The following is a 55,450-nucleotide window of genomic DNA, read 5'->3' as shown; positions in this document are numbered from 1 at the left end:
TCATCTGGTGTGATTAAACCATCTGCTTGCAGTTCTTCTAACAAATCTTCTGCAGCAAGCTGTAGATCCTCTGCATCCTTAACTAATTCAGCTGCTGCTTCTGCTGCCGTATCTCCATCATCAATGCCATTTTCATTGGCATCATTCACCGGTGGAACTACGATATCGACAAGGTCATCCAGGCGATCTTGTAGACCTTCTTTATCAGTACCAGCTGGTAGAGTATTTACTGCATCTTGGGCAACTTGTTTTGCTTCTTCCGCTGTATTAATCGCATCCTGAACTGCTTGTTGTTCTTCAGGGGTAATCAGGCCATCTTGTTGTGCTTGTTCTAGTATTTCTAATGCATTCTGATAGGTTGTTTCAGCTTGAGATACTAGCCTTTCAGCATTATCCACTGGATTTATTGGGGTAGAATCTTTTGAATTACTTGACCCACCCGATCCACCTACCGCAGCTGCAATTCCCCCAACAGCTAATGCTCCACCAATCCAAGGTAGTAAGTCAGTTGCCCCTCCTCCAAGGAGAGCCTCCTCAGTGATCGGATTGTATTTAACTAGTAATTGACCTGAACTGTCGGTAAATTCTGCCCAGTACAGCTCGCCATTATTCCCTTCAAAAACAAGTAAACTTTCATTCACCGCGGGGTCAAAATAATTTTCTACAACAATTTTTTCACCATTTTTAAGTGTGATAACTGCCGCATTTCCTTCTCTTAAAATATTGGCAACATCGTCTATTTTGACGCCAATTTTAACTACGGAATTTTGATTTAATATAACCGAATCGGCATTTAAACTTTGAATAATTTGTCCATTATTCTTAGCCAATATATCAATGCTAGCCATGAGAGAAACTCCTGAATATTCTTATGATGAGTCGTGCCGTGTATAATTCCCAACCAGCTCTTCATAGCAGGAGTAAATCCAAGTTAAAACCATAAAATAAGTAAGATTTTATTATTATTATGTAGTAATTTTAAATTGAAGTTTAATTTTATTAATTAATATGATTTAAGCTATTGATTTATATTTATATACAATTTATTGATGAATTATATTAGAAAATTTATATTAATTTTATTATTATGTATTTCAATGATTTATATTAAATTATAAGCTTTTATATCTAGTTAATTGTATATTTGTAAATTAATTACACTTAACAACAAATAAGTTACTTGATTTAACACATGAATTACAAATTTATAACCAGGTTATTAATCCACTATTTAATAGCTTAAATTTAATATAATAAGTTGATAATTTAATTTACTCTTTATATAAATATGTTAATTAAATAACTAGAAAATAATCTCGAATCATGAAATATAAATCGAGATTATTTTAAATATACAAAGCGTAGAATTTTAAAATATAAAAATTATTTACCTAGACAATCAAAAACTTCATTAAAGCGTTGAATCTGAAATTTGGGCTCAGCTTGAGCAAATTCTTCTGGTGAACCATAGCCATAGGTGACTGCAATAGTTTCTATCCCATTACGTCTAGCACCAAAAATGTCATGCTCACGATCTCCAACCATAATACAAGTAGCTGGATCTAACTGCTCTTGCTGCAAGAGGTATTCGATCAGGTCACCTTTGTTGGTACGATCACCATTTAGCTCACTGCCATAAATGCCTTCAAAATATTGATCTAGCTTAAAGTGTTCAAGAATCTGTCGTGCATAAACAGTGGGTTTAGCAGTCGCAAGAAATAGTTGATAGCCACGGCGTTTGAGTTCGGCTAAAGTTTCAGCTACTTCCGAGAAGACTTTATTTTCATATAGTCCGGTGACTGCAAAACGTTCCCGATAGGCTTCTAGTGCCTGCTCTGCCAGCACGTGATTGCTTGCAACGTTCAGAATTTTAGCGAGTGAGGCTTTAAGCGGTGGTCCAATAATCCAGTCAATATTGGTATCGGGACTAATAGGATGGCCAATTTTTTCCAAACCATAACGTGCTGAAGTGGTAATCCCTACTTTAGGATCAGTTAAGGTTCCATCCAGATCAATCAGGATATTCTGAATCACCACAGTCCTCCGGTTACTTCGATACAAATGGGTATCGAGTGTTCATGAAATTTTGCCTATACTAACGCAAATCTAGAGTTTAAGGACATCGTTTTGCGCCCTACCGTACTATGCTTTTCAGGTTTGGATCCTTCAGGTGGAGCAGGTCTCCAGGCTGATATTGAAGCTATTGGCCAAAGCGGGGCTCATGCTGCGATAGCCTGTACCGCCCTTACCATTCAGAACTCTCAACAGGTATTTGGTTTTGAAGCAACATCAAAAAGCCTATTGCTTGCACAAGCTCATGCGGTAGTCGGTGACTTGCCCATCTGTGGTGTCAAATCCGGCATGCTTGGTACTACTGACAATATTGCAGCCCTAGCCGAGTTTCTTGCTGAGCATCCTGAATATTTTTATGTGCTTGATCCGGTACTTGTCGCGAACAGTGGTGGCTCATTGGGAGATCAGGCAACCTTGGTCAAGGCTTTTACCCAATTGATCCCTCATGCAACTATTATTACACCGAACACAGTGGAATTGCGTGCACTGACAGGTGAGCAGGATCTGGAACTTGCGACACAAAAACTGTTTGCCATGGGTGCCAAAGCTATACTGGTTAAAGGTGGTCATGAAGATACTCCTGATTATATCCAGAACAGTTTATATATTCAGGGTGAACTGGTGAACCAGACCCGTTGTGCTCGTCTGGAGGGTGAATATCATGGTTCAGGCTGTTCACTGGCCAGTTTCATTGCCGGTCGTTTAGCATTAGGCGATCAGCTCAAGACCGCCGTGCAGCATGCTGAAACCTGGTTATTCGGTGTATTAAAAAATGCTGAAACCCCTATACCTAATGGACAGAAAATTCCAAAACGCTTTGGTTAATACTCATTCTGCAAATAAAAAGAGCCTAAATCATTCAGGCTCTTTTTTTTATTGGAATTCAACTGAACATTGCCCTATAGTAGAGAACTTAAATAGCGAATGAATTCATATAAATAATGTCATTATAGATTTAAATGGTTAGCTCTAATACTTTCATGCTATGTGTTTCAATCTCTACCGGTACCGAAATATGCTGATGCACCATTTTCCATTGCCCTTTTTCCTTTTTCAAACATAAGCTAGTACGACACCATTTCACGGATGGAAGCCATTTTACTTTTTCAGCACTTGCTGGTGTAAGTTTGACATAACCATGAATGAAAGCTAAATGAGGCTCTACGTGGATTGTCACATCATGCCGCTGTATGGTCACTCCATGCAGCATATAAGGCTTGTAAAGATTCCATTTCTGTTCATAAGCTTCCAGACCATGAACTTCTGTACTTAAATCAAAAAACCTGACATCTGATACACACAACTTAAGCACATTCTGAATATCCAAGCCTGTTATTGCACTATCCCATTCATGTAATAAATCAACTATTTCTCTACCTAAAGATGCGTCCCCGAATATTTTCATCTCTATTCTCTTATATTTTTTAAATGGTCAAATAATCACTGCAATCTGCCCCTACAGAAGGACATAGATTTTTTTAGAATTACAGCAAAAAAACCTTAACTAGTTAAGATCATCAAATATATTAAAAGCCCCATAAAGTTCATTTTTTAAAGATCATTTTATTGTTAGCTAAACAACTTCCATCAAACTTAAGAAGGAACCCAGTTAATTTAAGCTTATTTAAGTTATTTTTCACTGTTTGCTAGATTTTAGTTGTGTCACAACATAACAATCCCGAAAAATAATACTTATAATTTCAACAACATACAAGTATTGTTAAACTAAAGTTAAATAAAGGCTTTACTATAACAGTCCTTTGGCATTTCTATGATTTCTACACAGAGCTGTATTGTCAAACCCTGCTGGGCTGGTACATGCTGTCGTAGCACTGCTAAGACACACTGGGAAATTGCCTGTTTCAATTCAGGACTACGCCCCGACAATAAGGATACTTTTGCATGTACATAGGCCTGAGTGGTATTCAAATCCAGTCCAATCACATAATTCTGCTGACAAATTGCCCGGCTTTTTAAATCATTCGGATCCTGAATATAATTTGCAGTATATAAGGCCTGGTGAATCTTAAGCAGCATCGGCTTGACCTCCAGATTCTGGATATTATCTGAATATTCAATATGAAGATGAGGCATGAGGTTTTATTTACTCAGTATTTTTTCTTGATTATGCCCCGTCTGAAATAAAATGTAAGCCAAGGCAGGTGATGACGGCCTATTTTTTAAACCGCCATTCTGGTTCAAACTTTAATAGATTAAAACAGATCAGGACTGGATTATGCTTTTTTCACATATTCAGACTTGAGCTTCATTGCGCCAATACCCTCAATTTTACAGTCAATATCATGACCATCTGCTGCATCTGGCAACAGGCGAATACTTTTTACTTTAGTTCCAACTTTCACCACAGATGAGGAACCTTTAATTTTCAGGTCTTTGATCACTGTTACACTATCACCATCAGCAAGAACATTACCATTGGCATCCTTAATGATTAGCTGCTCTTCTGTATCTTCACCCTCTTTCCATTCATGCGAACATTCAGGACAAATCAGTAAATCCCCATCTTCGTAGGTGTATTCAGACTGGCATTTTGGACAATGGGGTAGACTCATAAGAACCTCAAAAATAAAAATAAAAATAAGAAATGAATAAATTAAAAAATCATTATAGCATTTTATACCTTATATTTTATATGGATTTAATTTCTACAATTCCTCTATTCGTTTTAAATAATATCAGTTTGAATTATTCATTAATAAACTGTTGATTCACCAGAAGAAAAAGCCCAGACGGGCTGGGCTTATACTCTTCATTCTGTGTTATAAAAATTTTGTTTAGCTTTAACTGGTCAAAGGCGTATCATCATCGTCGATGTCGTCATATACATAAGCCATACAGCCCCAACCATCATAAACGCCACCAAATTCACTCGCGATTTTGGTAAACCATTGCTCCAGATCAACAATATCTTCGTAGCTCGGTTCCATATAAACGAAAATCGTGATCACCCACTCGAGTGTATCGCTTTCTTCATCCTGAAACAGGCTGATTTTCTGTTCTTCTTTTAATAGATGCAAAGCACAGCGATCAGCCTGAGATTCTTCATTAAATGCAATCGAAAATTCAATTTCATGTGCTTCAGTCAGATCATCGCCATCCTGAAACATCTGCCAGAGTACATTACCATTTTCATCATCCGGGAACTGCTGATAATCACGTGACATAGGGCTGTCCTTATTATGCTGCCGTTTTATTATACAAATTAGATTAGCTGATTTTTATACAGGATACGATAGGAAAAATAACATTTTTTACAGTTTTTAAATGACTGATTTTATATATCAAATCGAAGTTTTATTTTTAAAGTATCTCTTTAACTTTTAACTAGTAGAGATACTTTTGACTGCTTATTTTGGAGATATTTTCATCCTCATTTTACGCCTAATTTTTTTGACTAAGCGGCTTAAGCCAGGTGAAGAACTTTTCCTGGTGTTTTCTTTAATTCCAGAAGTAAGGCTGCAAACTTGAGCTCTTGCAAACGTAAATCCAGATACGATTGCTGAATGCGAGCCTGACTTAAATCCTGCCCTTTATGATTAATTAAATAAAAATCATCTTGCAGCGCCTGTAGCATCTGTCCCAGATTATCTGCAGTTAAACGAGACAGATACAGGTCGGCACGGCTGTTAAAGGCCAGACTGATCATATCCATGGTGGTATTACGGCGATCTTCATCGACATAGTTGCATTGCGCAACTTTTTTGTCTCGAATCGCCTGCTCAATTTGCTCACGAATATCCTGTAAATGTCTTGCAGTATCTTGCTCCTGATAACCCTCTATTAATTCAGTCAAAACATCTTTAGCTGCTAGCGAGAATCCATACTGATAACCATGAATTTTATGCTCTAAGGCAGTAACCACATCCTGCAAGCGATATTCTTCTTGTGCCTGTTTATAATAACGTTGCAGTTTTTCCCGTGCCTGCTGATCCACCTTTTGAATTGCCTTGGTCTGATAATCCTCTATAAATGCTTTCACCCGTTCGATATAGCCTTTAATGTCATCCACCATGATTGAAGCATCAACCTTGGTCATTTCTACAAAATTTTCAGCCTGTAAGGTACGGTTAATGACATATTGTTCAATTTCGCAGATCTCTTGGTATTTCTTATATTTTTCTAAAGTCGTGCGTAAACTACTGATCTGCACGCGTAGCTGAGACAACTCGTACTCACTATCTTCTACCTGTTGTTCATAATCTGTCAGTTTATGACGTGCATGATCCAGATTGTTTTGTAAAACATCGAGGTTTCCACGCAGGGATTTTAATTTGTTTAGTGTGACTGCAAGTACGCCAGATAGTATCCCCACCAGAACGAATAAAATAATACTTGACATCGTCCGTGCCCTAATTAAAAAAATACAATAAGAAAAATGCTTTAAATCAAATCAAAGAACTTATGAAAGATTCTTAGTTTGCACTGATTTTCTCAAAAATCCTATCACTAGAATTAGGTATAAATATTTAATAATATTGATATTTTTGTTGAATTTTACTGTTTTATCTCTTGAAATCTTGCCAGAATAAAAATATTAAAGCTTTAAGTATGAATTAACTTATAAGATAGACAGTAAGTTATTGAATTTAATGAAATAATATTATATTTCTTAATTTTTATCAAAATTAAAATATAATATTGTTTGATAACATAGATTTAAATTTACCAAATTTTGATCTTTTTAAAAATTTAATTTTCTTCATGAGACAGTATTAAGATAGGTAAACTTATAAATTTACATAGTTCAACAAAGCACATAACTATATTTAAACTAATGCTTTTTAGATCAAAAAATAAGTAAATTTGGAGAATTAAAGAAAAAATATGAAATATTTTCTCACACTTTATACAACGCAATAGATGAGTAAAGTGTTCTGCATTCATTCCAGAAATTCAAATATTATTTAATAAAACATGGAGTCGAAACTAGAAAATATTAAAAAGGCACACTACCGTGAATTTCTACCGGTTTATCACTTAAGGGCTGGGTAAATGCAAGATAACTGGCATGCAGGGCCATACGTTGCAGCGGACTGCGCAGTGGTTCAGGGTGATAGATTTTATCGCCAGTAATTGGATGACCAATATGCATCATATGCACACGCAGTTGATGCGAACGCCCGGTAATCGGCGTTAATAAGACACGGCTAATATCTTGTGCCACATCGTAATCCAACATTTGATACAGGGTTTTAGAGGGCTTGCCCAGTTCCGTATGTACCATCTGACATGGCCGGTTTTCCCAGTCAGTGATGAGTGGGGCATTGACTTCGCCCTCCCCTACCAGTTTGCCTTGTACCAAAGCGATGTAATGCTTATTCACCGTACGCGCCTGAAACATTTTACTGACTGCTACTTCTGCATCACGATGCTTGGCAAACATCAGAATTCCGGAAGTAGCCATATCCAGGCGATGGGTAATTCGTGCTTCCGGAAATTGCTCGCGCACACGTAAATACGCGCTGTCATGATGCTCTGGCAGACGACCCGGCACCGACAACAACCCTGCCGGCTTTTCAATCACCACCAGATCATCATCTTCATAGAGAATTTTGAGTGGATCTTGAGGTGGGCAGTAAACAAAGTTATCGTTTAGTGGCATGGCGCAATTGCATGGGGAGAAAGATGCGCAAAATAACAATGTCAATCCAGTGTGTCAATCTGAACGTTTACAGGAAGTTGATTTAAGGAGATTATACGCAGTTTGTGACTTGGCCAGCCGGGTTCAAGCTGCTCAGATCGTACTGCTGAATTGCTTCCGGTCAATTTAATCTGCCAGATAGTAATCGACTGTAGATACGACACGAACTTTTTTAAGATAGGGTGTATTACTGTCGCGATCTTCAATACTGAACAGCCCCTGATTAGCAGTTTTGATTTTTCCCAGACGGCTTTGCGAATCAGCTGCAAATTTTTCTGCCACGCTCCGAGCATTTTGTGTGGCCTGTTCAATCATCGCTGGTTTAATGTCATTCAGGCCAGTAAATAGATACTCAGTTCGTTGTCCAGAATCATCGCCACCAAAGGCAATGCCCTTTTTACCCAGTTCTGCTAAACGGGTTTGTGCTGCCCGTACTGCATCAATATTATGGGTATATACGGTAATGGTTTGATGTGCGGTATAACGCAGGGCAACATTGGCATCACCGCCATACTGCTGTGCATATTTATCTGTGGTGACGGGTGCTCCCGTGGTAATTTCTTCGGCTTTAAAGCCTTCACCTTTCAGGAAAGTCTGGATTTGCTGGGTTTGTAGTTCCATCACGTCATAAAGCTGAGATAAATCCTGACTGGCTGAACTAAAACGAATCGGCCAGACCGCGACATTTGCCCTAACTTCACGTTCAGACAGGCCTTTGACCGAAACAATTCGTTCATACTGTTTGATCTTGACGGCACTATTCCCCAGAATCCATCCCGCTATAATCATTCCTAAGCCGATGAGTGCACCTAAAATCAGGGCGGGTTTAAACTGATTCATTTGCCTGAACTCCTTTTAGCGATGTTGTTGTTTTTAGTTGGATAATTTTAATAAGTTGAACTGGGTCTTTGAGATTACTATTCGACCACAGGTTAAAGTCACGTTAATAAAAGATTCAAATCTATTATTTCTCTCTATATTTACATCAGATATAAAGCCAATAAAGGCACTAGATTAAATAGAAAAATACCAATCTTATAGAGTGCCATACCCGCATAATGAATGGCATCAAAGGTTGAGTCTGATAGCTGGAACCATTTTCCATGCAACTGTTTGACCCAATCATGGGCAAAGACAATGATCAGGAACCAGAATATTAATATGCTGTAATTAACGAACAATGCATACAGTAAAAATTGCCGCCAGAAATCAAGCTCCATCGTGATTCCCCTAAAGGATACGGTTCAATTTCCAGACTAGCATAAATTGACTGAATAAAAAGAAATGGCGGATATAACACTGTTAAGGAGATTTGAATAGAAGAGTTATTTTTATATTTTCTAATGGGTTTTACTGGAGAATTTTTTAGGGTGTTGGGAAAACTCGCGATGGTTTACTTCAACTATCAATCTTTGTAAGAATTGATCTTATAGCCTACAAACTTCTGGTTCATAGCGTCCTAAGCCGGATCAAGACCTTTTGGGTAAGTACTGCTCTCGCGTTTTGCGCCGCTCACAGCATGCTACTCTTTCCGATCCCGTCACACCCTTGAGACATATATTAGCCTTGAGCACACGGAATTAATTTCCTATGTTTTTATCATTTTTCTAATTTTTGAAAAATTATTCCGATTTAAAAGACAATTCAGAGAAATAAATCTCATTGGTTCATTTTTATGACGTTTTATTTTAAAAAAATGAGCTTTATTGGAATTTTATTTACCCCTTTTCTCCTTTTTTTCACTTTAAAAAGTTCCCTGCAACCATTGTGCAGTAAACCACCAGCCACTCATGGCACACATCCCGGACATGATAATTGCCAGTACTTTATTCATTTTGCTTAATTCAGATGTCAGTACTTTCAGATTGATCAGATAAGCCAGCGCAAAATAGATCAGCCCAATTACCCCACAAAAAGGCACAAATATGAGCGACCAGGCCGCACAGGCATGTGCAGAAAGCGGTAGTTTCGGGGATTCAGAAACGTGGTTGGTCATATCCATACTCAATTGCCCTCTTTATCGTGCATAAAAGCGCACTAAATTAAGTCAAAGCTTTATGATTAAATGAAGCTTTGCATCCTCGTATTAAATAAATTGCAAAATGTGCGCCAATTTCAGGCAGTTAGATATTTAAAATGTGAGTTGATCAAAGTCTTTAATTTTGGATAAATAAATAGGTGACTTTTTATGCACTGAGTGCGTTTCTTTATATTTTGGTTTGCGCTCCGGATCCGTGATTAGGTTTTTACTATAGATTTTTTTGCCAGTCAGCAGATTAAAGCTGGTTTTCGACTCAAGTAAAGGACCATGATGAGAAAACTGGTCATAGCCAATCAGTCGCATATCCTGATTCTGAAGACGGAATTTATAGCTCCAATAGCCATAACGTCCATGCTGATACGTAAGCTGCAGTAGTCCTTTGTTAATTTCAGGCACCAGTTCAGGTGGATAATACACCCCACCATCTTCCTGATCCGAGCTGAAACAGTTCAGGTTTTGCAGAAACTGTTTATAAGTGTTCTTGTCCTTTTGCCCCAAAAGAACAATGATACCTCGGCGGTTCCGGTCTAAGGTTCCACGATATTCATCTTTAACTAAAGCTTTAGGATCTGTAGCTTTGACAATCAGTACAGCATCTGGCACACCATCTTTATTCAAGTCACCTTTTACTACTTCAAAGAAAGAATAGTTTTTAGGGACATAGGCTTGAAAAGTTTTTTGATCTTGTTGTGACTGGCGCTGTTGGGGCTTTAAAGCTTGTTGCGCTACGGCTGCATTCGAGATCAATATGGTTGTACTGAAAAAAACTGCAAGTTTTGCTATTTCCATTTTCCTGATCTCATATGTATAGGCACATGTTGCTTATTATTTTTAACATAGAAAGATAAAAGCTGAAACAAAATGACCCTACACAATGGCAGGGTCAAAAATCTCAACATCATATTCATTTTTAATTACTGATTGATTCATGAGTTATGCCTTGCAGCATTTTTCACAACCGGTCACTTTCTCTCTAGGCCAGTTCATGCGCGCACGCTTATACGCCAGTTCATAATTGGCAAAATAACCAATCAGAATCTGAGCATTAGGATCAGGCAAGTCTTCACACCCCATCGTTGAATTATGGATCAGATGTGCACCATTGTCTGTCGTATGCTCATCAATCACAAACTTGATCATATCCATGCAAACTCCCCATATTCTTTTTTATAAAGGTAGGGATTAAAACCATAATAAAAGTATGTATTTATTAATCCCATACTAAAATTATGCCTTTAATGAATAAAAATCAATCACTTTTTAGAGTTTTTTTAGTCCTTTCACATGAACTTACTATTTAGTTTTAGATTTATAAAACAGTGACTTAGAGGATTTATGCTATACCAGGATCAGCTTTTTTTTTCTTGATCTGTTTAAACCAGCGTACAAACCAGATGGCAGCAATAATTAATACTATCACCAGCATTACAGGTGCCAAGAAGGATAAAATTGAAATCAAGATCGCACTGACCCACTCCCCCGTAGAAATGACCGGATTTCCTACTCCACCGGTGGTGGTAGTTGATAAACCTCGCAAAGCCACCGTACCAAATTGTACTGCTCCGGCGGTGCCTCCACCTACAATTAATGCGGTTGCCCAAGCTATAAACTGCGACATTTCCCCACTACTTACTGCCATCGTAGATACGGTTCCAGCAATGACAGCTGCGGGGGTAGCAATAATATCAAGGATATTATCCACCCAGGGAATATAGTAAGCGATGATTTCACATAAGGTCGCGATGCTCAGTGTCAAACAAACCGAGGGTAAAGCCAGCCAGCCGAAGCCCTGGATCGGTTCAAACCAGTTCAGATTACAAGCGATACTCATGACCAGCAAAGGTGCGAATATACGGAAGCCACACGCTGCACTGAGTCCAATACCAATACATAAACCTAGGATCGTTTCCATACTGCACTCCAAACCTGTTTGTGGCGATTTGTGATTTTTTTATAAACCTAAAATAGCAAAAAGCCCTATGGGGTAATAGGGCTTTTATTTAAAACAGGTTTTTCTGTTTTATTTTTTGCTGTAGCTTAGGCAACCTTATCGTTATATTGGGTGCCTTGGCATTTGGTACACGGTGGTAAGCGGTCTGTACCAATTTCTAAGTAAACGCGATGTCCGCATTGAACACAAAAATAGAAACCTGTTCCCGGTTTAGAGCCAGCAATAACCATCTTTGTTCTCCGTTGTTTTAGAAAATGGTGAAACTAGTATAACCCTCTAGTGATGAATGTCTATTGTCCATTTTTGTAAATGATGGTGGCATTTGGGCGAAGTTATAAAACTCTTTATTCATTCTTTAAATGTTGTATGAATTTATTAACTTCTTTCGAGGTGGGTATTTCAGGAAAAATGACTCTTCCTACTGATTTTAAAATTGCTTTCCTACATCCTATTGCAAATTTTGCATCTTTATTATCTCTGAGATATTTAGCAACGTTAAAAAGATCAGGTGTAAAAACTAAAGCGGTTGAGCTTACTGAAGCAGCAGATATACATTTATCGGTAAATGGATTTGGCCTCTCATCTAATTGTAAAAGTCGATAAGCATTTCCAAATAAAACAGACTTTGCAGGCTCTGAGACTTCATCTCTTTGTAAATCTTCATGGATATTCAGAGCTAGTTGTCTCAATTTATCGATATTAATAGCTTTATTATCTTTTCCTTCCACTTCCCCTATTAGTCTACCCTCTTTAGATTCAAATACGGCATCAAACTCGGAATCTGCATCCTCATATTGGGTAACTGAAAAGCCGAGAATTTTTAATGCATCAAGTATGGCAAACTCTAAAGGTTTTCCCTTTTCATACAATAAACTTCTTAGTTTCCTCAATTTATTGATGTTAGATAAAATTTTATCTTTATCATCGTTTAATTTATTAAGTTTTTCTTCTAATAATAATAGTTCGCTATTAAAAGCAGCTTCTTCTTTTAATTTAAATATATCAACTTGAGCCCAATCAGGTTCTGCCGTTAGCTCTCCTTCTTGTTTAAATGCTTTTTCCAATCCCACTATCTGTTTAATAAAGTTATACGAAAATTGTTTTCCTTTCTCACTCCAATCTTCATAATCCTCTTCAAAAAAAGACTCGTCAGAAAAATTAATATTAGGTAAACCAATTAAAAAGCCATTAGAAACCTGTGATTCAAAAATAAATCCAACAGTTTTATCCCCATGTTTAGTCTGTAAACATGGCATAACTTGTCCTTCTACAATAATGTTATATGAAGATTTTTCAGAAAATTCATTCCAATAAGTAGAAATAGATTCTGATTTTTTTGAAGCTAGTTTAATTTCTTTACCATTTGTATTTATTATATTTAATTCAACTGGAAGAATATGATAATTACTATAAGGAGCTACCATTGTAGTAGTTTGTCTATTTTTTCCAGTCCCCGAATACCTCTTTTCCCCAGTGTTAACATACACTTCTTGTAATTTGTCCAAGAAAATTATAACTATCTTTCCATGATCAATAGCTAATTTTATCTCTCTTTTCCAATGCTCAATTTTTGATTTTAGTTTGAAAGAATAATGGTCAGAAAGACTTGGTTTACCTCTGTAAGACTCATCACTTTGATAAATATAATCATGTATATCAGGTTGAAAAAGAATTATATCCCAATCCAGTAATGATTTTTCAGAATCAAATTCACAAAATTCAGAATCATTCCCATATAGAGAGAATCCAATTGTTAAAATTTTCTTTTTTGCCATTTTCTTATTAAAGAGTAAGTATTCCCTCTAAAGTAGTGTCTTTTTCAAGTGATTTCAACAACTTTAATCCACCCCAACCCTCCTTTAAAAAGGAGAGAGTTCTCCCTCTTTCCCTTGCGCCATATATGGCTTAGGGTTAGGGGAGATTTTTAAATATTCCCTTCCAAGAAATCCTGTGCAAAGCGCTGTAATACCCCACCTGCTTCATACACAGATACTTCTTCTTCGGTATCCAGACGACAGGTCACTGGCACTTCAATCGTCTGTTCCTTACCATCTTCAGTTGCGCGCTCAATCACAAGTGTCAAAGTCGAACGTGGTGCAATATTCCCAATTACGCTATATAGCTCAGTACCATCCAGCTTTAAAGTCTTACGGTCTGTACCCGGTTTAAACTCAAGCGGAAGAACGCCCATACCCACCAGGTTAGTACGGTGAATACGCTCAAAACCTTCAGCCACAATGGCTTCTACACCAGCCAGACGCACACCTTTCGCAGCCCAGTCACGACTCGAACCCTGACCGTAGTCTTTACCAGCAATCACGATCAAAGGCTGCTTACGGTTCATGTAGGTTTCAATTGCTTCCCACATCCGCATCACTTCGCCTTCCGGCTCCACACGCGCTTTAGAACCCTGCTTGATGGTGCCATCAGAACGGACCACCATTTCGTTATACAACTTAGGATTCGCTAGGGTTGCACGCTGTGCAGTCAGGTGATCGCCACGGTGCGTCGCATAAGAGTTAAAGTCTTCCTCGGGCACACCCATTTTTGCTAAGTATTCACCTGCTGCCGAATCACGCACAATTGCATTTGAAGGTGATAAATGGTCAGTGGTAATGTTATCGCCAAGAATAGCCAGTGGACGCATGTTGGTGAGTGTACGCGGTGCAGCCAGTGCACCTTCCCAATATGGTGGACGGCGGATATAAGTACTTTGCGGACGCCAGTCATACAGCGGGCTTGCTGCCTTCTCACGTTCGCCCAGATCAAACATCGGGATATAAACTTTATTAAATTGCTCCGGCTTAACTGACTCTTTTACCAAAGCATCAATTTCTTCATCAGATGGCCAGATGTCTTTCAGGTAAATCGGGTTGCCATCTTTGTCTGTGCCTAGTGCATCTTTTTCGATATCAAAACGAATCGTACCAGCAATTGCATAAGCCACGACTAATGGTGGAGATGCCAAGAAAGCCTGTTTTGCATAAGGATGAATACGACCATCGAAGTTACGGTTCCCTGAAAGTACCGCAGTCGCGTATAAATCACGGTCAATAATTTCTTGCTGAATTTTCGGATCTAGCGCGCCTGACATGCCGTTACACGTGGTGCAGGCATAAGCCACGATACCAAAGCCTAGTTTTTCCAGATCTTCAAGTACACCTGCTTCTTCCAAGTACAGCGCAGCTGCTTTAGACCCCGGTGCAAAAGATGATTTCACCCATGGCTTACGCACTAAGCCAAGCTCATTGGCTTTACGTGCCAATAAACCTGCTGCAACAGTATTACGTGGGTTGGAGGTATTGGTACATGAAGTGATTGCCGCGATGATGATCGCACCATCTGGCATTAAACCATCAGTACGGTTTTCTACTACTCCGGCAATGCCTTTCTCTTTCAGGTCAGCAGTTGAAACACGCGCATGCGGATTCGATGGACCAGCAATATTACGGGTCACTGTAGATAAGTCGAAACGAAGTACACGCGGATATTCCGCCTGAGTCATTTCCGATGACCACAGACCAATTTCTTTGGCATAGCTTTCAACCAGTTTGACCTGTTCTGATTCACGACCAGTCAGCGTCAGGTAATCAATCGTATTTTGATCGATATAGAACATGGCTGCGGTTGCGCCGTATTCTGGGGTCATGTTGGAAATCGTGGCGCGATCACCGACCGACATGCTGTCTGCACCTTCACCAAAGAATTCCAGATAAGCGCCAACCACACGTTCCTTACGCAGGAATTCAGTTAAGGCCAAAACGATATCCGTTGCGGTAATGCCCGGCTGACGCTGTCCAACCAACTCTACGCCGATAATATCTGGCAAACGCATCCAGGATGCACGGCCCAGCATCACGTTCTCAGCTTCCAGGCCACCAACACCAACAGAAATCACGCCCAATGCATCGGTATGTGGGGTATGCGAGTCAGTTCCTACACAAGTGTCTGGAAATGCAACACCGCCACGGTTCTGAATCACTGGTGACATTTTCTCCAGATTGATCTGGTGCATGATGCCGTTACCGGCTGGAATCACATCAACATTTTCAAAAGCCGTTTTGGTCCATTCAATAAAATGGAAACGGTCTTCGTTACGTCGGTCTTCAATTGCACGGTTTTTCTCGAATGCATCCGGATCAAAGCCGCCATATTCCACTGCCAGCGAGTGGTCGACAATCAGCTGAGTTGGCACCACCGGATTAACTTTGGAGGGGTCACCGCCCTGATCGGCAATCGCATCACGCAGACCGGCAAGATCGACCAGTGCCGTTTGCCCCAGGATGTCATGACACACCACACGGGCTGGATACCACGGGAAATCATGTTCCTGCTTACGCTCAATTAGCTGACGCAGTGACTGTTCCAGAATGGCAGGATCACAACGGCGTACCAACTGCTCTGCCAGCACTTTGGAGGTATAGGGAAGTTTGGCATATGCGCCTGGCTGAATATCTTCAACGGCCTGACGCACGTCGTAATATTCCAGCTGGGTGCCTTGCAGCGGTTTACGGTAGTTGTTGTTCATAGCTTACCTGCCTCTTGAATCGTTCTTCTGTACTGCATACTTGTTGTAGATGTTTCACATCGTTTTGCAGGCATAGTACACTGTGGAAAAGCCATTTCCCAAATCTTTTATATTTCATAAACTTATATATAAAAAACAGCGTTTTTGAAATAAATGGATACATATTCTTTAAAATAATGGCTCTAAATCCTTATTTTCTAGAAAAAAACCGGGCAAATCCTTCTTATTCTTTAGTATGAGAATAGACTTATAGCTCAAAAAATAGACTTATTTAAGATTAACGGTATGTCTTATTTTTTCATTTAAAGGCAAAAGACGATTTTTAAATGATCTGAGTTTTTTGGGTAGAAAGAGCACTATTGAATAGATAATTTTTTTGACTCTCTTCCATCTTTGGCAAGATCCTTAGCCTGACAATAAACCATAGCATCAATAAAATTTTCCAAGTTTGTTTCTAGCTCTTTTTAATTTTGAGGGAAATACAATATGCGCTTGATACCTGGAAACCTGTAAAGCAAGTGAGCTAGATTAAAATCCCTAACTTTTTTAAGATTTTTTTACAGTCGATGATTTCTTGCAAATTACTTTAAATATCATAATTAATTCAAAAACTTAATACTTATTCTTAGTAGTTTATTATCTGAATAGTTTTGACCTTTTCCTGTCATCTATCTGTATATCCCAATTTGGTGATATTCACCCTTAAAACATTTCAGTACATCTAAGCGGTAAGTACTTCATAACAACAACACACAACATAAAAAATTAATAAAGGTGAATAACATGTTACAGATCGCCATTATTGGGATCATTACTGTATTAGTGGCAGTTTTGGCGTCCAGCTGGATTGGAGGGAAAAAGCCCTCCGATCCATACAATCCGACTAAACCTACTCCTACCCACCCCACTAAACCGGATCATCCTTCTCCCCCTTCCTCTCCCGCCTCTGGTAAATCGGAGTCACTCATAAATAATCCACCCTTGCTGCAGAAAGGTGCTAAAGGCAAATACGAACTGGTTGCTGCATATAAAACCAATAAGATTTATAACCCGAGGCAATTGCAATGGGATCAATTACTGGTTCGGGGTTACTTGACTAAAGCCAGTTTATTGAACAGGCAGGAAGCACGTGAAACCGGAATTATAGATGAACTGGTTGGTCCGCAGATTCGGGTCAAACAGGGTGAAACCTTGTCGATTAATTTAAATAATCAGCTACCTGATGAAACACCTGAAAGCTGTGAAAATATTCTCGACCCGAATGAACCCCATTGTTTTAATACCACCAACCTGCATACGCATGGTTTCTGGGTCAGCCCTCAGGGAAATAGTGACAATGTCTTTCTGAAAATTGCTCCGCAGGCGAATCTTGACTATCAATATAAGATTGAACCCAATCATCCTGCGGGCACTTACTGGTACCATGCCCATTTACATGGCTCGACCGCAATTCAGGTATCTAGTGGTATGGCTGGTCCACTCATTGTGGAAGGAAGCCGGGTACCTAAAGTGAAAAATGGTAAGGTGACTTCTACAGGTGATCTCGACATTTTATGGAAAGATAAAGCCAAGCATAATGATGCAAATGAAAAAATCCTGGTCTTCCAGCAAATTCAATATGACTGTACTGACACTGAAGGCCAATCTTTAAACAGCAATGATTGTAAAGGTGCAGGCATAGGCACAATGGAAAACTATGCTGGTCTGAATAGCTTCAACTCTTGGGGGCTAAATAACTACTACACTTCAATTAATGGCAAAGTATTAGGCGAAATTCAGGTCAATCAAAATGAATTTAATCGCTGGCGTATGATTCATGGAGGGGTACGAGACACTATTGGCTTAATCATTAAAGAATTACCTGGCTCCAGTCAATATACTGCCAAACAAACGGTGGATGCCTGTCTTTCCTATCAGGGGGATATTCTCATTCCCGCCTCAAAAGTTGCTTTCGATCAACTGACCAGCCTGCCAGTTCACACGATTGCCCAAGACGGTTTAACGATGACCCAGGCTCAGACCCGTACCCTTTCCGTGTTCCAACCAGGTTATCGTCACGATGCCATGCTCAGCTTTCCCACCATCAATAAATACTGCATCTTTGATTCAAGATTAAATATTGATGATGAAATCAATACCAGAACTTCCGGTGAAATCACCCCACAGTTATCTCCTAACAGTGGGCTAAATGCACAGCTGCTGGGCTGGGTAAATGTAAAATCCACCAAATTGAAGGCGCAAACTGCTGCTCAGTTTTTAAAAGATCAGGCACAGAAAATCGGCTTAAGCAAGGAGATTCAGGCGCAATTAGCGCAACTTAATCTGTCTGCCTTTACTGATCATCCCTCATTGATGACCAGAGAAATAGATAACCTGATTCAAGACCGACCACAACAACGCTCTACTTTTGATGCCTCTTTTGGTCCAAATGGTAAATTCGGTTATCGTTATGCTGATCATCCAGGCATCTATAGTTTTGGAGAAACCTTCACTGGAGAAAGTGTGGTCAATGGCAAATATGTGCGCAAACTAGAAATAGGTAAAGTCGATGAATGGGTACTGACCAGCGCAAACTTGGGACATCCTTTCCATATCCATGTCAATCCGTTCCAGATTGTTAAAATTTTAAACCCGGATAAAAAGGATGTAAGTGAAGCAATATCTGAACCTGCAACCACGCCCAATGAGCTGGATGATGTCCAGTACCGAGGTTTAAAAGGACAATTCAAGGATACCATTTTTGTTAAACCGGGATATGAAGTGATTGTTCGAAGTCATTACAAGAAATTCGAAGGTGACTTTGTACAGCATTGTCATATTCTCGATCATGAAGATCAGGGCATGATGGAATATGTACGAATCTGTGGCGGCAAATTTGACTGTAATGCCGATTTACCTGGTTCACATGACCATCATCATTAACTCTCGCTTTTAATTAAAAGCCTGCATCTGATATTGCGGGCTTTTTTATTTGCCTAGAGATAATGCTTGCTGCACAATAGCTTGATTGATTTTTAGTATTCAAACTGAGGCTGATCATGGCAACATCTCCTGCTTTTACCTTATTTACGCTGAATGGAGTAGATGCGCAAAAATTCCTGCAAGGTCAAGTGACTTTAAATACTGAAGCCTTGGCTGAAAACCAGACGCGCTATACCGCAATCTGTAGTTTAAAAGGACGCATTCTATTTGGTTTATGGCTGAAAAAAATTAATGCTGAAAGCTTTGAAATTGTTGTGACTGCTGATCAGGCCGAAAACTTTGCCAAGCACATCCGCAAGTTTGGCGCTTTCTCCAAAATGAAGTTAGAAGAAGTAGGTTCAGCTTATCCAGTTACTGTAGGTATTCATAGCGAATTTAGTCCTGAAGCAACGGATACTCAAGCTTGGGAAATGAATGCAATTGAATCAGGTCAGGCATGGATTCAGGCAGCAACCGCAGAACAATTCCAGCCACAAGAACTGCGCCTGCATCAGCGTGAAGGCATCCACTATGACAAGGGGTGTTACCTCGGTCAGGAAGTCATTGCCCGTTTATGGTTCAAAGCCAAACCGAAACACTGGTTGCATCTGGTCCAAGGTACAGGTGAAGCACCTGCTATCGCAAGCAAACTGAATAATGATGTAGAAGTCGTAAACAGTGTCAATATTGATGGCGGCTTTAAAGCACTCGTGGTTGCCAAACCGGAAGCACTTCTTGAATTAGGTTTGACTGTACTCGACCTGCCTGAAGCACTCAGTGGTGACGTGGCTCGTCCACAATAAGAAGACCGCCTTAAAAAAATCCTCCTAATATGGAGGATTTTTTTTAAAGATTAAAATCATGGAACAATTTGTTCATGTCTTTAATCACATAATCTTTAAAATGAAAAGCGCGTGCATGTTTCGCATCGAAGCGTGCAGTTTTACCTTCATGCTCAAAAATATATACACGGTCTTCATTGCTGACTAAAAAGTTTTGACCCAATCGCATGAGTAATGCATCAAATTTATCCTCATCAGCGATACTGTCATCCTTACTGATTTGATCATATGCACGTTTAATGCCTTTAATAAACATTGTTTCACCCTACTTCATGGCTCAAACGCGGATTTAATCAGAGATTCATAGAATTTCAAAGTTTTGTGGTAAAAATAGTCTTCATCTTCTCTTCATCACTCTCCATTATATTTTTATTTCGTGACAATTAGGATATTTACAAAGTATAAAATCATTTTATGATGTAGCTGTAATAATTTAAAAAACACCACGGAATCAGGTGTTGAATACAACAAGGTTCAGGAACCATGAAAAAAATAATATTTGCTGCGATGCTCGCAGTTTCATCTCAATATGCACTTGCCAATGCAAATACCAAAGCTGAAGCAGTTGATCCTCAATTTGCCAAGGTTGAAGCCCTAGTCAAAGCCAATGACTTTAAGGGTGCTCACACTTTACTGAATGAGTTAGCACAGAAAGGGAATGCTCAAGCACTGTATAACTTAGGCTATTTAACCCAGACTGGTCAGGGCACCGCAAAGAATGAGAAAAAAGCGGTACAACTGTATGAACAGTCAGCAAGCAAAGGCTACCCGGTTGCCAACTATGTCCTCGGTAAAAATTATGCAGGCGGTACAATGGGGCTGAAACAGGATCTGAACAAAGCTAAACAATATCTGGAACGCGCATCCAGTGCCGGTTTTGATGATGCTACTGTGGATCTGGCAGTGTTACTTTTTGCTGAAGGAAAACCTGCTTCTGATCAGCAAGCACTGAAAAAACTTCAACCACTGATTAAAAAAGATAATTTCCAGGCGATTCATGCCAAAGCCCTGTATGACATCAGCCTGGGCTTTAAAAATAAAGATGAAAAACCGATTCAGCAAGGTTTAAGCTCGATTCAGGAGCTGGCCAAGAAAGGCTATATCCCTGCCCTGATGGCAGTCGCTAACATGTTTGCCAATGGTAATATCGTGCCGCAAAACCTGCCTGAAGCAAAGAAAATCTTTAGTGCCTTGGCTCAGGAAAATATTCCACAGGCCAAAGAGTCTCTGGCGGCAGTAGAGAAAATGATTGCTGAACAAAGCAAGAAACCAGCCCAACCAACGGCGCAAAAGAAAAGCTAACCTAAGATATAAAAAGCCCCTGATTCGGGGCTTTTTGATTGGAATGTTTAACTGAGATAATAGCCAGACTGAGTCAGGATGACTGCCACCACAATAAAGCCCATTAAGGTACTGAGTACCAATGGCGGTAAAGCTTTGTCCTGTACTCCATAATGCTGGGCAAAAATCCCAAAAGCGATTGGCATTGGCAATGCCGCCAGCAATGTGCCGATAAAAAGCATCTCACGACTGACATCGAAGGCCGATAATAAACTGAAAATCAGCAATGGCATGACGATGACTTTCATGGCTGTCAGGAACCAGCTAAAGGCCGTCAGTGAGCTGAGATTCATGCCAATCAGGCTACCGCCAATTACAAACAAGGCCAGTGGCGATGCGGTTTGCCCTAACATTTTTAAGGTAGAGCTAAGTAATTCTGGTAGTTGAATATCTAGAACTATGCACAAAATACCCAGCATAATCGAAAGAATCACCGGATTTTTCAAGATCCGTAGCAATGTTCCAGTCAATATACTTTTACCAGCTGTACCGGAAGCCTGCAGACCCCGTTCAGCCAGAATCAGCATCAAGGTCACGATCAGCAGATTTTCTACAATAAGAGTCAATGAAAGATAAATTGCTGAATGTGAACCAATCAATAAGGTCAGTATCGCCGTGCCGATAAACCCGGTATTGGACATGGAACCACCCATGGCCAGCACACCGGACTCAGTGAGAGAAACCTTGAAGAAATAGCGGCAGCAGAAAAATACTACGCCATAGAGCAGCAAAGAACCGCCTGCATAGGCAATAAAATACTGTGGACTCCAGATATCGCTGAGATGTTTACTTGCCAAGGCTTGTAACAGAAAAGCTGGCAAGGAAATCTTCATTACAAACTGGCTCATCGCCGTAATCAGCGAGGGGGGGATAAATTGGGTTCGTGCAGCAATATAACCTAAAAATACGACGGCACAAATTGGAAATAGAATAGTAAATAACATTAATTTTCTGCAGTTTTACTGCATTGTTCCTTAATATGTTCATCCCTGAACGATTAACTTCCACTCATTTAACAAGCAGTTTTATTTGTCCGCTGAAGAGAAAGGCTTAAGCAGATCTCGCAAACCATGTGGCTGGCAACGCAAATACTGAGGCGTCACCTCTACGGTTTCACCGAGTGTCGCAGCTGCATGCCATGGCCAGCGTGGATCATACAAAATGCCACGCGCAAGCGCGATAGCATCTGCCTGTCCATATTGCAGAATTCCTTCTGCCTGCATCGCTTCCGTAATCAAACCGACCGCAATCACTGGAACATTGACCGCCTTTTTAATCGCTTCTGCAAAAGGAACCTGATAATTCGGATGCACATCAATTTTCTGGTCTACATGTAAACCTGCACTCGAAACGTGGATATAAACAGCTCCCGATGCTTCCAGCGCTTTAGAAAGTTCAACAGCAGCCTCAATGTTCCAGCTTTCAACCTCTTTCATCCAGTCGGTAGCGGAAATACGCACGCCAATCGGATAGCCTTCAGGAACCGCATCTTTCATCGCTTTAAAGACCTCTAAAGTCAGACGAATTCGGTTTTCAAATGAACCGCCATATTGATCCTGGCGCTGATTCGACAGAGGTGACATAAATTGATGCAGCAAATAGCCATGCGCAGCATGAAGCTCAATCAGCTCAAAGCCTGCTTCAACCGCTCGCTTGGCACTGGCAGCAAAGTCCTGAATTACTTGTTGGATTTCCTCAAGACTTAAGGCTTTTGGTGGGTGCTCATGTGCCTGAAAAGGAATATCACTGGCAGAGACAGTCTGCCAGCCCAAAGGCTGATCTGGTGCAATTTGCCCCTTGCCTTCCCAGGGTTTATCTGTGGAGGCTTTACGCCCAGCATGTGCCAGCTGAATTGCAAAAGGCATTGGCGAAAGAGATCGCACCTTCTCCAGTAAGGTTTTGATCTGTGCTGTCTGGCTATCATTCCACAATCCCAGATCTGCATAGCTAATCCGGCCTTGTGGCTGTACCGCAGTCGCTTCCACAATACATAAACCGGCACCAGACAAAGCATAATTGGCCCATTGCTGCTCATGCCAATAGGTGATTTCACCCTGCTCTGTTGCAGAGTACTGGCACATCGGAGCGATTACGATTTTGTTATCAAGTTGCAATGATCCAAATTGCACGGGCTGAAATAGTAATGTCACGCGGTGTTTCCTCTTCTTATCGGCTGATTGATATTCAAAATAAAAACAGGCTCCCAAGAGCCTGTTTAGTTATAGCGTGAACAATCCAACTTTAGAAGATCACTCGTGTAGTTAACCCTAGTACTAATGCATTGTCTACTTGATTGCTAGACCCTGGATTTATTACATATTGCAGGTTTGGACGTAGCATTAACCACTTTGTTGCGTTATAGCTGTAGTTGAGTTCGATATTGTATTCAGCGCTAGCATCAAATGATGGACGTGAATCTGCAAAACGGTCATTCACATGCACACGATTCACTGCCAGACCTAAAATGTCATTTGGCTGGCTATCCACTAAACCAATATATTTCACACCAATTTGTTGTGAATTATCCACTTTATTGGTATCACGGTCATGCCAGGTAAAATTGGCAAATGAATGTAAACCCTGACGGCCACTACCTGTCGATGTTAACTGTTGCTCTATTGCTAACCACCCTGCAAAGGTACGGTTTTTTCCTTCACCTGTTGCGATGTCTTTTTGGTTAGCAATATCATCAGCCGTGTTATACATACCACCAACACGGTAACTGCCTGGCAAGCCATTGATGAGTGATTTTGGAGTCCAGACCACCTCTGCCGGAATGGTTACGCCATCCGCATGATCGGTATCCAGACTCCAGCCTTGACCTTCAGCCTTGCCATTACCATTGTCCGGGTTAAATTCATAAACACCCACTTGAACTGCAACTTCAGGATTTAACTGTTGTTTAACGCGTGCCCCCCATTGAGATACTGGGGTATTCATCCAGATATTACCCTGCCATTTACCCATCTGTGCAGCGCAGAATGCTGTACTGGCAAAATCACAAGCCATGACATTAAAGTCCATACCCAGACCTAAACGACCTGCTTTAATACTCAATCCTTGGTCTTGGAAGGTCTTCTCAATTGACAGTTCGCTTAAACGGCTGTCCTGGTTACCACGACCAAAAGTACCTTGAACATTGGCCATGTGAGGCGCATTTCCTTGTAAATCACGCACTGAAGTACTTTGGCCTTGACGTGCGGTAGCTACTGCACGAACAGTCACCCCATCCCAGCCTGCCAGTTTTTCCATATCTAACTGGGTACCTAACCATAACTGTGCAGAAGTTAATGGATCTGCTCCTTCATTACGGCCACCCTCTGCCAGATAAGCTGTATCTGTCAGTATATTTGCCTCAAACTTGATACCTTGCTGGGCAAGTTCTGTACGCTTGCCATCCCAGTCCCCTAACAGGTACTGCCCCTGAGGATCAAATGCAGATTCAGCTTGAGCTGAAGTCATGGCTACCATGAATGGCAGTAAAGCGAGACTTAACTTTTTCATATAAAACCTAAACATACGGAGAGAGTAAAGGCAGCATGAGACTTGCCCTGTATGACTTGATACAGAACGTTACATAACTTTTCACTTAAATACACAGCATTTTTTTTATTATTGGTAAAACTTTAAGTTATAAGAAATAATATTTTATATAAAATCTAATTTATATAATGTATATTTTTCAGGTATTTAATTAATTAACAAGGTCTAAAATCTGTTTCTCTTTAAACCTAACAGTAAAAACACACCTGATATTAAAGTTTATTTTTTAAACAATTGTTAAAATAAATTTCCATCTTCAGTTTTCAGTTCTCTTTTAAACAGGACTTGCATTCAACTATAAAACGCCCAATATTAGCCTCATGATATTAGCTGCTAAATGTTATGCCTGAATTACCAGAAGTTGAAACCACCAAAACCAGCCTCCTTCCCCTTCTTAATCAGCAAGTGCTAAAAGTTGAAGTGCGTCAGCCTAGTTTACGTTGGCCGATTCCTGAGGATATTGCTCGTCTGCAAGGACAACGCCTGATTCAACTGACACGTCGTTCCAAATACATTCTGGCGCAATTTGAACAGGATACGATGCTATGGCATTTAGGCATGTCAGGCAGTTTTCGCTTATGTGAAGCCAGTGAAGAATTGCGTAAGCATGATCATCTGATTATTCAGTTTGAAGATATCCAGCTGCGCTATCATGACCCACGCCGTTTCGGCTGCATCCTGTGGTTAGATGCACAGTCTCAAAGCAAGCTGATTGATACACTTGGGCCAGAGCCACTCAGTGATAGTTTTAATGCTGAATATCTATTTGAAAAATTAAAAAATAAAAATGTTGGCACCAAAGTTGCAATTATGGATAACCATGTTGTCGTGGGTGTAGGCAATATTTATGCAACCGAAAGCCTATTCAATATGGGCATTCATCCTGCACAACCTGCCTCTACATTGAGTTTTGAGCAGATTGAAAAGCTGGTCATTGAAATTAAGCGCATTTTAAAACAGGCGATTGATCTGGGTGGCTCAACCTTACGCGACTATACCAATGCCATGGGAGAAAATGGCTATTTCCAACAAACACTGCTGGCTTATGGCCGTGCCGGGGAAATGTGCGTGAACTGCGAAACCACGCTGGAAAACATGAAGTTGGGACAGCGTGCATCTGTCTACTGTCCTGAATGCCAGCCGCTAAAAAAGGTAAAGCTTTCTAGCAAACGTGCAGCAGCTGTACGAGGTAAAAACTAATGAAGACTGCAATCGTCCGTCATATTCTGGTCAAAGATAAAGAAACTGCCGAACAGCTCAAGAAAAAGATTCTAGCAGGTGCAGATTTTGCCAAGATCGCTAAACAATATTCGACCTGTAATTCAGCTAAACGTGGTGGTGAACTGGGTGAAGTGAAAAAAGGTCAGCTGGTCCCAGTGATTGATAAACTGGTTTTTACTGCTGCCGAACGTGTTTTACATGGACCAGTGAAAAGTCAGTTTGGTTTTCATTTGCTAGAAATCAAGTTCCGAATGGATTTTTAATCCTCCTAAATCCCTCTATAAGTAAAGGGGAACTTCTCCTCCCTTTAGGAAAGAGGTTGGAAGGAATTAAATAAAAAAACGGCACCTTAAGCGCCGTTTTTTTATCAAGAAAGCTTAAGCTTCAGGTCGTTTTTTTAACTCATCACGAATTTCACGTAATAATGCAACATCTTCCGGTGTTGCTGCTGGCTCTGGGTCTACCTCTTGTTTACGACGCAGTTTGTTCATTAGTTTCACTAACCAGAATACGACCCATGCCAATAACAGGAAGTTAATTAAAATCGTCAGGAAATTACCATAAGCAAGGACATTCAGACCCGCTGCCTGTGCAGCAGCCAGATTGCTTATATTGTTTGGATTATCTCCTAATACAACAAACCAGTTGGAATAGTCGACATCACCACCTAGAACCCAGCTCACTAAAGGCATGATGACATCTTTTACCATCGAGTCAATAATCTTACCGAAGGCGCCACCAATGATCACACCGACTGCGAGATCCATGACATTGCCCTTAACCGCAAATTCCTTAAATTCTTGAATAATACTCATAAAGTCACCTGTTTCTTATACAATTTTCAATTTTGCGATAGATTATACAGGAGTTAGATATTTCTATTTAAGCCTAATTGATCAGGTTTATGTAATCTTGTCCAACCTTATCTAGATATATAAAAAAACCGCTGAACAATGTCAGCGGTTTTTTAAACTATTAGTAATCGAACTTATTTAGCACGGTTACGCTTACGTTCGTTTTCAGTCAGGTAACGCTTACGGATACGGATTGACTTAGGTGTTACTTCAACAAGTTCATCATCTTCAATGAATTCAAGCGCTTGTTCTAGCGTGTATTCAATTGCAGGAACAAGCGTTAACGCATCATCAGTACCAGAGGCACGTACGTTGGTTAACTGTTTAGCTTTAGTTGGGTTAACAACCATGTCATCAGAACGTGAGTTAATACCTACGATCATGCCTTCATAAACTTCTAACTGTGGTTTAGCGAATAGACGACCACGGTCTTGCAGCGTAAACAATGCATAGCCCAGGCAAGTACCTTGAACCATAGAAATCAGTACACCATTTTGACGTTTCGCAACAGTACCTTGTTTCATTGGACCATAATGCGAGAAGCTAGACGTCATGATACCCGTACCAGAAGTCATGGTCAGGAATTCTGAACGGAAACCGATCAAGCCACGTGAAGGTACAGTTGCTTCAATACGGATACGGCCTTTACCGTCAACTTCCATATTGGTCATTTCGCCTTTACGGTGACCCATTTGCTCCATTACAGCGCCTTGGTGCTGTTCTTCAACGTCAAACGTTACGTTTTCATATGGCTCTTGTTTTTCACCATCAATTTCTTTGATGATGACTTGTGGACGAGACACGCCCATTTCGAAGCCTTCACGACGCATGTTTTCAATTAAAACTGAAAGGTGAAGCTCACCACGACCAGATACTTTGAAACGGTCTGGACTGTCAGTGTCTTCAACACGAAGTGCTACGTTGTGGATCAATTCGCGGTCAAGACGTTCACGGATATTACGTGAAGTTACAAATTTACCTTCTTTACCAGCAAACGGTGAGTTGTTTACCTGGAATGTCATCGATACTGTAGGTTCATCTACAGACAATGGTGGAAGCGCTTCAACTGCTTTCGGATCACAGATTGTGTCAGAAATGTTTAGTGCATCAATACCAGTGATACAAACGATGTCGCCTGCTTGAGCAGATTCAACATCAACACGCTCTAAACCATGGTAACCCATGATTTTCAAGATACGGCCGTTACGAGTGTTACCTTCTTTGTCGATCACAGTCACAGGCGTGTTTAATTTCACTGAACCGCGTTGGATACGACCAACACCGATTACACCTACGAAGCTGTTATAGTCAAGTGAAGACACTTGCATTTGGAATGGACCATCAACGTCAACTGCTGGTGGTTCAACAATGTCTACGATTGTTTGGAACAACGGCGTCATGTCGTCAGCAAGTTCTTCAGGAGAAGGACCCGCTACACCACGAAGACCAGATGCATATACAACCGGGAAGTCTAACTGTTCGTCAGTACCGCCTAAGTTATCGAATAAATCGAATACTTGGTCAATTACCCAGTCAGGACGTGCGCTTGGCTTGTCGACTTTGTTGATAATGACAATTGGTTTTAAACCACGTGCGAACGCTTTTTGCGTTACGAAACGAGTTTGTGGCATTGGACCTTCTTGTGAGTCTACAAGAAGCAATACGCAGTCCACCATCGAAAGAACACGTTCAACTTCACCACCGAAGTCGGCGTGTCCCGGGGTGTCCACGATGTTAATGCGATATTCTGTGTTAGTACGTGCATCAGTCCATTTGATTGCAGTGTTTTTTGCAAGAATGGTAATACCACGTTCACTTTCAATAGCGCCAGAATCCATGACACGCTCGATCTCACCCGCGCGATCACCGAGAGCACCTGATTGTTGCAAAAGTTTGTCTACAAGAGTGGTTTTACCATGATCGACGTGCGCAATAATGGCGATGTTACGGAGAGTTTTAATATCTGACATGTAAATTCGATACGTATTAAATTTGAGGGCAAATTATACAGAAAAATACAAACTTTTGACAGTGACAGTTTGTTGACTTCGTCAATTTTTTTTCCAATGCCTTTTGTAATGACGTGTAACTCCATTAGAATAGCGCCACCCAGCCTTAATTTGCATTGACACATGTCTGATTTTAATCAATCTCCTTCTTCCAAAGATCAACTTGACCTCGTGTACGGCCTTGAAGATCGCCCTAAACCATTTATCGCATTTCTAGCAGCGTTCCAGCATTTACTGGCCATTATTGTCCCAATTGTGACTCCTGGCCTGCTGATCTGTCTGGCACTTGGTGTCTCTAAAGAAGATACCAACATGATTTTATCCATGTCATTGGTAATTTCAGGGATCGCGACTTTTTTACAATCCAAAAAAGTTGGCCCATTTGGTGCAGGTTTGCTGATTGTTCAAGGCACCAGTTTTAACTTTATTGGTCCAATTATTGGTATTGGTTCGGCGATGGTTGCTGCCGGTACACCCGTAGAAGCTGTCATGGCTTCGATCTTTGGCGTGGTGATTGCAGGTTCATTTATTGAAATGGGCGTATCGCAAATCCTGCCATGGATTAAAAAGCTGATCACACCTTTAGTAACAGGGATTGTAGTTTTACTGATTGGTCTGACTTTAATTAAAGAAGGCCTAATCAGCATGGGTGGTGGTTATCAGGCCATGAATGATAAAACCTTTGCTAATGCTGATAACCTAATCATGTCATGTACAGTTCTGGCACTGATTATTTTACTGAATCGTGTGCGCATTACCTGGGTAAAAAGTTCGGCAATTCTGATCGCACTGGTTGTAGGTTATATTCTTGCTGGCTTTATGGGTCACCTGAACTTTGAAGGCTTAAAAGATGCCCCACTGGTTCAGATCCCGACACCAATGCATTTTGGATTAAGCTTCTCTTGGAGCTTATTCATTCCAATGGCGTTTATTTATTTGGTGACTTCACTAGAAGCGATTGGTGACATTACTGCAACATCTAAACTCTCTAACCAGCCAGTCGATGGCCCGACCTGGATGAAGCGTATTAAAGGTGGCGTATTAGTGAATGGTGCAAACTCTTTACTTGCGGGTTTATTCAATACATTCCCAAGTTCTGTATTTGCACAAAATAACGGTGTGATTCAATTGACTGGTGTAGCGAGCCGTTATGTCGGCATCTGGATTGCAGCACTTTTAGTCATTCTGGGTTTACTTCCAGCCGTGGCTGGCGTGATTCAGGCGGTTCCTCAAGCTGTTCTTGGTGGCGCAGTGATGGTGATGTTTGGTGCAGTCGCTGCCTCTGGTATTAACATTCTGTCTGGTATTCACCTAGACCGTCGTGCTCTACTGATCATCGCAATTTCTCTTGCATTAGGCTTGGGTGTGGCACAGGTTCCACAGATTCTGGAACATCTTCCTGAATTATTCCGTAATATCTTTAGTTCTGGTGTTGCGACCGGCGGTATTGCGGCCTTGATTCTAAATATTGTACTTCCTGAAACAAAGAAGTAAGTTCATGTCCAGAAAACACTGTCTGAGTTGAACTTGGACAGTGTTTTTCTATTGGAGAGATTCCTATGGATGCTAAAAGCGAAGTTTTATTAAGACAATATGATTATTTGTCGGGTCGTGTACTGCTGATTAATCCTCCAACGGATCATCTGCTGGCTGAATTTGATCAATCCATTCAGGCTGCAGTGTGGACATGGAATTATAATGACTACCTGTATTTTCAGGCCCAGCAAGCTAATGTACATTTTGGTGCAGAATTTCCTGAAGGTGAATTTGATCAGGCTGTAATCTTTGTTCCAAAATCCAGAGAATTACTTAATTACCTGATTCACAATGTAGCGGTTTACCTAAAACAAGGCAGCCAGGTATTTTTGGTAGGTGAGAAAAAAGGTGGCGTGGAACGCGCGGCAAAACAGCTGCAACCCTATGGTAAAAGCCTCAAACTCGATAGCGCACGACATTGCCAATTATGGCAATTGACACTAGACTGCAACGTCGAGAAAAAGGCATTAGCTGACTGGGCACAAACCTATAGCGTCTCTACTCCCAAAGGTGATTTACAAATCTGTGCACTCCCTGGTGTATTTAGCCAGAATCATCTGGATGTCGGTACAGCGGTTTTCCTGCCCTACCTGTCTGAAGTGACTTCAGGTAAAATTGCCGACTTTGGCTGTGGTGCCGGCGTCATTAGTGCCTATCTTGCCAAGCTCAATCCGAACAATCGTATCTTTGCCTTAGATGTAGATGCTTTTGCATTAGCCTCTACCAAAATGACTTTTGAGAAAAATCAGCTTGAGCCTGAGCAGCTTGAAATTAAGGCAGTGAGCGGGATTGAAGATGCACCATTATTTTTGCACGCTATCGTCAGTAATCCACCCTTCCATCAGGGTATTCAGACCAACTATGATGCCAGTGAAAATCTGTGCAAGACTTCACGTCGTCATCTCAAGTCTGGTGGTGAATTATGGATTGTGGCGAACCGCTTCTTAAATTACCCGATTTTAATTGAGCAAAGCTTTGGCCAGTGCACCGTCAAAACTGATCAACAAGGCTTCAAAGTGCTTTTCGCCAGCACTCAAAAAAATGTTAAGGAATCATGATGAGCGAAACTCAACACAGCACACAGCTGCAGCGTAAGCTAAGTGCTCGTCATCTGAATATGATCGCCATCGGTGGATCAATTGGTACAGGTTTGTTCCTGGCTTCAGGTGCAACTATTGCCAATGCCGGACCAGGTGGTGCATTACTTGCGTATGCGCTCATTGGTGTCATGATTTACTTCCTGATGACCAGCTTGGGGGAGCTTGCAACCCATAATCCGACTTCAGGTGCTTTCTTTACTTACGGTACTAAATATGTCGAAGGCGGTTTTGGTTTCGCTTTAGGCTGGAACTACTGGTATAACTGGGCAATCACCGTAGCCTTTGAGCTGGTCGCAGTCCAGTTCATCATGAAATTCTGGTTTCCAGACATTCCTGGTTTTTACTGGAGTGCCCTGTTCCTGGCGGTGGTCTTCGGGATTAATGCACTGACGGTAAAAGGCTTTGGTGAATCTGAATTTTTCTTCTCCTTAATCAAAGTGCTGGCGATTATTGCGTTTATCATCATTGGTATCTTCATGATTGCAAAAATCATGTTAACTCCTGAGGTTGCTACATTTGCCAACTGGACCAAAGGTGAAGCACCATTTGTGGGTGGTTTATCTGCGCTGATCGGGGTGGCGATGATTGCCGGATTCTCCTTCCAGGGAACTGAAATGGTCGGTGTCGCTGCAGGTGAATCTAAAGATCCGCAGAAAACCATTCCAGTAGCAATCAAGCAAATTTTCTGGCGTATCCTGTTATTCTATATTGTGTGTATCTTCATTATCGGCACCCTGATTGCTTATGATGACCCACGTCTTTTACAGGCAGCGTCTAGTGAAGATATTGCGCTTTCGCCTTTCACTTTGCTATATGAACAAGCTGGTTTCGCCTTTGCTGCCAGTGTGATGAATGCGGTGATTTTGACTGCAATTCTGTCTGCAGGTAACTCGGGCATGTACTCCTCTACCCGTATGCTGTTTGATATGGCACGTAAAGGCAGTGCACCAAAATTGTTTGGTCGTCTGGATGCGCGCGGTGTGCCAATGAATGCACTATATGCCACCACTGCAATCGCAGCCTTATGTTTTCTGACAACATTTATTGGTGAACAGGAAGTATTTAACTGGCTACTCAATATGTCTGGTATGTGTGGATTTATTGTATGGTTGGGTATTGCAATATCTCATTACCGCTTCCGTAAAGGATATCTGGCTCAAGGTTATAAACTTGAGGATCTGGCGTATCGTGCCAAGTTCTTCCCATTTGCACCATGGTTTGCTTTTGTGCTATGTGCGATTGTGGTCCTGGGGCAAAACTATCAAGCAGTACTGAGTGGTGAATGGCTTGCAGTACTTTCTACTTACATTGGTATTTTCTTATTCTTGGCAATCTGGTTAGGTTATAAGTGGAAACACAACACCAAACTCATTTCTTATAAAGAGATGGATGTTCAGCCGATGAAAATAGATCATGAATAATTTTCGATCTGAAAAAGCAGCCTGAATGGCTGCTTTTTTATTGTATTAACTGTGGCGCATAACAAAATTTCGATCGTCAATGACGATAGTTTGCTGACAAATCCCCTCTACCCGACGCTGCTGTTCAAACACTTCTTTCCGCATGGACTCAAAACTGTCAAAGAAGCTGATTTCACTTTTATTGATTTCGTACACCAAAGAATGATTCCCTACGCCCTCCAGGGTGTCATAGAACACAATCACAAAACGACCAGCTTCTACATTTTCCTGAATGTCTGCATAAGACAATGGCTGTTCTATAACCGGGATTTGTAAACGAGATGCTTGTTGATAGAACTCAATTTCAATTGGCTGTTTATCTGGGTCATGTTCAGTATAAAAATGAACATCCAAACCCAGTGTTTTTAAAGCAACTGCAAGCGCAATACTGGAGGTTCCCATTTCAGGATCATGGTGTGTGAGCTGTACCAGATCCGGAATATGCAGATCTATACCATAGTGATGAAAAATCATCCAGATCGCATAGAGGCCACTATTGGCCTCCAGATTTTGTAAATCTTCAGGAAGTTCCACACTCATGCTCAGACTCAAAAACAGGTTTAGGGCTATGCAGTGTAGTCAAATCAGGGCAATAAAAAAAGCGACTCATAAGAGAGTCGCTTTTTTTAATCAGTGTTCAATAATGAATTATTGAGCAGCTGGTTGTTCAGCTAGTACAGTACGGCTACCAGAAATAGTCGCGAATACACGACGGTTCATAGCACGACCTTCTTTAGTGTTGTTGTCAGCAATCGGTTGATCCCAAGCGAAACCTTGAGTAGACAAACGAGAAGCATCAACGTTGTATTCGTTAACTAGTGAAGATTTCACAGAGTTAGCACGAGCAAGAGATAAACGTTCGTTCAGTGCACGTGGACCAGTGTTGTCAGTGTGACCTTCGATACGAGCAGTTGCGTTTGGATATTCAACCAATTTTTCAGCAACTTTCGCGATTTCTGGTTTGTACTGATCTTTGATGTTAGATTTGTTTGTATCAAAGAATACACGAAGTTCCATGTTCAGGTCTTCAGTCAACTCTTGTGGAGCTGGAGCAACTGGAGCAACTGGTTCAACTGGAGCAACTTCTACGACTGGCGCAGCAGGTTTCAAGTGGCCACCAAGAACTACGTTTAAACCAGCAAGCGCTGTGTAGTTCCAGAAATCTTCGTCAATGTTATAAGTTGCACGAGCTTCTGTACGTAGAGACAGAGCATCGTTTAAACGCCAGAAAGCACCTAGACCAGCATTACCTAAAGTACCTTCGTCATCTTTAAGACGCGCATCACCATCTAAATCATATTCATACTTGTAGTGACCAGCACCTAAAAGTACGTATGGTTTGATTTTGCTGTCATAGTTTTTAGTGATCAGATCAGAAGTAACGTAGAAGTTACCATTGATTTGAGTTTGCTTATACTCACCGTAAGAAGCTTCGCTGTCTTCGATATCACCTTTCACTTGGTTATATTCAGCTTCAAAGCCTAACCATGGAGTCAGTTCAACACCAAGCGCAGCACCTACGAATAGGTCGTCTTGAAGCTCAGGAGTTTCACCATATAGATGATCTTCATAGCTGTTGTTGTGTTTTGTATCTTGCCAAGTATAACCAACCAGTAATGGAGTAACAGTTACGCCTGCGTTTGCAGCAGCGAAAGGAGCAGCTACAAGCATTGCTAAAGCAATACGACTCATTTTCATGGATTTATCCTCCAGAGATAACAAATTGTTGTTCAAGCTCAAGCCTAAATTGGCTTTCCTGAGATAGGCTTCTTTTACCCCAGTTTTATTTTTAAGCTATTCACAGGGAATCATACAAACACTGAATAAATTTTCCAAGTGCTTGATTAATCTAATCAAGTAAATTATTGACAAAATTACTTACAATTTCCGTTGTAATTCGGTAAATTTTTACTCAATTTTTTATTGTGAATACCTTATTGTCTCTTACCTAATTTTAACAGCTTTCTCCTATTTCAAGTACAAAAATACTAGGTAAATAAAAAAAAGCATTAAAAAACGCCTAATTAATAGCATGTTTCAAATAAAAATAATATATAAATAGGTTAAACCATGTATATAAAAAGAAATAATGCGTTCACAATTGTGGAGCTTATTGTTGTTATTTCCACTCTTGCAATACTTACAACCCTAGCAGTTCCTCTGTTTCAAGAATATCAGTCAAAACAAGAAGCTAACAGTATTTATCAGAAGATTACAGCAGTGAATCGCTATGCACGCAGTCAATCGGCAGTATTACGGCAGAATATTGTGATTTGTCCCACATTAAATCTATCGACCTGTCAAACAAATCAGTGGAGCAATGCCTGGCTGGTATTTGTCGATCAAAATAAAAATAGACAGGTTGATGCCGGCGAAACCGTACTGCATGTTGATCATCTAAGGCTTAAATATGGACAGCTGGATTGGAGAGGTGCTTTAAGTGTCCCAAGTATCAACTATCAGGCTCAAACCAATTTACCTATTGGCTCCAATGGCAGCTTTTACTACTGTTCTTTTCAGCATTCCTATTATTACAAAATTGTACTTAGCAAAATGGGGCATCTGCGTAAAGAGAATCTAAATACATGCTGAGAAAACTGTCCGGTTTATGATTCAATTTTTTTGAGGCTTTAATCTTGCAGTTTTTTCAATATACTGCTTAGGTCGAGAATAAAAGACTAAAACTCATATGGAGATACAACAATGACTGACATCGTAATTGTCAATGGTGCACGTACAGCCATGGGTGGCTTCCAAGGCAGCTTATCAGGTGTGACTGCGCCTGAACTAGGTGCTGTCACGATCAAAGAAGCCATTGCACGTGCAGGTTTACAACCAACAGACATCGAAGAAGTCATTATGGGTTGTGTTCTTCCTGCCGGTTTAAAACAGGGTCCTGCCCGTCAGGCAATGCGTAAGGCTGGTCTTCCAGACAGCACAGGTGCTGTAACTATTAATAAGCTTTGTGGTTCAGGCATGAAAGCAGTGATGCAAGCTGCTGACATGATCAAGGCCGGTTCTGCAACTTATGTAGTTGCTGGTGGAATGGAATCGATGACCAATGCGCCCTATGTATTACCTAAAGCACGTGGCGGCTTCCGTATGGGCCATGGTGAAATTAAAGACCATATGTTCCTGGACGGTTTAGAAGATGCAGAAACTGGTCGCCTAATGGGTTCTTTTGCCCAAGATATGGCAAATACCAAAGGTTATACGCGTGAACAGATGGATGATTTCGCTATCCGTTCATTAAAACGTGCACAAACTGCGGTCAATGAAGGCTACTTTGCAGATGAAATTGTGCCAGTCACTGTTTCCACCCGTAAAGGTGATGTAGTGGTTGATAAAGACGAACAGCCATTCAATGCCAATATTGATAAAATCCCAACATTACGTCCTGCTTTTGCTAAAGATGGTACCATTACTGCAGCAAATGCCAGCTCTATTTCTGATGGTGCCTCTGCATTGGTTTTAACTTCTGCTGACAATGCAGCAGCTCAAGATTTAAACCCATTAGCAAAAATTGTTGCCTATGCGTCAAACTCTCAGCATCCATCCGAGTTTACAATTGCTCCAGTTGGTGCTATTCAGAAAGTACTGGATAAAGCAGGCTGGACAGCTGAAGAAGTAGATCTTTGGGAAATTAATGAAGCCTTTGCCATGGTCACCATGTGTCCAATGGATGAGTTCAAGCTTGATCCTGAAAAAGTCAATATTAATGGTGGTGCTTGTGCACTAGGTCACCCAGTGGGTTCTACAGGTTCTCGTATTATCCTGACTTTGATCCATGCTTTAAAGCGCACTGGCGGCAAGAAAGGTGTTGCAGCTCTATGTATCGGTGGTGGTGAAGCAACTGCAGTCGCGATTGAGCTAATCTAATTTTCAAAAAGTCAAACGACTGAAGAGGGCTTTTAAAGCCCTCTTTTTTTATTAATCCAAAATCTGGCCTTAATGATGTCTACTAAAGCATTACTCGAACAATCATTTAAAACCGGGTCTTAAACTAAAAATTATTTTTGTCTTGATTATCCTATCAATAGAAGAATTCCCTTACTTACATTTTCATAAAGCTTCTTTATCAATCAGACACGTTGCAAAGAGTAAATTAGAGAGAATCAAAACAAGAAAAAAGGAAACCTCCATGCGATTTAATCACTATCTCAACTTCCAAGGTGAAACTGAAGCCGCTTTTACTTTTTATCGTTCAGTGTTTGGTGGTGAATTTTCTAATTTGAGCCGTTATGGCGATATGCCCGGACAGGAAGGCATTGACCTCTCCGATACGGATAGAAGCCAGATTTTGCATATTTCACTTCCTATCAATGAATATACTGAATTAATGGGATCAGATATTAATGAAAAGCTAGACAGTCCTAGCCCCCCTACTTTTACCAAAGGGACCAATCACTATATTGCAATTATTTTAAGTGCTAGTGAACAAGCCGAAGCTCAACGACTGTTTGAGGCTTTATCTGCCAAGGGTCAAATTGAAATGCCTTTGGAAAAAACTTTTTGGGGCGCACTTTACGGTGCCTGTACCGATCAGTTTGGTGTGCAGTGGATGATTAACTGTCTATTAGAAGAACGTAGTCCAAATTTCTAGAAATAAAAAAGCCTCCATTTGGAGGCTTTTAACTGAAGACGGATTAAGCTCCAGTCTGATAGTTCGGTTTTGGCACAGCTGTGGATGCTTGGTACGGATTGCTAAAGTCATTTAAACCCGCTGCCGCTTCCTGAATATCTTTACCTTCTTTAATCACGAAAGTATCGAAACCCGAACGCTTCATATAGTTCAGTACGTCTTTAAATACATCACCTGTTGCACGCAGCTCGCCCTGAAAACCCTGGCGACGAAGAAGTGCTGCAAATGAATAACCACGGCCATCATTAAAACCGGCAAACTCGATAAAGATTGCATCCAACTGATCAAGTGGAAATTCATTGGTTTCAGGAGAAGCATCTACCGTTAAGTACAGTGCTTTTTTACCCGGAACATTGGCGATTTGTTCTAACTGTTCAACAGTCAGAACCACATCACCTTGTGGCAATACGCCATCTTCACCAATTAACTGATAAGTATTGTCTGCAATCGTGCCATCTTTAGAGAGCACTTGTAGTGCGGTATTAAGCATATGCACGCTCCTTGAATGGTTGGATGCCAACACGACGATAGGTATCGATAAATTCTTCACCTTCCTGACGCAGGTCAAGATAAGTATTCAGGATTTCTTCGATGATATCCGGCACTACGTCAGCAGCAAATGATGGACCAAGAATGTCACCAATCGATGCATCATGGTCTGCATTACCACCTAAAGTAATTTGGTAGAATTCAGCACCTTTTTTGTCTACACCCAAAATACCGATATTACCGACGTGGTGATGACCACAGGCATTCATACAACCTGAAATATTCAGGTCGATTTTGCCAAGGTTATAAATCGTATCCAGATCATCGAAACGACGTGAAATTGCTTCAGAAATCGGAATTGATTTTGCATTTGCCAATGAACAGAAGTCACCGCCCGGGCAGCAAATGATGTCCGTCAAGAAGCCGATGTGAGCGCGTGCCAGATTGTTTTGTTCCAGGATCGTCCACAATTCGAACAGGTCTTTTTGTGGGACATCAACAAGGGCAATATTTTGCTCATGAGTCGTGCGTAATTCACCAAAAGTGTACTTGTCTGCAAGATCTGCAATCAGGTTCATCTCTTCAGTGGTTACATCACCAGGAGCCACACCTGTACGTTTCAGTGAAATCGTAACGATACGATAGCCTTTCACTTTGTGCGCATTGGTATTGATATTGAACCATTGCTTGAATTTCGGATGCGCCGCGAACTGTTCAGAGAAATCTTCATCTGCATAATCTTGATAAGCAAATGGCGTGAAGTTCTCATCCATTTTTGCCAAGGTTTCAGCATCGATTTTCAATGTTTTAATGGTATGTGCAAATTCCGCTTCTACTTTCTCAGCAAATACTTCAGGTGTGAGTGCTTTTACTAAGATTTTGATACGCGCTTTATATTTGTTGTCACGACGACCATGCAAGTTGTATACACGAAGTACAGCTTCAAGGTATGCAATCAGGTCTTCACGTGGAAGGAAGTCACGGATAAAGCTACCAATAATTGGTGTACGGCCTAGACCACCACCGACTTTGATTTTATAGCCCATCTCACCCGCTTCATTTTTTACGATATATACACCGATATCGTGGAATGAAGTTGCTGCACGGTCGATCTCTTCCAGTGCTGAAACAGCGATCTTGAACTTACGTGGCAAGAAAGCAAATTCCGGGTGGAAAGTAGACCATTGACGGATCAATTCACATGTTGGACGCGGATCTGCAATCTCGCCTGCAACGACACCAGCATATTGGTCAGTCGTCGTATTACGGATACAGTTACCTGATGTCTGAATCGCATGCATTTGTACTGATGCCAATTCTTGCAGCATATCTGGCACATTTTCCAGTGCAGGCCAGTTGAACTGGAAGTTTTGACGTGTTGATACGTGTGCATAACCACGGTCGTATTCTTTTGCCAGTTCCGCAATTTTACGTAACTGTTTAGAGTTCATCAGACCATACGGTACTGCTACACGCAGCATTGGCGCATAACGTTGTACATATAGGCCATTTTGAAGGCGGAGCGGACGGTATTCATCTTCCGTCAATTTGCCCGCTAAGTAACGTTCCGTTTGGTCACGGAACTGTGCAACACGTTCATTAATCAGTTGCTGATCGAAATCAGTATATAAATACATGGCGTACAGCTAGTAGTTTCTATTATATCGTCGGCAAGGATAACGAGATTAAAACTATCAATAAAATGCTTTTTATACATATTTCATAGCGATTTTATTGATAAGCCTACCAGAAATTCAGTGATTTAAAGGATTTGTCGAGCAAAACTCCTTTTCAACGAATAATGATTTATTTTTTAAATCTTTAGCATTTATTTTCATATAAAAGCAGCTCACCTCTGCTGATTAATAAATAATCATTAAAAAATCTAAAAACTTACCACTGTTCAGATTCACCTAGTGCCTGTCCCATAAAATCATAGCGTGAGCTAGAACGGGAAAATTTGATTGGACAGGCCAGCTGTGGCTCAGTCTCCTGTTCCCCTGCTTTGACTGGAACATGCACCACCCAGCCCCGCTCTTGTGCCAGTTGTGAAGTTAAGGCTTCATCCAGGTGTAATACCGGCTCCACACACACATCTAAAGTAGCAAATATAGTCTGCCACTCATTCAGAGTTTTACTGCGAATTTTCTCTTGAATTGCTGCTTTCACTTCTTTCTGGTCTTGAGCATCTAAGGATAAACCTTTTTCTAACAGAACTGGTAACTGCAATGCCTGTGCCAAACCCTGCATAAATTGTGGCTCCAAGCTGCCAATAGAAAGATAACGTCCATCTTGAGTTTGGTAATAATCATAAAAAGTGCCGCCATTGAGATGCCCCGATTCCGGTTGGGCATGCACACCTGCTGCCAGACTGGCGGCGGCTGCCATATTATTTAAGGTCACCGCACAATCGGTCATGGAAATATCAATATACTGTCCCATTCCGCTACGCTGGCGCTCAATCACCGCTGCCAGGATAGCGATAATCGCATGCATGGAACCGCCAGCAACATCAGCGACCTGAATACCTAAAGCCGGTGGACCACCCTGAACCCGACCGCTATGTCCGGCAATTCCGGATAAGGCCAAGTAGTTAATATCATGCCCGGCCTTATCTTTATAAGAACCAGTTTGCCCATAGCCAGTAATGGAACAATAAATAAGTCGCGGATTGATTTCAGCCAAGGTGGCGTAATCCAGTCCCAAACGTTGCATTACGCCGGGACGGAACTGTTCAACCACGATGTCATAGTCCGAAATCCTGGTTTTGATCTGTTCGATACAGTCACGATTTTTAAGATCCAGCGTGATAGATTGTTTGTTACGATTCAAATAATTGTGTGCAGTTGCCTGTCCATGTGCGTATGGTGGCACTAATCGCAATAGGTCAGGACGTGTTGGTGATTCAATATGCACAACCTCGGCACCGAGGTCTGCCAAGTACATGGTGGCAAAAGGACCAGGTAAAAGTGTAGAAAAATCGAGGACTTTCAATCCTTTTAATGCATAGGACATTAGAATAATTACTCTATTTATGATGGTTTTTTATGCATATTAGAAACATAAACACACAAAAACAATGTCATGTTCAGCCATTTACCTTGATCATTTCGGCAATTTAATATGTAACAAATGGCAAATCCGATTTTGTAAATTGCCATTGATTTATTATTTGTTGTCAATTAGGTCAAGCATTAGTGAACATCAAAGAGACTGAAGGATTAAACATGAGTCGCGATACGATCAGTATCCATTTCGTTAACGCTGCACTCTACGGCGTGAAGCGTCTCGGCATGGACGTCGATACGTTATTGTCTCATGTTGGTATTGAAGCTGAACTTCTGCATCAGCCTAAGGCCCGTATCTCGCCAGAACAATATACCCGTTTTATTAAAATGCTGTGGATGGTGACACAGGACGAGCATGTCGGCTTTGACAAACAGCCTCGCCGTCTGGGCACATTTGCAATCATGTGTCAGCTGATCATCCATGCTAAAACTTTAGGTGATGCGCTGGAACTTTCTTCCCAGTTCTACAAGCTGTTTGGCGATGACTGGGCGGTGACACTGGAACGTGACAAGCATGAAGCACGTTTAGTCCCTCAAATTCCGAAAGAGATGGACCCGGATCATTTCATCACTGAAAGCATGCTAATGATCTGGCATGGTCTGGCTTCGTGGTTGATTGAACGCCGCCTTCCATTGGAACGTGTACATTTCAGCTATCCACGTCCAAATCATGCGGATGAGTATGACGCATTATTTTTTGCACCCGTGATGCAGTTTGACGCGCCACGTACTGAAATTACTTTTGCAGCGGATTATCTCGATTTACCCATCCGTCAGAATGAAGAAACCTTGGAAGAGTTCCTGAAAGCTGCACCTGCTCAACTGTTGGTAAAATTCAAAAATACCAACTCTCTAACCTCCCGTATTCGTGATGTACTGAAGAGCCAGATCGGCGAAGAAATGCCGACGCTGAATGATGTCGCTTCCATGCTATATCTATCTCCACAAACTTTACGTCGTCGTCTGGCTGCTGAAGGCAAGAGTTATCAAGGCGTTAAAGATGCACTGCGTCGAGATGCTGCCATCCACCTCTTGTTAAATCCAGATTTAACCCTGGAAGATGTCGCGCAGCAAGTTGGTTTTAGTGAAACCAGCACCTTCCATCGTGCTTTCAAAAAATGGACCGGTGTAACACCAGGTTTATATCGCCAATTACATGGTTACCATTAAGCCACATTCTCTTCATATTCAATATTAGCTCTTTTGCTAATCTCAGTTCATGCCCAAGCTCCAGACTTGGGCATTTTTTCGTCTGATCTTTTTCTTGAATCATCGCCATTGACCAGATTGCTCAAATGACCTGGTCCGTTCTCGTCATTGCGCTTAGTTAAAGAATCATTACACTCAAAATGATTAGAACAAATCTTATTCATTCAAAAAAGGGAAATTGTATGAGCGAGGCCTATATCATCGATGCCATTCGCACACCACGTGGCAAGGGAAAAAAGGATGGATCCTTGTATGAAGTCAAACCGATCAGTTTACTCACTACCCTGCTCAATGAACTGAAAGAGCGTCATTCCTTAGATACCTCCAAGGTTGATGACATTGTCTTGGGCTGTGTCACTCCGATTGGTGACCAAGGTGCTGATATTGCCAAAACTGCAGCAATTGCAGCGGGTTGGGATAACGATGTGGCTGGTGTACAGATTAACCGTTTCTGCGCTTCTGGTCTGGAAGCAGTCAATATGGCCGCACAAAAAGTCCGTTCAGGTTGGGAGGATTTAGTGGTTGCGGGTGGAGTCGAATCCATGTCCCGCGTACCGATGGGTTCGGATGGCGGCCCTTGGGCGCTCGATCCTGAAACCAATATGGCTTGTGATTTTATTCCACAAGGCATTGGTGCCGACCTGATCGCGACCATTGATGGTTATAGCCGTGATGATGTAGATAGTTTTGCAGAACAGTCCCAGAAAAAAGCGGCAACAGCTCAGGCCAGTGGTCATTTTGATAAATCGATTGTGCCAGTTAAAGATAAAGCTGGTGTGGTGATTCTGGATAAAGATGAGTTCATTAAACCGAATACGACAATTGAAACACTCAGCAAACTCAACCCAAGCTTTGCCACCATGGGACAGATGGGCTTTGATGCAATTGCCCTGCAAAAATATCCAGAAGTCGGTACAGTCAATCATGTGCACCATGCGGGAAATTCTTCTGGCATCGTGGATGGTGCTGCCTTGGTCCTGCTTGCTTCAGAACAGGCTGTTAAAGAGCAGAACCTGAAACCGCGTGCCAAAGTCTTGTCAACGGCTCTGGTGGGCGCTGATCCAACCATTATGCTCACCGGCCCTGCCCCGGCTGCACGTAAAGCTTTGGCTAAAGCTGGTCTCAGCATTGATGATATTGACCTGTTTGAGGTCAATGAAGCCTTCGCCGCAGTCGTTATGCGCTTTATTAAAGAACTCAACGTTGATCCAGCCAAAGTCAATGTTAACGGTGGCGCCATTGCCATGGGACATCCACTGGGTGCAACCGGTGCCATGATTCTCGGTACTTTGTTAGATGAGCTGGAACGCCAGGGTAAAAAACGTGGATTAGCAACTTTATGCGTCGGTGGCGGCATGGGTATTGCCACTATTATTGAACTGGTTTAAGGAGAGAACCATGAGCGCCATTCAATTTGAAAAAACAGCGGACAATATTGTTGTTCTGACTTTTGACTCTCCAAACCAGTCTGCTAACACCATGAATGCCGACTTTCGCACTGCACTTAGCGAAGTTGTCGATAGGCTTAAAGTAGATGATGAAATTTCCGGAATTATTTTCCGTTCAGCCAAAAAGACTTTTTTCGCTGGCGGTGATCTGGATGAACTGATTCAAGCTACACCAGAACATGCCACTGAATTCTTCAACATGATTGAAGAGATGAAAGTACAGCTGCGCTATATCGAAACCCGTGGTATTCCGGTGGTTGCAGCCTTGAACGGCACCGCTCTTGGCGGTGGCTGGGAAATTGCCCTGTGTGCCCACCACCGGATTGCCTTGAATGATCCAAAAAGCAAATTTGGTTTACCTGAAGTGACTTTAGGTCTGCTACCCGGTGGTGGCGGCATAGTCCGCACTGTTCGTTTGCTGGGTTTGCAAACCGCTCTTCCTTTATTGATGGAAGGTAAGCAGCTCGGTGTAGAAAAAGCTAAAGCATTGGGCTTGATTCATGACACGGCTGATAGCCCTGATGAGCTGCTGGAAAAAGCAGTTGTATGCATTAAAGCCCATCCTAAATCCGTACAACCTTTTGATGAAAAAGGCTACAAGATTCCAGGCGGCTCACCATCCACGCCAGCAGTGGCACAAATGCTGGCAATTGCTCCTGCGATGCTACGTGATAAAACCAAAGCTTGTTATCCAGCACCTGAAGCGATTATGTCTGCAGCAGTTGAAGGTGCGCAGGTCGATGTCGATACAGCCCTCCGTATTGAATCCCGTTATTTCACCTATCTGGCGACCGGTCAGATATCGAAAAACATGATCGGCACCTTCTGGCATGGCATGAACAGTATTAAATCCGGGGTTCATCGCCCAAAAGATTGTGCCAAATGGCAAGCCAAGAAAGTTGGGATTTTGGGTGCAGGGATGATGGGCGCTGGAATTGCTTATGTCACCGCCAGCAGAGGTATTCAGGTCGTTCTAAAAGATATCTCGATCGAAGCTGCTGAAAAAGGCAAAGCCTATAGCCAGAAACTGCTGGACAAGAAAGTCAGTCAAGGTCGACTTACAGCTGGACAGCGCGAACAGATTTTAAATCTGATTCATCCCACTGCAAACACAGAAGATTTGACGGGCTGTGACCTGATCATCGAAGCGGTCTTTGAAAATCAGGAACTGAAAGCTCAGGTGATTCAGGAAGCAGAACAATATCTGGCTGCCGACGGCGTAATGGCATCAAATACTTCGACCTTACCAATTAGCAATCTGGCACAGGCAAGTAAGGATCAAGATAAATTTATCGGTCTGCATTTCTTTAGTCCGGTGGATAAAATGCAGCTGGTAGAAATCATCAGGGGGCAAAATACCTTAGACGAAACCCTCGCCAAAGCTTTTGATTTCGTGCAGCAGATCGGCAAGTTGCCAATCGTCGTGAATGACAGTCGTGGTTTCTTTACTAGCCGTGTCTTTGGTACTTTTGTACAAGAAGGTTTGCGTCTGCTGTCAGAAGGTGTGCATCCAGCACGTATTGAAATGGCTGCTTTAAAAGCTGGTATGCCCGTTGGTCCATTGGCAGTTCAGGATGAAGTGTCCTTAACCCTGACCGAGCATGTTAGCAATGAAACGCGCAAGGTACTTCAGGCAGAAGGTAAAGAACGTCAGGCCTCACCTGCCGATGCAGTCATTCAAACCATGATTCACCAGTTTAATCGCAAAGGAAAGGCAGCTGGCGCGGGCTTTTATGACTATCCTGAAGGTGGGAAAAAACAACTCTGGTCAGGCCTCAGTCACTGGAATAAAAATACCGAGATTTCTGAGCAGGAGATGATTGAACGCTTCCTGTTTGTACAGGCACTGGATACCGTACGTTGCCTGGAAGAAGGCGTGTTGCAGTCAACTGCAGAAGGAAATATTGGCTCGATCTTTGGCATTGGCTTCCCTGCCTGGACCGGTGGTGCAGTGCAGTATTTAAATCAGTATGGACTGGCGAAGGCCTTGGCACGTGCCAATGTACTGGAAAAAAAATATGGTGAACGCTTTAAAGCACCGGCACTGTTAAAAAATAAGGTTTCTGCTGCTGAAACTTTCTAATCTAATTCGCACAGAATAAAGAGGAGCGTTCAGCTCCTCTTTTTATAAGTCTACTGAAAAAATGATCATATTTTACAGTGCAAATCCAGTCTGCTTTTCAGCCAATCTATGTTATAAAGTAACATAGATTCTATATCCTCTTTGGGTTCATACCATGTCTGATCAAAATACTCCTGAAAATTCGCCTTGGGGTTGGAGAGCACTGATTATCTTCTGCATAATTGGTGGTATATTCATGTTTATCTTCTGGTTAGCTGTCAGCAATGAACCGGACTACATGCCAAGCCAGCAGAAGAAACAGGATACCCAGCAACACGCATTTAAAAATGCCCCAACCATGTCAGAAGAAGCCATTGCCAAAGCTCAGGCAGATCGTGAAGCACGTGCAGCAGCTCAACAAGGTACTGAACCGCAATCAACAGCTGCTGAAGAACAGCATATGTCAGCAGATGAACATGCCCATATGGATACCGAACATGGTGCACATGATCATTAAGATCTTACGATAAAAAAAGCGAGGTTCATGCCTCGCTTTTTTATATCTGAAAATGAATCTTTAAAGTTGTAAATACATATCGATATGTGGAATTCCACAGTCTAGATATTCATCACCCTGTAGCTGAAAACCCAAAACCTGATAAAAGCCGATAGCGTGGACTTGAGAGGAAAGTTTGATAAACTGCCGTCCTTCAGCGCATGCATAGTCAATCACTGCCTGCATTAACTGCTGACCGATCTTGAAACCACGCGCTGATTTCAGTACTGCAACACGACCGATACTATTACTTGTTAATAGTCGGGCTGTGGCAACCGGTTGATCATGCAGATAAGCCACAAAATGGGTGCACAGCTTATCTTCTGCATCCCATTCATCTTCCGATGCAATATGCTGTTCCTGAATAAACACAGCTTCGCGAATCAGTCTGGCTGCGGCAGCCAGCTCGGCCCAAGTGCCTGCAACAATTTTTAGCTCAGCATGATTTAGCATTTACAACCAATCCCCTGTTGATCCCATTCATCCTTGAGCAATAATTCAAGGGAGTGTTTCTGAATCCCATACATCTCTTTCAAAGCCTGAATCTGATTCAGCACGTCCTGATCCGGTTCCTGATCGTCCTTGCGCTTCACCGCCAGAATCATTTTGTTTTTACTGGTATGCTCAAGCGCAACAAATTCGAATACTTTAGTTTCATAACCATAGGCTTTCAGCAACAAGGCACGAATAGTATCTGTCAGCATTTCTGCCTGCTGGCCCGCATGAATCCCGAATTGCAGCATTGGACTCAAAACTTTTGGCGCCTGTAACTGTGGGCGTAGTTCCTTGTGACAACATGGGGCACACATGATGATCTGCGCATTCAGACGAATGCCGGTATGAATGGCAAAATCCGTGGCCACATCACAAGCATGTAAGGCAATCATCACATCCAGATGCTCAGGCTCATAGGTGCGCACATCACCCTGGAAGAAATCGAGCTGGTTAAACTGGGATTGGTCTGCCACCTTCTGACAAAACTCGACCATTTTCGGATTCAGTTCTACACCCGTCACCCACGGTGTCTGTCCATGCTTTTGCATATAGTCATACAAGGCACAAGTCAGATAGCCCTTACCTGAACCAAAATCTACTACCTGCAGACCTTCCTGAGAGGCTTTAATCTGCGAAAGCGCATTCGAGAAAATTTCCACAAACTTGTTAATCTGTTTCCACTTGCGCGCCATGCTCGGAATGACCTGACCTTGCTGATCAGTAATGCCGAGATGCTGCAGAAACACACTGTCCTGATCCACATAACGCTGCTTGACCCGGTCATGGCCCTGTTCAGCAGTTTTGGATTTAACGACAGGTTGAGTTTTGCTGCGGGTCAGCATGATTTTTTTCTTGTTTTTTTTCAGCTGCAATTCTTCGGCTGTAGTGATGAGATTGGCCTGCTTGCAACAGGCCAATAATTCAGTGACCTGAGACAAAGCCTCAATTAAAGGATAATTTTTAGTGACGTCCTGGGTTTTATATCTGTACAGACAACTCAGTACTTTTTGCTCATTCAGCCAAATGACGCGTAAGGTCATTTTCTCCAGTTGTTCCAGTTCGCCCTTATACTGACTTAAAATCAGACGATCAAATTGATCTGTTTCAATAGCTTGCTGGAAAGTATCCAGAAATTGCTGTTCTTGAACCGAGAGAGAAGCCAAAATGGACATAAAAGAAACCTGAAATGAATTGCCGTTAAAGTGTAAATGTTCTTACCCTAAAAGCAAAATTGAATTACTATACATTTGTATATTTAAGAAGAATGATAACTATGTCAAATGCACCACTACTCCAGGATTATGATGCTGTCGAAGAGCGCATCAACTACATCAGTCACGGTGTAGGTGCTGCCTTGTCAGTAATTGCCGGTATTTTACTGGTGATTAAAGGCTCTTATCTTAGTACGGGTCAATGGATTGGCTTATGGGTTTATGCACTGAGCATGATTGTACTTTTTTCTGCATCCATGCTGTATCACATGGCCACAACTGCAGACCGACGTTATTTCTATAAAAAAATTGACCATACTGCGATCTATTATCTGATTGCCGGTACTTATACCCCCTTTCTGGCAATTGCCATTCCAACGGCCAAAGCCCAGTATTTGTTGATTGCTTTATGGATCATTGCTGTCCTTGGAACACTATTCAAGTTCATTTTCATTCATCGTTTTCAGAAACTTTCCCTGTTTGCTTATCTCGCAATGGGCTGGCTTGCACTGTTAGTTATTGATGATATGCAAAAATATTTATCAGTACAATCTTTAACCTTTCTCATCATTGGGGGACTTGCTTATACGGTGGGTGCATTGTTTTATGCATTAAAAAGAGTAAGATATACGCACGCTATCTGGCACATTTTTGTATTGATAGGCGCAGGATCACATTTTCTGTCTATCTATCTTTACGTGATTTAATCCTCTCATTCTCCATTTCAGTGACCCTGAGCGAGTTGAATTGAGAAGATTGCAGTTGTTTTTTTAAGAAATTACGCCTTTTTTAAAAAGATTACGCTTTTAAAACTAAGTTCTTTTATTTTTAGTAAGTGTAAGGTCATTCATGGCGTCGTCAAATTCTGCTGCTCAGCCAGCACAAAACTCAAAATTCCGCGTTTTAACAGCGAGTTTAGTAGGCACTACAATCGAGTTCTTCGATTTCTATATTTATGCCACTGCCGCTGTCATTATTTTCCCTTATTTGTTCTTCCCGGCAAGTACAGACCCAATGACCGCAACGATCCAGTCACTTGCGACTTTCGCAATTGCCTTTATTGCGCGTCCGATCGGTGCGGCATTGTTTGGTCACCTCGGCGACAGAATTGGTCGTAAAGCTACTCTGGTCGCTGCCTTGCTGACCATGGGACTGTCTACTGTAGCGATTGGCCTACTGCCAACTTATGCTCAAATTGGTATTGTAGCGCCTTTGCTTTTGGCATTATGCCGTTTAGGTCAGGGCCTTGGTCTGGGTGGTGAATGGTCAGGTGCGGTCTTACTTGCAACTGAAAATGCACCTGAAGGTAAACGTGCCTGGTATGGTATGTTCCCGCAACTGGGTGCACCAATTGGCTTTATCCTGGCAACTGGCTCATTCTTGACGCTCGGTGCATTGATGTCTGAAGCTGACTTCATGGCTTGGGGCTGGCGTATTCCATTCATTTCAAGTGCGCTTCTTGTTATTGTAGGTCTTTGGATTCGTTTAAAACTACATGAAACACCTGCATTCCAGAACGTTTTGGACAAGCAAAAAGAAGTAAACGTACCTTTTGTTCAAGTATTTAAAAAACATTCTAAAATGTTAGTACTGGGTACAATTGCAGCTATCTGTACCTTTGTTGTATTTTACTTAACAACTGTCTTTGCGCTGCAATGGGGTACTAAGCAGCTAGGCTATTCACGTGAAGAATTTCTTCAGTTGCAATTAGTTGCAACGCTATGCTTTGCTGCATTCATTCCATTATCTGCTGTATTCGCAGAAAAGTTCGGTCGTAAAGCGACTTCAATCGGTGTATGTATCGTTTCTGCGATCTTCGGTATCTTCTTTGCCGACATGCTTGAATCAGGCAGTACAGTTATCGTATTCCTGTTCCTGTGTATCGGACTTGCGATCATGGGCTTAACTTATGGCCCAATTGGTACCGTATTGTCTGAAATCTTCCCGACTTCAGTACGTTATACAGGTTCCGCTTTGACCTTCAACTTGGCAGGCATCTTCGGTGCATCTTTTGCGCCTTTAATCGCAACCAAGCTGGCAACACAATATGGTTTATCTGCCGTGGGTTATTACCTGACAGCAGCCTCTATCCTGTCACTGTTGGCATTCCTGCTGATTCGTGAAACCAAGAATGATGATGTAAACAATCAGATCTAATTCTAGGATTACCCTCTAAAAAGCCAGTGTGAATGCACTGGCTTTTTTATTTCCGAAATTTGGTGTGCAACAAAAAACTGCTATTTCTCCTCCTCTATTTACGGAACAATACAGAAACGGATTCATAACGAAAAGGATAAGATATGCAGGATCCAATCGAATATTTGACCGAAGACCAGCTGGTTCATATTGTGGTCTTACTGGAAGAAGATAAGAAAACCGAAGCCATCCAATATATTGTTCAACATACGCCATTAGACCAACAGCAGGCGCTTGAAGTGATTGCCGCGATCGTGATGGAGCATGATGCTGCCTTACAGGTACAGACACAAGGCGCAAGATTTAGTGATGATGTCACCATTAATCCACAGCTGAAGACTGAAGCGCTAACCGACTCTATTGCAGTCTCCATCCCTGCAAGTGCTACACAAGATCATGCTACCCGCCCACCCATTCCAGAGTCGACCCAAGAGTTACAGGAAAAAGTCGCTGAACCGGTCACTGCAAAAAATGGACCGCATCTGATCTGGATCATTGCAGGTATTATTCTTCTGATTCTGCTAATTATCTGGATGGTTGGCTAGATACTGAAATCCGCCAAATCATTTATATCAACTCAATGATATCGATGGTGGGTGGTACACGAAAACGGAAAGGTACACCCACCAGACCTGTTCCGACAGTGACAAATACATCGGCATGTTCATGTCGATATAAGCCGCGCTTATGTCCGAGAATTGACACCCGTTTCATCACATAGTCCGTCAACCACGGTAATTCCACTTGCCCGCCATGCGTATGTCCAGAAAGCATCAATGGCCGGCTTGGCAATTTCGGCACCATGTCTACCGTATCCGGGTTATGTGACAGGATCACCCAGGGCTTATCTTGCGGCAACTCTGGCAAGAACCGCATATCCGCTTTACCCGCCCAGAGATCACCAATACCCACCAGGCGAAATTCATCAAATTCAACAATTTGCCCTTCAATATCTATAACATTATTGCTTACTAGAGCAGTATGTAATAACTCTTGAATGGGCGGTCCCGGGTACTGCTCATCATGGTTACCATTCACAGAATATACCGGTGCCTGAATTTCCTGCAGAATGGCGAGTTCTTGGGTCAGGGTATCTTCCGGTTCATAGGTCCAGTCACCTGCGACCACTACCAAATCAGGCTGCTGCTGATTTAATTTATGTACAATTTGTTTTAGCTGACGTTCATGACCAGAAAATAAACCAATATGCAAATCCGCAATTAAAGCAATACGAACAGGTTGCCGCATTTTTTTATCAGTATTAATCTGATAACGAGTAGTCTTGATCTGGATTAAATGCGGCTCAATAAAACGTGCATAACACAGTACCCCACTGAGCAGACAGATAAATACTGCCTCATGAATGGAATAATATCCATTAAAACCGCCATAAATACTAAAGAAAAATAAAGGAATCAGTAGATAAGATAGATAATAAGCGAGCAGATGGGTAAAGGCTTTAAAGGGATGAATCGTCTGGGTATGTGACTGACTGATCCACGCCTGCGATATACACCACAGCGCCAAAATCGCCATTCCGATATAGAAATATAAGATCACGGAATCGATATTCCCCATAATTTCGCCTTGTCCAGTTCTTTAGTACATTCTCTGCTCTGTATTTATCTTTTCACAGCTGGCAATTATACTCAAACCTAATTTATCACGCTTAGATTCATATGACGAATGCTCCCCGCTCCAAGGCTGACCAGCCCATGGTCACTTCCCGACGTAATACTCCATATAAATCTGCTGTTTTACTGGGTTTGAGCCTTGTTCTGGGGATCCCTGCCTGCAGCACGCTTCCTCCGCAGGTAGAACGACCTTCACATACTGCCTTTGAAACTGATACTTCACAGACTTCCCTGGCTAAAATTGTTCAACCTTTACGTGATCAATATCTAGGTTTGACTGGATATCATGTTCTCTATGATCCACTTGAAGCACTTGCAGCCCGTATGCAACTGATTCATAAGGCCGAGCAGACTTTAGATCTGCAATATTATATTTGGGACAATGACCGGATTGGCGCACTGGCCTTAAATGGCATTATTCAGGCCGCCGACCGTGGAGTAAAGGTCCGCCTCCTGATTGATGACAACAATGCCAAGAAGATGGAAGGCATTTATCTGGCATTGGATCAGCATCAAAATATCGATGTTCGCTTATATAATCCCTATCGCTTCCGCCAGCATCGTGCCATGGATATGGTACTGGATTTGAAACGTATCAATCGTCGTATGCACAACAAGAGCTTTATTGCAGATAATCAGATTGCCTTGATTGGCGGACGTAATATGAGTAATCAGTATTACAATGTAAGTGATGCCTATCAATTTTCCGATGTAGATGTGTTGCTGGTTGGTGCTGCCTCAGATGAGATTATCCATTCCTTTGATGAATACTGGAATGATGACTATGCCTATCCAGTGCGGAATATTGTTAATCCACGTCACCATAGCCTACGCTTTGAAAGCCTTAAACAGCAGCTAAAAGCACATCAGGATGACCCACGAGTACAAAACTACCTCGACTTAGCTAACAGGTCTAAGGCTTTTGATAAATGGCTTGATCATAATATCCAGCTGGATTGGGTTGAAGCAGAAGTAGTCAAAGACCCGCCTACCAAGATCAAGTCCAAGGCAAAAAAAGAAGAACACCTGAATTTCCAGTTGTTACAGCATCTGGAAAAACCTGAACAAAGTGTAGATATTGTCTCTGCTTATTTTGTACCAGAAAAAGAAGGTGCAGAACGGCTCAAAAGTCTGGCTCAAAAAGATATAAAGATTCGAGTACTCACCAATTCTTATAAAGCCAATGACGTTCCTGTTGTGCATGCTTTTTATTCTAAGTACCGTAAAGATTTACTGGAACATGATGTACAGTTGTACGAATTTCTAGCGGCGCCAGATGCAGCAAACCTGAATGCCAATACCAAGGAAATTGCTGACAAGGCTAAAGTGAGCTTGAAAGGTCTGAGTCGTTCCAGTTTACACGCAAAACTGATGGCCTTAGATGAGAAACAGGTATTTATTGGTTCTTTTAACTTTGACCCGCGTTCAGCCTATCTAAATACAGAGATTGGTGTATTACTCAATAGCCCTTCCTTAGCACAAGCTGTGCATAAAACCATGGATCAGAACTTAAGTAAATATGCTTATAAGCTGGTATTAGATGCCAATCAGAATATCAACTGGAAGATCCAGCAACCGAATGGTGAAATTAAAACTTTGACCAAAGAACCGAAAATGAAATGGCATCAAAAAGCCCTATTAAAGTTTGTGTCTTGGCTTCCGCTTGAAGGGTTCATGTAACAACATGGCCCGTCTGGAAAAATAGCTGAACCAAATAATAAAAAACCAGTCGATGCGACTGGTTTTTTATTGAATTTTTTATATTAGGATTTCGCTTTTACTTTATAGCATTCAGCAGCGGTCAGGCTAACTGTACCTCCTGCAAGTTTGGATAATCTCTTAACACTTTCATCAGAAGGATTCTGTTTACCATAAACTTGGCTAAAGCTAGCAAAGCTATTTGCCCATTTTACCGTATTCCCTTCAGAGTCTGTCAAACTGATCGTCGGTTTAGGAGTATTCGTACCGTCACCTGTTACTCTCACATTAAATAAATCAGTCAAATTCACTAATGCTCCCCCTACCACTATGGATTCGGAAGAACCATCAGTTGAGGTCTTGATGGTGGAATTCATACCAATGAGAGCACCGTTCAAATCGCCTAATTCCTCATTAGCGAAAACCATACGAATAGAAAGTGTATTGTCTGTTTTCTTTCTCACAGCTGCAGGTACAAAGGCACGTGAAACGGTTCCAATACGATATTGTTGTACTGTTTCTACCGCATCCGTATCCTCAGAATCCTCGACCAAATAGGTTGTTTGCATTGTAGATGGATTGTATTCAGCACTACATTCATCAACTTTTGCTGTAGCAGGTTTAATATTCGTACGAATATCACCATTTTCATCAATCACAATGCCCAAATTAATTATTCTGTTTGAATCATTTGTTAAGGTAAATTTTAAATTTCCATAAAGCGGGAAAAAATAATTTTCTTGATTTCTTACATTATTTTGAGTCGTGAAAACCCTTCGGTCCAAATGTGTGATTGGATAGATTTTATAAAGATCCATCGTACCAGCAAAATTCAGTGTTCCCCCGGTTTGCTGCCACAGACCTAGCTCACGTTTTTCACTCTCATTTAAGTTATAACTCACACTCTTACCGGTCAAAACCTTATAAAAACGCTCTTTACCAGCAATCATATAATCATTATATAAGCGACCTTGTTCAATCTTGAGTTTCTCGGTAGTAGAGTCACCTACTCTGAATAGATAACCTGGTGTATTGGTAATTTGTTTTGTTTCCGGGTCAATCCATGAATTTTGGGCATCAGCAGTCATTTGTACAGGTTTAATACTACGAATTAAATGAGCATTCAGTCCACCTATCGTGGTGAAATCACCAGGATTCTGGGTTGTGCTTTCTATTTTGCCTTTCCACTGTAAGCCACTGCCGAAAGTCATCCCCTGACGGTCAGTCATCAATATAAAATGACCCAAGATATGTGTCAGGTCAGTATCTGTTAGCGAGCATTCTCGGTTAAGATTACTGCATCCTACTAACCCTTCTGAACGGCTTTGTTGCACAAAGATTTGAAATGCAAAGCGCCCCTAATTGAGCCAAATTTAAGGCGTAACTTGGGTAAGTGGGCGACCTAATTCCGTAAATCTGTTAAGGACTGCTACACGTGCATGGATCTCATTCACTTGGCTACCAAAACTCCTTGCGCTGAGTTTATCTCCTAATAATTTAATGCAGTGCATCTTAGTTTCAACCAAACTTCGCCGATGATAGCCTGACCATTTTTTCCATAGTGTCCTGCCTAAACGTTTAATTGTTCGAAGTAATTCATTTCGCTCTAGCGAGCTACTC

At 41.6% G+C, this 55,450-nt stretch carries 53 protein-coding genes and 1 pseudogene; 21 read left to right on the top strand and 33 right to left on the bottom strand.

The genetic code is table 11. The features are described from left to right. A partial coding sequence (locus tag ACTJIX_RS02445) for a BapA/Bap/LapF family prefix-like domain-containing protein (RefSeq protein ID WP_440611132.1) occupies positions 1 to 848 on the bottom strand: 848 nt, incomplete at its 3' end. A 535-nt stretch (positions 849 to 1,383) separates the two neighbouring features. Beyond that, on the bottom strand, positions 1,384 to 2,034 hold the full coding sequence (locus ACTJIX_RS02440; RefSeq protein ID WP_314296254.1) for an HAD-IA family hydrolase: 651 nt from the start codon (positions 2,032 to 2,034) through the stop codon (positions 1,384 to 1,386). 93 nt (positions 2,035 to 2,127) lie between these two features. On the opposite strand from ACTJIX_RS02440, the gene ACTJIX_RS02435 reads away from it, so the two are divergent. Then, entirely contained in the window at positions 2,128 to 2,898 is a 771-nt protein-coding gene (locus ACTJIX_RS02435) for a hydroxymethylpyrimidine/phosphomethylpyrimidine kinase (protein WP_004814574.1), read from the top strand. Positions 2,899 to 3,028: 130 nt separating this feature from the next. On the opposite strand, the gene ACTJIX_RS02430 is transcribed toward ACTJIX_RS02435, so the two are convergent. The 6 genes from ACTJIX_RS02430 to ACTJIX_RS02405 all read right to left on the bottom strand — a co-directional run bounded on the left by ACTJIX_RS02430 (position 3,029) and on the right by ACTJIX_RS02405 (position 7,696). After that, the gene (locus ACTJIX_RS02430; RefSeq protein ID WP_076754125.1) at positions 3,029 to 3,478 is read right to left on the bottom strand and encodes a YybH family protein; all 450 of its coding nucleotides are present in this window, start codon (positions 3,476 to 3,478) and stop codon (positions 3,029 to 3,031) included. Positions 3,479 to 3,804: 326 nt separating this feature from the next. Further along, positions 3,805 to 4,167, bottom strand: a complete 363-nt coding sequence (locus tag ACTJIX_RS02425; RefSeq protein WP_017401434.1) for a 5-carboxymethyl-2-hydroxymuconate Delta-isomerase — start codon at positions 4,165 to 4,167, stop codon at positions 3,805 to 3,807. A gap of 140 nt (positions 4,168 to 4,307) precedes the next feature. Further along, positions 4,308 to 4,646, bottom strand: coding sequence for a zinc ribbon domain-containing protein YjdM (locus ACTJIX_RS02420; RefSeq protein ID WP_004814566.1), 339 nt, complete (start codon positions 4,644 to 4,646; stop codon positions 4,308 to 4,310). Positions 4,647 to 4,874: 228 nt separating this feature from the next. Continuing rightward, a complete protein-coding gene (locus tag ACTJIX_RS02415) occupies positions 4,875 to 5,258 on the bottom strand; it encodes a ribonuclease E inhibitor RraB (RefSeq protein ID WP_004814565.1) in 384 nt (127 codons plus the stop codon). A gap of 239 nt (positions 5,259 to 5,497) precedes the next feature. Continuing rightward, the gene (locus ACTJIX_RS02410) at positions 5,498 to 6,433 is read right to left on the bottom strand and encodes a DUF4041 domain-containing protein (protein ID WP_004891626.1); all 936 of its coding nucleotides are present in this window, start codon (positions 6,431 to 6,433) and stop codon (positions 5,498 to 5,500) included. A gap of 597 nt (positions 6,434 to 7,030) precedes the next feature. Next, complete coding sequence (locus ACTJIX_RS02405; protein ID WP_004891623.1) at positions 7,031 to 7,696, bottom strand: RluA family pseudouridine synthase; 666 nt, start codon at positions 7,694 to 7,696, stop codon at positions 7,031 to 7,033. Here ACTJIX_RS02405 and ACTJIX_RS02400 point away from each other — a divergent pair. Next, positions 7,695 to 7,865, top strand: coding sequence for a hypothetical protein (locus ACTJIX_RS02400; RefSeq protein ID WP_440611131.1), 171 nt, complete (start codon positions 7,695 to 7,697; stop codon positions 7,863 to 7,865). The two genes, ACTJIX_RS02405 and ACTJIX_RS02400, sit on opposite strands and share 2 nt — an antisense overlap. Here the strand turns inward: ACTJIX_RS02400 and ACTJIX_RS02395 are convergent. The 9 genes from ACTJIX_RS02395 to acnD all read right to left on the bottom strand — a co-directional run bounded on the left by ACTJIX_RS02395 (position 7,862) and on the right by acnD (position 16,255). Then, positions 7,862 to 8,575 carry an SIMPL domain-containing protein gene (locus tag ACTJIX_RS02395; RefSeq protein WP_004891621.1) on the bottom strand — a complete coding sequence of 238 codons (714 nt, stop codon included), beginning with the start codon at positions 8,573 to 8,575 and terminating at the stop codon, positions 7,862 to 7,864. The two genes, ACTJIX_RS02400 and ACTJIX_RS02395, sit on opposite strands and share 4 nt — an antisense overlap. A gap of 140 nt (positions 8,576 to 8,715) precedes the next feature. Then, a complete protein-coding gene (locus tag ACTJIX_RS02390) occupies positions 8,716 to 8,955 on the bottom strand; it encodes a DUF6868 family protein (protein WP_004891620.1) in 240 nt (79 codons plus the stop codon). Positions 8,956 to 9,479: 524 nt separating this feature from the next. Next, positions 9,480 to 9,737, bottom strand: coding sequence for a hypothetical protein (locus ACTJIX_RS02385; protein ID WP_004891618.1), 258 nt, complete (start codon positions 9,735 to 9,737; stop codon positions 9,480 to 9,482). Between the two features lie 129 nt (positions 9,738 to 9,866). Then, the gene (locus tag ACTJIX_RS02380; protein ID WP_440611130.1) at positions 9,867 to 10,565 is read right to left on the bottom strand and encodes a hypothetical protein; all 699 of its coding nucleotides are present in this window, start codon (positions 10,563 to 10,565) and stop codon (positions 9,867 to 9,869) included. 144 nt (positions 10,566 to 10,709) lie between these two features. After that, positions 10,710 to 10,922 (bottom strand): hypothetical protein, encoded by a 213-nt coding sequence (locus ACTJIX_RS02375; RefSeq protein ID WP_004814551.1) that lies wholly within the window; start codon positions 10,920 to 10,922, stop codon positions 10,710 to 10,712. 187 nt (positions 10,923 to 11,109) lie between these two features. Further along, positions 11,110 to 11,688 carry a DUF4126 domain-containing protein gene (locus ACTJIX_RS02370; protein WP_440611129.1) on the bottom strand — a complete coding sequence of 193 codons (579 nt, stop codon included), beginning with the start codon at positions 11,686 to 11,688 and terminating at the stop codon, positions 11,110 to 11,112. A 125-nt stretch (positions 11,689 to 11,813) separates the two neighbouring features. Further along, the gene (locus tag ACTJIX_RS02365) at positions 11,814 to 11,957 is read right to left on the bottom strand and encodes a zinc ribbon-containing protein (RefSeq protein ID WP_004814545.1); all 144 of its coding nucleotides are present in this window, start codon (positions 11,955 to 11,957) and stop codon (positions 11,814 to 11,816) included. Positions 11,958 to 12,071: 114 nt separating this feature from the next. After that, positions 12,072 to 13,502: a hypothetical protein gene (locus tag ACTJIX_RS02360; RefSeq protein WP_440611128.1), complete on the bottom strand. Its 1,431-nt coding sequence runs from the start codon at positions 13,500 to 13,502 to the stop codon at positions 12,072 to 12,074. A gap of 149 nt (positions 13,503 to 13,651) precedes the next feature. Then, on the bottom strand, positions 13,652 to 16,255 hold the full coding sequence (gene acnD / locus ACTJIX_RS02355) for a Fe/S-dependent 2-methylisocitrate dehydratase AcnD (protein ID WP_440611127.1): 2,604 nt from the start codon (positions 16,253 to 16,255) through the stop codon (positions 13,652 to 13,654). A 783-nt stretch (positions 16,256 to 17,038) separates the two neighbouring features. On the opposite strand from acnD, the gene ACTJIX_RS02350 reads away from it, so the two are divergent. Then, on the top strand, positions 17,039 to 19,177 hold the full coding sequence (locus tag ACTJIX_RS02350; RefSeq protein ID WP_262467876.1) for a multicopper oxidase family protein: 2,139 nt from the start codon (positions 17,039 to 17,041) through the stop codon (positions 19,175 to 19,177). Between the two features lie 116 nt (positions 19,178 to 19,293). After that, on the top strand, positions 19,294 to 20,019 hold the full coding sequence (gene ygfZ, locus ACTJIX_RS02345) for a CAF17-like 4Fe-4S cluster assembly/insertion protein YgfZ (protein WP_004891599.1): 726 nt from the start codon (positions 19,294 to 19,296) through the stop codon (positions 20,017 to 20,019). A 43-nt stretch (positions 20,020 to 20,062) separates the two neighbouring features. On the opposite strand, the gene ACTJIX_RS02340 is transcribed toward ygfZ, so the two are convergent. After that, complete coding sequence (locus ACTJIX_RS02340; RefSeq protein ID WP_004814532.1) at positions 20,063 to 20,314, bottom strand: hypothetical protein; 252 nt, start codon at positions 20,312 to 20,314, stop codon at positions 20,063 to 20,065. 227 nt (positions 20,315 to 20,541) lie between these two features. Here ACTJIX_RS02340 and ACTJIX_RS02335 point away from each other — a divergent pair, with 227 nt between their 5' ends. After that, positions 20,542 to 21,360 (top strand): tetratricopeptide repeat protein, encoded by an 819-nt coding sequence (locus ACTJIX_RS02335; protein WP_004891596.1) that lies wholly within the window; start codon positions 20,542 to 20,544, stop codon positions 21,358 to 21,360. Between the two features lie 47 nt (positions 21,361 to 21,407). On the opposite strand, the gene ACTJIX_RS02330 is transcribed toward ACTJIX_RS02335, so the two are convergent. From ACTJIX_RS02330 to ACTJIX_RS02320, 3 genes are all read right to left on the bottom strand, one after another. Continuing rightward, complete coding sequence (locus ACTJIX_RS02330) at positions 21,408 to 22,343, bottom strand: AEC family transporter (protein ID WP_262467875.1); 936 nt, start codon at positions 22,341 to 22,343, stop codon at positions 21,408 to 21,410. 81 nt (positions 22,344 to 22,424) lie between these two features. After that, entirely contained in the window at positions 22,425 to 23,549 is a 1,125-nt protein-coding gene (locus ACTJIX_RS02325) for an NADH:flavin oxidoreductase/NADH oxidase (protein ID WP_262467874.1), read from the bottom strand. Between the two features lie 91 nt (positions 23,550 to 23,640). Further along, entirely contained in the window at positions 23,641 to 24,903 is a 1,263-nt protein-coding gene (locus ACTJIX_RS02320; protein WP_004891588.1) for a carbohydrate porin, read from the bottom strand. Between the two features lie 381 nt (positions 24,904 to 25,284). Between ACTJIX_RS02320 and mutM the strand changes: the two genes are divergently transcribed. Both mutM and ACTJIX_RS02310 read left to right on the top strand, forming a co-directional pair. Continuing rightward, a complete protein-coding gene (gene mutM / locus ACTJIX_RS02315) occupies positions 25,285 to 26,142 on the top strand; it encodes a bifunctional DNA-formamidopyrimidine glycosylase/DNA-(apurinic or apyrimidinic site) lyase (RefSeq protein WP_004891585.1) in 858 nt (285 codons plus the stop codon). After that, entirely contained in the window at positions 26,142 to 26,426 is a 285-nt protein-coding gene (locus ACTJIX_RS02310; protein WP_004891582.1) for a peptidylprolyl isomerase, read from the top strand. Before mutM ends, ACTJIX_RS02310 begins: the two co-directional genes overlap by 1 nt. Positions 26,427 to 26,540: 114 nt before the next feature. On the opposite strand, the gene mscL is transcribed toward ACTJIX_RS02310, so the two are convergent. Together mscL and typA are read right to left on the bottom strand one after the other, a co-directional pair. Next, positions 26,541 to 26,978: a large conductance mechanosensitive channel protein MscL gene (gene mscL, locus ACTJIX_RS02305; protein WP_004891580.1), complete on the bottom strand. Its 438-nt coding sequence runs from the start codon at positions 26,976 to 26,978 to the stop codon at positions 26,541 to 26,543. Between the two features lie 173 nt (positions 26,979 to 27,151). After that, on the bottom strand, positions 27,152 to 28,987 hold the full coding sequence (gene typA, locus ACTJIX_RS02300) for a translational GTPase TypA (RefSeq protein WP_004891578.1): 1,836 nt from the start codon (positions 28,985 to 28,987) through the stop codon (positions 27,152 to 27,154). A 162-nt stretch (positions 28,988 to 29,149) separates the two neighbouring features. Between typA and ACTJIX_RS02295 the strand changes: the two genes are divergently transcribed. The 3 genes from ACTJIX_RS02295 (at position 29,150) to ACTJIX_RS02285 (ending at position 33,083) form a co-directional block, all read left to right on the top strand. Next, positions 29,150 to 30,520 carry a uracil-xanthine permease family protein gene (locus ACTJIX_RS02295; protein ID WP_004814515.1) on the top strand — a complete coding sequence of 457 codons (1,371 nt, stop codon included), beginning with the start codon at positions 29,150 to 29,152 and terminating at the stop codon, positions 30,518 to 30,520. Positions 30,521 to 30,585: 65 nt separating this feature from the next. Continuing rightward, positions 30,586 to 31,620 carry a methyltransferase gene (locus ACTJIX_RS02290; protein WP_004814512.1) on the top strand — a complete coding sequence of 345 codons (1,035 nt, stop codon included), beginning with the start codon at positions 30,586 to 30,588 and terminating at the stop codon, positions 31,618 to 31,620. Next, positions 31,620 to 33,083 (top strand): amino acid permease, encoded by a 1,464-nt coding sequence (locus tag ACTJIX_RS02285; protein ID WP_004814510.1) that lies wholly within the window; start codon positions 31,620 to 31,622, stop codon positions 33,081 to 33,083. The genes ACTJIX_RS02290 and ACTJIX_RS02285 overlap by 1 nt, the downstream gene beginning before the upstream one ends. A 45-nt stretch (positions 33,084 to 33,128) precedes the next feature. On the opposite strand, the gene ACTJIX_RS02280 is transcribed toward ACTJIX_RS02285, so the two are convergent. Together ACTJIX_RS02280 and omp38 are read right to left on the bottom strand one after the other, a co-directional pair. Further along, entirely contained in the window at positions 33,129 to 33,662 is a 534-nt protein-coding gene (locus ACTJIX_RS02280) for a cysteine peptidase family C39 domain-containing protein (RefSeq protein ID WP_004814508.1), read from the bottom strand. Positions 33,663 to 33,770: 108 nt separating this feature from the next. After that, positions 33,771 to 34,820, bottom strand: a complete 1,050-nt coding sequence (gene omp38 / locus ACTJIX_RS02275) for an outer membrane protein Omp38 (protein ID WP_004814506.1) — start codon at positions 34,818 to 34,820, stop codon at positions 33,771 to 33,773. Positions 34,821 to 35,192: 372 nt separating this feature from the next. Here omp38 and ACTJIX_RS02270 point away from each other — a divergent pair, with 372 nt between their 5' ends. The 3 genes from ACTJIX_RS02270 (at position 35,193) to ACTJIX_RS02260 (ending at position 37,725) form a co-directional block, all read left to right on the top strand. Next, positions 35,193 to 35,714, top strand: coding sequence for a GspH/FimT family pseudopilin (locus ACTJIX_RS02270; protein WP_004814504.1), 522 nt, complete (start codon positions 35,193 to 35,195; stop codon positions 35,712 to 35,714). A 111-nt stretch (positions 35,715 to 35,825) separates the two neighbouring features. After that, complete coding sequence (locus ACTJIX_RS02265; protein ID WP_004891575.1) at positions 35,826 to 37,001, top strand: thiolase family protein; 1,176 nt, start codon at positions 35,826 to 35,828, stop codon at positions 36,999 to 37,001. Between the two features lie 262 nt (positions 37,002 to 37,263). Then, a complete protein-coding gene (locus ACTJIX_RS02260; protein ID WP_004891573.1) occupies positions 37,264 to 37,725 on the top strand; it encodes a VOC family protein in 462 nt (153 codons plus the stop codon). A gap of 43 nt (positions 37,726 to 37,768) precedes the next feature. Here the strand turns inward: ACTJIX_RS02260 and ACTJIX_RS02255 are convergent, their stop codons facing one another. From ACTJIX_RS02255 to ACTJIX_RS02245, 3 genes are all read right to left on the bottom strand, one after another. Continuing rightward, the gene (locus ACTJIX_RS02255) at positions 37,769 to 38,254 is read right to left on the bottom strand and encodes a DUF934 domain-containing protein (RefSeq protein WP_004814500.1); all 486 of its coding nucleotides are present in this window, start codon (positions 38,252 to 38,254) and stop codon (positions 37,769 to 37,771) included. Continuing rightward, a complete protein-coding gene (locus ACTJIX_RS02250) occupies positions 38,247 to 39,890 on the bottom strand; it encodes a nitrite/sulfite reductase (protein ID WP_004891571.1) in 1,644 nt (547 codons plus the stop codon). The genes ACTJIX_RS02255 and ACTJIX_RS02250 overlap by 8 nt, the downstream gene beginning before the upstream one ends. A 256-nt stretch (positions 39,891 to 40,146) precedes the next feature. Next, entirely contained in the window at positions 40,147 to 41,268 is a 1,122-nt protein-coding gene (locus ACTJIX_RS02245; RefSeq protein ID WP_004891568.1) for a CaiB/BaiF CoA transferase family protein, read from the bottom strand. A gap of 212 nt (positions 41,269 to 41,480) precedes the next feature. On the opposite strand from ACTJIX_RS02245, the gene ACTJIX_RS02240 reads away from it, so the two are divergent. From ACTJIX_RS02240 to ACTJIX_RS02225, 4 genes are all read left to right on the top strand, one after another. Beyond that, complete coding sequence (locus ACTJIX_RS02240; RefSeq protein ID WP_004814497.1) at positions 41,481 to 42,491, top strand: AraC family transcriptional regulator; 1,011 nt, start codon at positions 41,481 to 41,483, stop codon at positions 42,489 to 42,491. 221 nt (positions 42,492 to 42,712) lie between these two features. Further along, on the top strand, positions 42,713 to 43,918 hold the full coding sequence (locus tag ACTJIX_RS02235) for an acetyl-CoA C-acetyltransferase (protein WP_004891565.1): 1,206 nt from the start codon (positions 42,713 to 42,715) through the stop codon (positions 43,916 to 43,918). A gap of 10 nt (positions 43,919 to 43,928) precedes the next feature. Further along, positions 43,929 to 46,061, top strand: a complete 2,133-nt coding sequence (locus tag ACTJIX_RS02230) for a 3-hydroxyacyl-CoA dehydrogenase NAD-binding domain-containing protein (protein WP_004891563.1) — start codon at positions 43,929 to 43,931, stop codon at positions 46,059 to 46,061. Between the two features lie 154 nt (positions 46,062 to 46,215). Continuing rightward, complete coding sequence (locus tag ACTJIX_RS02225) at positions 46,216 to 46,557, top strand: hypothetical protein (protein WP_004891561.1); 342 nt, start codon at positions 46,216 to 46,218, stop codon at positions 46,555 to 46,557. A 60-nt stretch (positions 46,558 to 46,617) separates the two neighbouring features. Here ACTJIX_RS02225 and ACTJIX_RS02220 read toward each other — a convergent pair whose 3' ends face one another. After that, positions 46,618 to 47,049 (bottom strand): GNAT family N-acetyltransferase, encoded by a 432-nt coding sequence (locus ACTJIX_RS02220; protein WP_004891559.1) that lies wholly within the window; start codon positions 47,047 to 47,049, stop codon positions 46,618 to 46,620. Beyond that, positions 47,043 to 48,263, bottom strand: coding sequence for a class I SAM-dependent methyltransferase (locus ACTJIX_RS02215; RefSeq protein WP_004891558.1), 1,221 nt, complete (start codon positions 48,261 to 48,263; stop codon positions 47,043 to 47,045). The genes ACTJIX_RS02220 and ACTJIX_RS02215 overlap by 7 nt, the downstream gene beginning before the upstream one ends. A gap of 101 nt (positions 48,264 to 48,364) precedes the next feature. Between ACTJIX_RS02215 and trhA the strand changes: the two genes are divergently transcribed. The 3 genes from trhA to ACTJIX_RS02200 all read left to right on the top strand — a co-directional run bounded on the left by trhA (position 48,365) and on the right by ACTJIX_RS02200 (position 51,043). Further along, positions 48,365 to 49,009 carry a PAQR family membrane homeostasis protein TrhA gene (gene trhA, locus ACTJIX_RS02210; protein ID WP_004814489.1) on the top strand — a complete coding sequence of 215 codons (645 nt, stop codon included), beginning with the start codon at positions 48,365 to 48,367 and terminating at the stop codon, positions 49,007 to 49,009. 142 nt (positions 49,010 to 49,151) lie between these two features. After that, complete coding sequence (locus tag ACTJIX_RS02205) at positions 49,152 to 50,459, top strand: MFS transporter (protein WP_004891555.1); 1,308 nt, start codon at positions 49,152 to 49,154, stop codon at positions 50,457 to 50,459. 143 nt (positions 50,460 to 50,602) lie between these two features. Continuing rightward, positions 50,603 to 51,043 (top strand): hypothetical protein, encoded by a 441-nt coding sequence (locus tag ACTJIX_RS02200; protein ID WP_004891552.1) that lies wholly within the window; start codon positions 50,603 to 50,605, stop codon positions 51,041 to 51,043. 22 nt (positions 51,044 to 51,065) lie between these two features. Here ACTJIX_RS02200 and ACTJIX_RS02195 read toward each other — a convergent pair whose 3' ends face one another. Then, positions 51,066 to 52,076 carry a metallophosphoesterase gene (locus ACTJIX_RS02195; RefSeq protein WP_004891549.1) on the bottom strand — a complete coding sequence of 337 codons (1,011 nt, stop codon included), beginning with the start codon at positions 52,074 to 52,076 and terminating at the stop codon, positions 51,066 to 51,068. A gap of 101 nt (positions 52,077 to 52,177) precedes the next feature. Between ACTJIX_RS02195 and ACTJIX_RS02190 the strand changes: the two genes are divergently transcribed. Next, positions 52,178 to 53,812: a phospholipase D family protein gene (locus ACTJIX_RS02190; protein ID WP_372510698.1), complete on the top strand. Its 1,635-nt coding sequence runs from the start codon at positions 52,178 to 52,180 to the stop codon at positions 53,810 to 53,812. 83 nt (positions 53,813 to 53,895) lie between these two features. On the opposite strand, the gene filF is transcribed toward ACTJIX_RS02190, so the two are convergent. Further along, positions 53,896 to 55,164: a putative pilus system protein FilF gene (filF, locus tag ACTJIX_RS02185; RefSeq protein ID WP_440611126.1), complete on the bottom strand. Its 1,269-nt coding sequence runs from the start codon at positions 55,162 to 55,164 to the stop codon at positions 53,896 to 53,898. Positions 55,165 to 55,203: 39 nt separating this feature from the next. Then, positions 55,204 to 55,450 (bottom strand): annotated as a pseudogene (locus tag ACTJIX_RS02180) (IS5/IS1182 family transposase); the annotation flags it as partial.

It is taken from the genome of Acinetobacter sp. 22323 (assembly GCF_052044895.1).
GTDB lineage: Bacteria > Pseudomonadota > Gammaproteobacteria > Pseudomonadales > Moraxellaceae > Acinetobacter > Acinetobacter schindleri.
Note: the sequence above shows the minus strand (reverse complement) of the source record. Positions and strands in the feature narration are given on the sequence as shown.

Excerpts from the sequence above, each read along its gene's own strand:
- ACTJIX_RS02430 (WP_076754125.1), bottom strand. The coding sequence starts at position 3,478 with ATGAAAATATTCGGGGACGCATCTTTAGGTAGAGAAATAGTTGATTTA.
- ACTJIX_RS02425 (WP_017401434.1), bottom strand. The coding sequence starts at position 4,167 with ATGCCTCATCTTCATATTGAATATTCAGATAATATCCAGAATCTGGAG.
- ACTJIX_RS02420 (WP_004814566.1), bottom strand. The coding sequence starts at position 4,646 with ATGAGTCTACCCCATTGTCCAAAATGCCAGTCTGAATACACCTACGAA.
- ACTJIX_RS02415 (WP_004814565.1), bottom strand. The coding sequence starts at position 5,258 with ATGTCACGTGATTATCAGCAGTTCCCGGATGATGAAAATGGTAATGTA.
- ACTJIX_RS02410 (WP_004891626.1), bottom strand. The coding sequence starts at position 6,433 with ATGTCAAGTATTATTTTATTCGTTCTGGTGGGGATACTATCTGGCGTA.
- ACTJIX_RS02400 (WP_440611131.1), top strand. The coding sequence starts at position 7,695 with ATGGCGCAATTGCATGGGGAGAAAGATGCGCAAAATAACAATGTCAAT.
- ACTJIX_RS02405 (WP_004891623.1), bottom strand. The coding sequence starts at position 7,696 with ATGCCACTAAACGATAACTTTGTTTACTGCCCACCTCAAGATCCACTC.
- ACTJIX_RS02395 (WP_004891621.1), bottom strand. The coding sequence starts at position 8,575 with ATGAATCAGTTTAAACCCGCCCTGATTTTAGGTGCACTCATCGGCTTA.
- ACTJIX_RS02390 (WP_004891620.1), bottom strand. The coding sequence starts at position 8,955 with ATGGAGCTTGATTTCTGGCGGCAATTTTTACTGTATGCATTGTTCGTT.
- ACTJIX_RS02385 (WP_004891618.1), bottom strand. The coding sequence starts at position 9,737 with ATGGATATGACCAACCACGTTTCTGAATCCCCGAAACTACCGCTTTCT.
- ACTJIX_RS02380 (WP_440611130.1), bottom strand. The coding sequence starts at position 10,565 with ATGGAAATAGCAAAACTTGCAGTTTTTTTCAGTACAACCATATTGATC.
- ACTJIX_RS02375 (WP_004814551.1), bottom strand. The coding sequence starts at position 10,922 with ATGGATATGATCAAGTTTGTGATTGATGAGCATACGACAGACAATGGT.
- ACTJIX_RS02370 (WP_440611129.1), bottom strand. The coding sequence starts at position 11,688 with ATGGAAACGATCCTAGGTTTATGTATTGGTATTGGACTCAGTGCAGCG.
- ACTJIX_RS02365 (WP_004814545.1), bottom strand. The coding sequence starts at position 11,957 with ATGGTTATTGCTGGCTCTAAACCGGGAACAGGTTTCTATTTTTGTGTT.
- ACTJIX_RS02360 (WP_440611128.1), bottom strand. The coding sequence starts at position 13,502 with ATGGCAAAAAAGAAAATTTTAACAATTGGATTCTCTCTATATGGGAAT.
- acnD (WP_440611127.1), bottom strand. The coding sequence starts at position 16,255 with ATGAACAACAACTACCGTAAACCGCTGCAAGGCACCCAGCTGGAATAT.
- ACTJIX_RS02350 (WP_262467876.1), top strand. The coding sequence starts at position 17,039 with ATGTTACAGATCGCCATTATTGGGATCATTACTGTATTAGTGGCAGTT.
- ygfZ (WP_004891599.1), top strand. The coding sequence starts at position 19,294 with ATGGCAACATCTCCTGCTTTTACCTTATTTACGCTGAATGGAGTAGAT.
- ACTJIX_RS02340 (WP_004814532.1), bottom strand. The coding sequence starts at position 20,314 with ATGTTTATTAAAGGCATTAAACGTGCATATGATCAAATCAGTAAGGAT.
- ACTJIX_RS02335 (WP_004891596.1), top strand. The coding sequence starts at position 20,542 with ATGAAAAAAATAATATTTGCTGCGATGCTCGCAGTTTCATCTCAATAT.
- ACTJIX_RS02330 (WP_262467875.1), bottom strand. The coding sequence starts at position 22,343 with ATGTTATTTACTATTCTATTTCCAATTTGTGCCGTCGTATTTTTAGGT.
- ACTJIX_RS02320 (WP_004891588.1), bottom strand. The coding sequence starts at position 24,903 with ATGAAAAAGTTAAGTCTCGCTTTACTGCCATTCATGGTAGCCATGACT.
- mutM (WP_004891585.1), top strand. The coding sequence starts at position 25,285 with ATGCCTGAATTACCAGAAGTTGAAACCACCAAAACCAGCCTCCTTCCC.
- ACTJIX_RS02310 (WP_004891582.1), top strand. The coding sequence starts at position 26,142 with ATGAAGACTGCAATCGTCCGTCATATTCTGGTCAAAGATAAAGAAACT.
- mscL (WP_004891580.1), bottom strand. The coding sequence starts at position 26,978 with ATGAGTATTATTCAAGAATTTAAGGAATTTGCGGTTAAGGGCAATGTC.
- typA (WP_004891578.1), bottom strand. The coding sequence starts at position 28,987 with ATGTCAGATATTAAAACTCTCCGTAACATCGCCATTATTGCGCACGTC.
- ACTJIX_RS02295 (WP_004814515.1), top strand. The coding sequence starts at position 29,150 with ATGTCTGATTTTAATCAATCTCCTTCTTCCAAAGATCAACTTGACCTC.
- ACTJIX_RS02290 (WP_004814512.1), top strand. The coding sequence starts at position 30,586 with ATGGATGCTAAAAGCGAAGTTTTATTAAGACAATATGATTATTTGTCG.
- ACTJIX_RS02285 (WP_004814510.1), top strand. The coding sequence starts at position 31,620 with ATGAGCGAAACTCAACACAGCACACAGCTGCAGCGTAAGCTAAGTGCT.
- ACTJIX_RS02280 (WP_004814508.1), bottom strand. The coding sequence starts at position 33,662 with ATGAGTGTGGAACTTCCTGAAGATTTACAAAATCTGGAGGCCAATAGT.
- omp38 (WP_004814506.1), bottom strand. The coding sequence starts at position 34,820 with ATGAAAATGAGTCGTATTGCTTTAGCAATGCTTGTAGCTGCTCCTTTC.
- ACTJIX_RS02270 (WP_004814504.1), top strand. The coding sequence starts at position 35,193 with ATGTATATAAAAAGAAATAATGCGTTCACAATTGTGGAGCTTATTGTT.
- ACTJIX_RS02265 (WP_004891575.1), top strand. The coding sequence starts at position 35,826 with ATGACTGACATCGTAATTGTCAATGGTGCACGTACAGCCATGGGTGGC.
- ACTJIX_RS02260 (WP_004891573.1), top strand. The coding sequence starts at position 37,264 with ATGCGATTTAATCACTATCTCAACTTCCAAGGTGAAACTGAAGCCGCT.
- ACTJIX_RS02255 (WP_004814500.1), bottom strand. The coding sequence starts at position 38,254 with ATGCTTAATACCGCACTACAAGTGCTCTCTAAAGATGGCACGATTGCA.
- ACTJIX_RS02250 (WP_004891571.1), bottom strand. The coding sequence starts at position 39,890 with ATGTATTTATATACTGATTTCGATCAGCAACTGATTAATGAACGTGTT.
- ACTJIX_RS02245 (WP_004891568.1), bottom strand. The coding sequence starts at position 41,268 with ATGTCCTATGCATTAAAAGGATTGAAAGTCCTCGATTTTTCTACACTT.
- ACTJIX_RS02240 (WP_004814497.1), top strand. The coding sequence starts at position 41,481 with ATGAGTCGCGATACGATCAGTATCCATTTCGTTAACGCTGCACTCTAC.
- ACTJIX_RS02235 (WP_004891565.1), top strand. The coding sequence starts at position 42,713 with ATGAGCGAGGCCTATATCATCGATGCCATTCGCACACCACGTGGCAAG.
- ACTJIX_RS02230 (WP_004891563.1), top strand. The coding sequence starts at position 43,929 with ATGAGCGCCATTCAATTTGAAAAAACAGCGGACAATATTGTTGTTCTG.
- ACTJIX_RS02225 (WP_004891561.1), top strand. The coding sequence starts at position 46,216 with ATGTCTGATCAAAATACTCCTGAAAATTCGCCTTGGGGTTGGAGAGCA.
- ACTJIX_RS02220 (WP_004891559.1), bottom strand. The coding sequence starts at position 47,049 with ATGCTAAATCATGCTGAGCTAAAAATTGTTGCAGGCACTTGGGCCGAG.
- ACTJIX_RS02215 (WP_004891558.1), bottom strand. The coding sequence starts at position 48,263 with ATGTCCATTTTGGCTTCTCTCTCGGTTCAAGAACAGCAATTTCTGGAT.
- trhA (WP_004814489.1), top strand. The coding sequence starts at position 48,365 with ATGTCAAATGCACCACTACTCCAGGATTATGATGCTGTCGAAGAGCGC.
- ACTJIX_RS02205 (WP_004891555.1), top strand. The coding sequence starts at position 49,152 with ATGGCGTCGTCAAATTCTGCTGCTCAGCCAGCACAAAACTCAAAATTC.
- ACTJIX_RS02200 (WP_004891552.1), top strand. The coding sequence starts at position 50,603 with ATGCAGGATCCAATCGAATATTTGACCGAAGACCAGCTGGTTCATATT.
- ACTJIX_RS02195 (WP_004891549.1), bottom strand. The coding sequence starts at position 52,076 with ATGGGGAATATCGATTCCGTGATCTTATATTTCTATATCGGAATGGCG.
- ACTJIX_RS02190 (WP_372510698.1), top strand. The coding sequence starts at position 52,178 with ATGACGAATGCTCCCCGCTCCAAGGCTGACCAGCCCATGGTCACTTCC.